This window comes from Lactobacillus iners DSM 13335, from assembly GCF_000160875.1.
GTDB classification, from domain to species: domain Bacteria; phylum Bacillota; class Bacilli; order Lactobacillales; family Lactobacillaceae; genus Lactobacillus; species Lactobacillus iners.
In genome coordinates this window covers 44,357-102,027 of sequence record NZ_GG700802.1, presented here as the reverse complement: position 1 = coordinate 102,027, position 57,671 = coordinate 44,357, and the positions used below count along the sequence as shown (strand labels likewise).

61 protein-coding genes and 1 other RNA gene (1 of these 62 cut by a window edge) are annotated in these 57,671 nt (G+C 31.8%); 4 read left to right on the top strand and 58 right to left on the bottom strand.

Features of this window, described 5'->3' with window-relative positions:
* The 27 genes from folP to HMPREF0520_RS01195 form a co-directional block, all read right to left on the bottom strand.
* Window positions 1-183: the 5' portion of a dihydropteroate synthase gene (gene folP, locus HMPREF0520_RS01325; protein WP_006729102.1), read on the bottom strand. The gene continues 954 nt to the left of window position 1, outside the view; the window shows 183 of its 1,137 coding nt (coding positions 1-183); the start codon lies at window positions 181-183; the stop codon falls past the left edge of the window.
* The gene (locus HMPREF0520_RS01320) at window positions 183-782 is read right to left on the bottom strand and encodes a non-canonical purine NTP pyrophosphatase (RefSeq protein ID WP_006729101.1); all 600 of its coding nucleotides are present in this window, start codon (window positions 780-782) and stop codon (window positions 183-185) included. Before HMPREF0520_RS01320 ends, folP begins: the two co-directional genes overlap by 1 nt.
* Window positions 775-2,037, bottom strand: coding sequence for a bifunctional folylpolyglutamate synthase/dihydrofolate synthase (locus tag HMPREF0520_RS01315; protein WP_006729100.1), 1,263 nt, complete (start codon window positions 2,035-2,037; stop codon window positions 775-777). Before HMPREF0520_RS01315 ends, HMPREF0520_RS01320 begins: the two co-directional genes overlap by 8 nt.
* A 5-nt stretch (window positions 2,038-2,042) precedes the next feature.
* Window positions 2,043-2,603 (bottom strand): GTP cyclohydrolase I FolE, encoded by a 561-nt coding sequence (gene folE / locus HMPREF0520_RS01310; protein ID WP_006729099.1) that lies wholly within the window; start codon window positions 2,601-2,603, stop codon window positions 2,043-2,045.
* Window positions 2,584-3,099: a 2-amino-4-hydroxy-6-hydroxymethyldihydropteridine diphosphokinase gene (folK, locus tag HMPREF0520_RS01305; protein ID WP_006729098.1), complete on the bottom strand. Its 516-nt coding sequence runs from the start codon at window positions 3,097-3,099 to the stop codon at window positions 2,584-2,586. Before folK ends, folE begins: the two co-directional genes overlap by 20 nt.
* Complete coding sequence (gene folB / locus HMPREF0520_RS01300) at window positions 3,096-3,443, bottom strand: dihydroneopterin aldolase (protein WP_080542447.1); 348 nt, start codon at window positions 3,441-3,443, stop codon at window positions 3,096-3,098. The genes folK and folB overlap by 4 nt, the downstream gene beginning before the upstream one ends.
* Before the next feature lie 129 nt (window positions 3,444-3,572).
* Window positions 3,573-4,718 (bottom strand): cysteine desulfurase family protein, encoded by a 1,146-nt coding sequence (locus tag HMPREF0520_RS01295; protein ID WP_006729096.1) that lies wholly within the window; start codon window positions 4,716-4,718, stop codon window positions 3,573-3,575.
* Window positions 4,719-4,739: 21 nt separating this feature from the next.
* Window positions 4,740-5,429 (bottom strand): 5'-methylthioadenosine/adenosylhomocysteine nucleosidase, encoded by a 690-nt coding sequence (locus tag HMPREF0520_RS01290; protein WP_006729095.1) that lies wholly within the window; start codon window positions 5,427-5,429, stop codon window positions 4,740-4,742.
* Between the two features lie 11 nt (window positions 5,430-5,440).
* The gene (locus tag HMPREF0520_RS01285) at window positions 5,441-5,692 is read right to left on the bottom strand and encodes a hypothetical protein (RefSeq protein WP_006729094.1); all 252 of its coding nucleotides are present in this window, start codon (window positions 5,690-5,692) and stop codon (window positions 5,441-5,443) included.
* Entirely contained in the window at window positions 5,685-6,248 is a 564-nt protein-coding gene (locus HMPREF0520_RS01280; protein WP_006729093.1) for an NUDIX hydrolase, read from the bottom strand. The genes HMPREF0520_RS01285 and HMPREF0520_RS01280 overlap by 8 nt, the downstream gene beginning before the upstream one ends.
* 5 nt (window positions 6,249-6,253) lie before the next feature.
* Window positions 6,254-6,472, bottom strand: a complete 219-nt coding sequence (locus HMPREF0520_RS01275) for a cold-shock protein (RefSeq protein ID WP_006729092.1) — start codon at window positions 6,470-6,472, stop codon at window positions 6,254-6,256.
* A complete protein-coding gene (ileS, locus tag HMPREF0520_RS01270; RefSeq protein WP_006732461.1) occupies window positions 6,472-9,258 on the bottom strand; it encodes an isoleucine--tRNA ligase in 2,787 nt (928 codons plus the stop codon). Before ileS ends, HMPREF0520_RS01275 begins: the two co-directional genes overlap by 1 nt.
* A 213-nt stretch (window positions 9,259-9,471) precedes the next feature.
* Window positions 9,472-10,299: a DivIVA domain-containing protein gene (locus HMPREF0520_RS01265; protein ID WP_006729091.1), complete on the bottom strand. Its 828-nt coding sequence runs from the start codon at window positions 10,297-10,299 to the stop codon at window positions 9,472-9,474.
* Between the two features lie 105 nt (window positions 10,300-10,404).
* On the bottom strand, window positions 10,405-11,829 hold the full coding sequence (locus HMPREF0520_RS01260; RefSeq protein WP_006729090.1) for a C69 family dipeptidase: 1,425 nt from the start codon (window positions 11,827-11,829) through the stop codon (window positions 10,405-10,407).
* Window positions 11,830-11,855: 26 nt separating this feature from the next.
* A complete protein-coding gene (gene ftsY / locus HMPREF0520_RS01255) occupies window positions 11,856-12,869 on the bottom strand; it encodes a signal recognition particle-docking protein FtsY (protein ID WP_006736674.1) in 1,014 nt (337 codons plus the stop codon).
* A gap of 7 nt (window positions 12,870-12,876) precedes the next feature.
* Complete coding sequence (gene smc / locus HMPREF0520_RS01250) at window positions 12,877-16,434, bottom strand: chromosome segregation protein SMC (protein WP_006729088.1); 3,558 nt, start codon at window positions 16,432-16,434, stop codon at window positions 12,877-12,879.
* A 22-nt stretch (window positions 16,435-16,456) separates the two neighbouring features.
* Window positions 16,457-17,134, bottom strand: coding sequence for a ribonuclease III (gene rnc / locus HMPREF0520_RS01245; protein WP_006729087.1), 678 nt, complete (start codon window positions 17,132-17,134; stop codon window positions 16,457-16,459).
* A gap of 134 nt (window positions 17,135-17,268) precedes the next feature.
* The gene (locus HMPREF0520_RS01240) at window positions 17,269-19,020 is read right to left on the bottom strand and encodes an oligopeptide ABC transporter substrate-binding protein (RefSeq protein ID WP_006729086.1); all 1,752 of its coding nucleotides are present in this window, start codon (window positions 19,018-19,020) and stop codon (window positions 17,269-17,271) included.
* 454 nt (window positions 19,021-19,474) lie between these two features.
* Window positions 19,475-20,404: an ABC transporter permease gene (locus tag HMPREF0520_RS01235; protein ID WP_006729085.1), complete on the bottom strand. Its 930-nt coding sequence runs from the start codon at window positions 20,402-20,404 to the stop codon at window positions 19,475-19,477.
* 14 nt (window positions 20,405-20,418) lie between these two features.
* On the bottom strand, window positions 20,419-21,381 hold the full coding sequence (gene opp4B, locus HMPREF0520_RS01230; RefSeq protein ID WP_006729084.1) for an oligopeptide ABC transporter permease: 963 nt from the start codon (window positions 21,379-21,381) through the stop codon (window positions 20,419-20,421).
* A gap of 1 nt (window position 21,382) precedes the next feature.
* Entirely contained in the window at window positions 21,383-22,351 is a 969-nt protein-coding gene (locus HMPREF0520_RS01225) for an ATP-binding cassette domain-containing protein (protein ID WP_006729083.1), read from the bottom strand.
* 9 nt (window positions 22,352-22,360) lie between these two features.
* Window positions 22,361-23,365 carry an ABC transporter ATP-binding protein gene (locus HMPREF0520_RS01220; RefSeq protein ID WP_006730938.1) on the bottom strand — a complete coding sequence of 335 codons (1,005 nt, stop codon included), beginning with the start codon at window positions 23,363-23,365 and terminating at the stop codon, window positions 22,361-22,363.
* Window positions 23,366-23,512: 147 nt separating this feature from the next.
* Window positions 23,513-23,755, bottom strand: a complete 243-nt coding sequence (gene acpP / locus HMPREF0520_RS01215; RefSeq protein ID WP_006729081.1) for an acyl carrier protein — start codon at window positions 23,753-23,755, stop codon at window positions 23,513-23,515.
* Between the two features lie 50 nt (window positions 23,756-23,805).
* Complete coding sequence (gene plsX, locus HMPREF0520_RS01210) at window positions 23,806-24,807, bottom strand: phosphate acyltransferase PlsX (RefSeq protein WP_006729080.1); 1,002 nt, start codon at window positions 24,805-24,807, stop codon at window positions 23,806-23,808.
* Between the two features lie 20 nt (window positions 24,808-24,827).
* A complete protein-coding gene (gene recG, locus HMPREF0520_RS01205) occupies window positions 24,828-26,849 on the bottom strand; it encodes an ATP-dependent DNA helicase RecG (RefSeq protein WP_006729079.1) in 2,022 nt (673 codons plus the stop codon).
* A 1-nt stretch (window position 26,850) separates the two neighbouring features.
* Entirely contained in the window at window positions 26,851-28,515 is a 1,665-nt protein-coding gene (locus HMPREF0520_RS01200) for a DAK2 domain-containing protein (protein ID WP_006729078.1), read from the bottom strand.
* 23 nt (window positions 28,516-28,538) lie between these two features.
* Window positions 28,539-28,898: an Asp23/Gls24 family envelope stress response protein gene (locus tag HMPREF0520_RS01195; RefSeq protein WP_006730927.1), complete on the bottom strand. Its 360-nt coding sequence runs from the start codon at window positions 28,896-28,898 to the stop codon at window positions 28,539-28,541.
* A gap of 175 nt (window positions 28,899-29,073) precedes the next feature.
* On the opposite strand from HMPREF0520_RS01195, the gene rpmB reads away from it, so the two are divergent.
* Window positions 29,074-29,259 (top strand): 50S ribosomal protein L28, encoded by a 186-nt coding sequence (gene rpmB / locus HMPREF0520_RS01190; RefSeq protein ID WP_006730994.1) that lies wholly within the window; start codon window positions 29,074-29,076, stop codon window positions 29,257-29,259.
* Between the two features lie 181 nt (window positions 29,260-29,440).
* Here rpmB and HMPREF0520_RS01185 read toward each other — a convergent pair whose 3' ends face one another.
* The 5 genes from HMPREF0520_RS01185 to HMPREF0520_RS01165 form a co-directional block, all read right to left on the bottom strand.
* Entirely contained in the window at window positions 29,441-30,100 is a 660-nt protein-coding gene (locus HMPREF0520_RS01185; RefSeq protein ID WP_006729075.1) for an amino acid ABC transporter permease, read from the bottom strand.
* Between the two features lie 9 nt (window positions 30,101-30,109).
* Window positions 30,110-30,748: an amino acid ABC transporter permease gene (locus tag HMPREF0520_RS01180; RefSeq protein WP_006729074.1), complete on the bottom strand. Its 639-nt coding sequence runs from the start codon at window positions 30,746-30,748 to the stop codon at window positions 30,110-30,112.
* Complete coding sequence (locus HMPREF0520_RS01175) at window positions 30,745-31,566, bottom strand: transporter substrate-binding domain-containing protein (protein WP_006730965.1); 822 nt, start codon at window positions 31,564-31,566, stop codon at window positions 30,745-30,747. Before HMPREF0520_RS01175 ends, HMPREF0520_RS01180 begins: the two co-directional genes overlap by 4 nt.
* A gap of 8 nt (window positions 31,567-31,574) precedes the next feature.
* Window positions 31,575-32,315, bottom strand: coding sequence for an amino acid ABC transporter ATP-binding protein (locus HMPREF0520_RS01170; RefSeq protein ID WP_006733761.1), 741 nt, complete (start codon window positions 32,313-32,315; stop codon window positions 31,575-31,577).
* A 173-nt stretch (window positions 32,316-32,488) separates the two neighbouring features.
* Window positions 32,489-33,577: a M42 family metallopeptidase gene (locus HMPREF0520_RS01165; protein WP_006729071.1), complete on the bottom strand. Its 1,089-nt coding sequence runs from the start codon at window positions 33,575-33,577 to the stop codon at window positions 32,489-32,491.
* A gap of 166 nt (window positions 33,578-33,743) precedes the next feature.
* On the opposite strand from HMPREF0520_RS01165, the gene HMPREF0520_RS01160 reads away from it, so the two are divergent.
* Window positions 33,744-34,943, top strand: coding sequence for an MFS transporter (locus HMPREF0520_RS01160; protein ID WP_006729070.1), 1,200 nt, complete (start codon window positions 33,744-33,746; stop codon window positions 34,941-34,943).
* 198 nt (window positions 34,944-35,141) lie between these two features.
* The gene (locus HMPREF0520_RS01155) at window positions 35,142-36,452 is read left to right on the top strand and encodes a solute carrier family 23 protein (RefSeq protein WP_006729069.1); all 1,311 of its coding nucleotides are present in this window, start codon (window positions 35,142-35,144) and stop codon (window positions 36,450-36,452) included.
* A gap of 52 nt (window positions 36,453-36,504) precedes the next feature.
* Here HMPREF0520_RS01155 and HMPREF0520_RS01150 read toward each other — a convergent pair whose 3' ends face one another.
* The 6 genes from HMPREF0520_RS01150 to trpX form a co-directional block, all read right to left on the bottom strand.
* Window positions 36,505-37,305, bottom strand: a complete 801-nt coding sequence (locus HMPREF0520_RS01150; protein ID WP_006729068.1) for an ABC transporter permease — start codon at window positions 37,303-37,305, stop codon at window positions 36,505-36,507.
* Complete coding sequence (locus HMPREF0520_RS01145; RefSeq protein ID WP_006729067.1) at window positions 37,292-38,221, bottom strand: ATP-binding cassette domain-containing protein; 930 nt, start codon at window positions 38,219-38,221, stop codon at window positions 37,292-37,294. The genes HMPREF0520_RS01150 and HMPREF0520_RS01145 overlap by 14 nt, the downstream gene beginning before the upstream one ends.
* 239 nt (window positions 38,222-38,460) lie before the next feature.
* Window positions 38,461-39,909 carry an MFS transporter gene (locus tag HMPREF0520_RS01140; protein WP_006729066.1) on the bottom strand — a complete coding sequence of 483 codons (1,449 nt, stop codon included), beginning with the start codon at window positions 39,907-39,909 and terminating at the stop codon, window positions 38,461-38,463.
* Between the two features lie 109 nt (window positions 39,910-40,018).
* Window positions 40,019-40,780 (bottom strand): ABC transporter ATP-binding protein, encoded by a 762-nt coding sequence (locus tag HMPREF0520_RS01135; RefSeq protein ID WP_006729065.1) that lies wholly within the window; start codon window positions 40,778-40,780, stop codon window positions 40,019-40,021.
* Window positions 40,773-41,672, bottom strand: coding sequence for an ABC transporter permease (locus HMPREF0520_RS01130; RefSeq protein WP_006729064.1), 900 nt, complete (start codon window positions 41,670-41,672; stop codon window positions 40,773-40,775). The genes HMPREF0520_RS01135 and HMPREF0520_RS01130 overlap by 8 nt, the downstream gene beginning before the upstream one ends.
* A complete protein-coding gene (gene trpX, locus HMPREF0520_RS01125) occupies window positions 41,672-42,667 on the bottom strand; it encodes a tryptophan ABC transporter substrate-binding protein (RefSeq protein ID WP_006729063.1) in 996 nt (331 codons plus the stop codon). The genes HMPREF0520_RS01130 and trpX overlap by 1 nt, the downstream gene beginning before the upstream one ends.
* Window positions 42,668-43,060: 393 nt before the next feature.
* Between trpX and HMPREF0520_RS01120 the strand changes: the two genes are divergently transcribed.
* Window positions 43,061-44,278, top strand: a complete 1,218-nt coding sequence (locus tag HMPREF0520_RS01120) for a peptidoglycan amidohydrolase family protein (RefSeq protein ID WP_006729062.1) — start codon at window positions 43,061-43,063, stop codon at window positions 44,276-44,278.
* 38 nt (window positions 44,279-44,316) lie between these two features.
* Here the strand turns inward: HMPREF0520_RS01120 and HMPREF0520_RS01115 are convergent, their stop codons facing one another.
* The 20 genes from HMPREF0520_RS01115 to HMPREF0520_RS01035 all read right to left on the bottom strand — a co-directional run.
* On the bottom strand, window positions 44,317-45,936 hold the full coding sequence (locus HMPREF0520_RS01115) for a glycoside hydrolase family 13 protein (protein ID WP_006729061.1): 1,620 nt from the start codon (window positions 45,934-45,936) through the stop codon (window positions 44,317-44,319).
* Window positions 45,937-45,993: 57 nt separating this feature from the next.
* Window positions 45,994-47,370, bottom strand: a complete 1,377-nt coding sequence (locus tag HMPREF0520_RS01110; protein WP_006729060.1) for an ABC transporter ATP-binding protein — start codon at window positions 47,368-47,370, stop codon at window positions 45,994-45,996.
* Complete coding sequence (locus tag HMPREF0520_RS01105; RefSeq protein WP_006729059.1) at window positions 47,364-48,053, bottom strand: energy-coupling factor transporter transmembrane component T family protein; 690 nt, start codon at window positions 48,051-48,053, stop codon at window positions 47,364-47,366. The genes HMPREF0520_RS01110 and HMPREF0520_RS01105 overlap by 7 nt, the downstream gene beginning before the upstream one ends.
* Window positions 48,053-48,661, bottom strand: a complete 609-nt coding sequence (locus tag HMPREF0520_RS01100; RefSeq protein ID WP_006729058.1) for an MptD family putative ECF transporter S component — start codon at window positions 48,659-48,661, stop codon at window positions 48,053-48,055. Before HMPREF0520_RS01100 ends, HMPREF0520_RS01105 begins: the two co-directional genes overlap by 1 nt.
* A 122-nt stretch (window positions 48,662-48,783) precedes the next feature.
* On the bottom strand, window positions 48,784-48,942 hold the full coding sequence (locus HMPREF0520_RS06420; protein WP_006729057.1) for a hypothetical protein: 159 nt from the start codon (window positions 48,940-48,942) through the stop codon (window positions 48,784-48,786).
* A 173-nt stretch (window positions 48,943-49,115) separates the two neighbouring features.
* Window positions 49,116-49,283 (bottom strand): hypothetical protein, encoded by a 168-nt coding sequence (locus tag HMPREF0520_RS01095; protein ID WP_006729056.1) that lies wholly within the window; start codon window positions 49,281-49,283, stop codon window positions 49,116-49,118.
* A complete protein-coding gene (locus tag HMPREF0520_RS01090; RefSeq protein ID WP_006729055.1) occupies window positions 49,270-49,578 on the bottom strand; it encodes a hypothetical protein in 309 nt (102 codons plus the stop codon). The genes HMPREF0520_RS01095 and HMPREF0520_RS01090 overlap by 14 nt, the downstream gene beginning before the upstream one ends.
* 323 nt (window positions 49,579-49,901) lie before the next feature.
* Window positions 49,902-50,099, bottom strand: a complete 198-nt coding sequence (locus HMPREF0520_RS01085; protein WP_006729054.1) for a hypothetical protein — start codon at window positions 50,097-50,099, stop codon at window positions 49,902-49,904.
* Between the two features lie 4 nt (window positions 50,100-50,103).
* Complete coding sequence (locus tag HMPREF0520_RS01080) at window positions 50,104-50,394, bottom strand: hypothetical protein (RefSeq protein WP_006729053.1); 291 nt, start codon at window positions 50,392-50,394, stop codon at window positions 50,104-50,106.
* A gap of 191 nt (window positions 50,395-50,585) precedes the next feature.
* The gene (locus HMPREF0520_RS06565) at window positions 50,586-50,651 is read right to left on the bottom strand and encodes a hypothetical protein (RefSeq protein ID WP_474551187.1); all 66 of its coding nucleotides are present in this window, start codon (window positions 50,649-50,651) and stop codon (window positions 50,586-50,588) included.
* Window positions 50,652-51,010: 359 nt separating this feature from the next.
* Window positions 51,011-51,376: a transfer-messenger RNA gene (gene ssrA / locus HMPREF0520_RS06190) on the bottom strand.
* A gap of 37 nt (window positions 51,377-51,413) precedes the next feature.
* Window positions 51,414-52,625 (bottom strand): acetate/propionate family kinase, encoded by a 1,212-nt coding sequence (locus HMPREF0520_RS01075; RefSeq protein WP_006729051.1) that lies wholly within the window; start codon window positions 52,623-52,625, stop codon window positions 51,414-51,416.
* 10 nt (window positions 52,626-52,635) lie between these two features.
* Complete coding sequence (locus HMPREF0520_RS01070; protein ID WP_006729050.1) at window positions 52,636-53,637, bottom strand: class I SAM-dependent methyltransferase; 1,002 nt, start codon at window positions 53,635-53,637, stop codon at window positions 52,636-52,638.
* A gap of 247 nt (window positions 53,638-53,884) precedes the next feature.
* On the bottom strand, window positions 53,885-54,376 hold the full coding sequence (locus tag HMPREF0520_RS01065) for a competence type IV pilus minor pilin ComGF (RefSeq protein ID WP_006729048.1): 492 nt from the start codon (window positions 54,374-54,376) through the stop codon (window positions 53,885-53,887).
* Window positions 54,363-54,581 (bottom strand): hypothetical protein, encoded by a 219-nt coding sequence (locus HMPREF0520_RS01060; protein ID WP_006729047.1) that lies wholly within the window; start codon window positions 54,579-54,581, stop codon window positions 54,363-54,365. The genes HMPREF0520_RS01065 and HMPREF0520_RS01060 overlap by 14 nt, the downstream gene beginning before the upstream one ends.
* Window positions 54,571-55,002: a type II secretion system protein gene (locus HMPREF0520_RS01055; protein WP_006729046.1), complete on the bottom strand. Its 432-nt coding sequence runs from the start codon at window positions 55,000-55,002 to the stop codon at window positions 54,571-54,573. Before HMPREF0520_RS01055 ends, HMPREF0520_RS01060 begins: the two co-directional genes overlap by 11 nt.
* Window positions 54,986-55,312, bottom strand: a complete 327-nt coding sequence (gene comGC, locus HMPREF0520_RS01050) for a competence type IV pilus major pilin ComGC (protein ID WP_006729045.1) — start codon at window positions 55,310-55,312, stop codon at window positions 54,986-54,988. Before comGC ends, HMPREF0520_RS01055 begins: the two co-directional genes overlap by 17 nt.
* Window positions 55,313-55,326: 14 nt before the next feature.
* Window positions 55,327-56,322, bottom strand: coding sequence for a type II secretion system F family protein (locus HMPREF0520_RS01045; protein WP_006729044.1), 996 nt, complete (start codon window positions 56,320-56,322; stop codon window positions 55,327-55,329).
* Window positions 56,294-57,268, bottom strand: coding sequence for a competence type IV pilus ATPase ComGA (gene comGA / locus HMPREF0520_RS01040; RefSeq protein WP_006729043.1), 975 nt, complete (start codon window positions 57,266-57,268; stop codon window positions 56,294-56,296). Before comGA ends, HMPREF0520_RS01045 begins: the two co-directional genes overlap by 29 nt.
* Before the next feature lie 123 nt (window positions 57,269-57,391).
* On the bottom strand, window positions 57,392-57,671 hold a 280-nt coding region (locus HMPREF0520_RS01035; protein ID WP_006729042.1), incomplete at its 5' end, for an LPXTG cell wall anchor domain-containing protein.

The following is a 57,671-nucleotide window of genomic DNA, read 5'->3' as shown; positions in this document are numbered from 1 at the left end:
ATTTTCGCATCTAAAAAGCGGAATATCAAAATGATTCAAAAAATCTATTATTTTATTTTCCACACATTCAATACCCTGCCAAGACAAGACAATCTCTTGTCTTTGCAAAATATCTCTCTTGATAATTTGTAAGGGTAGTCCCTCAATATTTATTTTGTCATATTTAATTTCTTTTATTTCCATTAACTAAAATTCCTTTTCTTTAAAAGATTCTGCAGTGCTATTGCTCGATGCAAATATAAAAAGCGAGTGTTCCAATCAATTTGAGCTAGTGTTTTAGTAGATCCATCAGGAATTACTATTTTGTCAAAACCTGTCGACATATTTCCTAATTCCTCTAAAGCAATTTTACCCCGCATTTTACCTGCTCCTTTAGCAATTATGACACCATTTTGAGCTAATGCGACTACAGACCTCAAAGTCATCTTTCTATCTTTTTCTTTAACCTTATTGAGCAAATATTGATTAAAATTACCATTCTTACATTCTTTCATCAATTGTCTTTTGGTACTAACACCATATTCTTGTGGAAAAGCATCTAAATATAATCCTGTATCATCAGCTATAACCAGTTCATTATTCAAATAATGACTAATAAATTCTGCTTTCATACAGGCATTTTGCTCCAAACTATTATTTTGCTCATTAGGAAACTGAATATAAGGCATCAATTCGCTATAAATTATACTTTGATATCCTAAATGATATAAAATATTCTCTAATTCTTTAGCTTTTTTGATATTATTACTTGCTATAACAAAATTCATTTTATTACTAATCATCGTTTATTAAATCTTTCACTAAATAAAATGAACCTGTAACCACAATAAGATCATCAGGTTTAGCATTTTGACGAGCTATTTTTAGAGCAGATCTTACATTCACAGCTTGCACTACATGGTTGTTGAAATTTTGAGCCAAAATTGCAACAGGCAATTTGCGTTGTAGATTATCAGGTTCTGTCAAAATAAAATCATGCGATATTTCTTGATAAATTTGAATCATTTTTTGATAATTCTTATCCTTCAAAAATCCTAAAATCATAATCACTCTACGACCATGTCGCAAACTGATGATAGTTTGAGCAAGATTATATGCAGCATCTGGATTATGTGCTCCATCTATAAGAACATCAGGTAAAGAGGCTATTTTTTCACACCTTGCTGGTATTTTAATCGTTTCCAACATTTGCTTTAAAGGCATTAAACTAATTAAAACTTTTTCACGCATTAATTGCTTAACCAAAGCGATAACTGTTTTTAAATTTTCTCTTTGATATTCACCCAATAAGGAAAAAGAACTTTCCAATGTGAAATCTGTTGCAATTATATTTATTTTTCTATTATGAACCTTAATTTTGGCTATATCATCCGATAAAATTAATGGCACTTGGACTTGACTACATTTTTCTTTGATAATATTAGCAGCAGCTTTTTGCTGTAAAGGAGCCATAATAGTAGCCTTCGTTCCATATTTAATAATTCCTGACTTAGCTTTAGCAATCTTTTCTACAGTATCACCTAAAATATGAATATGATCTAATGCAATATGCGTAAAAATAGCATATTCTGGTGCATTTATAATATTAGTTGCATCATCTGTTCCACCTAAGCCACATTCAATCACTGCCCAATCAACTTTTTTATTAGCAAAATAAACAAGCATAATCAACGTCCACCACTCAAATACACTAATCTTGGCACTTTCATCTGGGCTTAACTTATTTAAAATTTCATAGTATGTAGCTACAAAATCATTTCTACTAATCAATATATTATTAATAGAAATCTGTTCCCGATCATCTATTAAAGCAGGGCTATTAAAATATCCTACTTTATATCCTGCATGCTCTAAAACGCCTTTAATCATCATACCCGTTGAACCTTTACCATTAGTTCCAGCAATATGAATAGTTTTAAAAGCTTGCTCTGGTGAACCTAGTCTTTTCTTTATGTTACGTAAAAAAACTACATGATTATGATCCCCTGCCAACATTTTTTGACTAAATCCCGAAATAATTTCTTCATAACTTAGCAAATATTTTATCCTCGCTGATTTAAAAATTCTTGCTTTAACCTATCATCTTCATTAAATAAGCCAGCATAGTCTGAAGTGTAAGTATATTGGCCATATTTATTAATACCTCGCATTTCCATACATAAATGCCGTGCTTTAATAGCAACTGCTATTCCTTTAGGATCAATGAATTTGGCTAATTGTTTAACAATATCAGTAGTAATCTTTTCTTGCATCGTTGGCTTTTTGCTAACAAATTCAACTAGCCGCGGAATTTTACTTAATCCTAAGACCATATTATTGTTAGGAATATATGCGATATCAGCATATCCAAAAAATGGTAATAAATGATGCTCGCACATAGAATAGATAGGTATATGATTAATAGATACCATTTCTGGATTACTATCTACATGAAATTTTTTATAATTTGCAAAGTCTTCTGGTCGATGATTGAGTGACGAAAAGATTTCTTGATACATCTTAGCTACTCGTTTAGGTGTTTCTACTAATCCACTGCGATCAGGATCTTCACCTACTGCCACTAATAATTCTCTAACTGCATGTTCAATTTTTTGTTGATTCATTAAATACCTCACTTTGCTGTACTACTTTGATCCAATTCGTATCTTTAGTACACTTAATCTTTTCTTGTAATAGGTTATGATATGCTGGATCATCTTTGCTAATCTCTAACAATGGTTCTAATACAAACTTCCTATTATCTCTTTCTTTGTGGGGCAACGTCAAAATATCAGTTTTAATTTGATAATTTTCATAATCAATAATATCTAAATCAATAGTCCTAGGTCCCCAACGAACCAATCTCTTTCGATGTAATTTTTGCTCTATATCATGTAATGCTTCTAATAGTAAAAAAGGATCTAAATCTGTCTCTATCTTAATACCTATATTATAAAAATTCTGCTGTTCAACATTGCCTACCGGTTCGGTTTCATATACTGAAGATACTGTTACATTATAGATATGTTTATTACTTCGCAATAAATTGACGGCTTGGACTATATTATTAAGTCTATCACCAATATTACTTCCCACACTCAAATATGCTTTTGACTTCATTTTTGCTTTTTAAAAACCTCTATTTCTATATCATCAAAAGCTCCAGCCATAGGAACACCGTATTTTCTTACTTTCAATTGAACAGAAATTATCATGCTATATTCAGATAAAATCTTATCTGCCAATTTATTTGCTAAAGTTTCAATTAAATTAAAACTTTGCTCTTGTGCATATTTTACTATTAATTCATAAATATCAACGTAACTTATTGTTTCAGATAAGCTATCATGAATTACTTTTTGTTCAATCGGATAAGATATTTCACAATCAATTTCTAACCTTTGACCCAAAATTTTTTCTTCTGCAAAAACTCCATTATGTGTATAAACCACAATATTATGTATTCTTATTTTTCCGATAGGTCATCACTCCATAACTAATAAATTTGACTATTAATTCTAAATATATATCCCATAGTATCAAAAAGCAACCAAGCTATATTAGTGCTTGATTGCTCATCAAAATTAAGCTAACTATACTAACCTTTTGCACATATCAGCTAATTCTGCTGCAAAAGAAGTTACATCGTCCTCACTAGTAAATCTACTAAAAGATACTCTAATCGACTCTCTTAAACGTGGAGATGATTCACCATACATTGCAGCTAAAACATGCGATGGATGTAAAGATCCTGCTGTACAAGCAGATCCTCCAGAAACAGCAAAACCGGCTAAATCTAAATTGGTAATAGCCAAGGCTGTATCTATTCCTTTCAGCCATAAATTTAAAACATGATGTGAAACAGATCCAGAGATACTACCATTAACTTCAAAATCAACATGATCATGTTTCAATTTATTAATAATAATATTCTGTAAATTTTGATATTTCTTTTGTTGTTCTTTTTTATCAATATTTGATTCTTTAACTGCAACACCAAAACCAGAAATAGCAGGAACATTTTCTGTACCAGGTCGACGCTTTAATTCTTGCTCACCACCTAATAATAATGGTGGCAAATTTATTCCTTCTTTTTCATATAAAAATCCCAAAAATTTAGGACCATTTATTTTATGAGCTGACGTCGACATTAAATCAATATTTGACTTTTGAACATCAATATCTATATTACCAAATCCTTGAACATCATCAACATGAAATAAAGCATTAGTACCTTTGACCAACTGACCAATTTCTTCAATTGGCATAATAGAACCTACTTCATTATTAACTGACATGATGGATACCAGAATAGTATCATCCGTTAACTCATCTTTTAACTGCTCTAAAGAAATATGACCCGTTTGATCAACATCCAAATAAACTATATTGTAACCTTGCGATTCCAAATCTTTCATTGGATTTAACACTGATGGATGTTCCACTTTAGTAGTAATAATTTTTTTACCTAAATGACTACGTAATTTAGCTGTACCATAAATCGCAGTATTATTACTTTCTGTACCACCTGAAGTAAATACAATCTCATTTGCTTTTGCGTTGATGGAATCAGCAATAATGTTTCTAGCGACTTCTACAGCTGCACGAGCTTTACGTCCAAAATAATGCTGACTTGATGCATTTCCAAAATCATCAAGCATTTCGTCGTTAATTCTGGCAGCTACAGATGGCGAAACCGGTGTAGTAGCTGCATTATCTAAATATATATTCTTTTTCAAACCAATCTAACCCTTTATAAATTAATTTTTCAAATAATCGCAAATAATACTTGCAGCTTTTTTAGCAACATTTTTGACAAAGATATCAAAATCAACAGCAGCTTCATTGGCAGCATTATCTGAAATAGCTCGCAGTGCAACTAGCGGTACGCCAAATTTAGATGCAACTTGAGCAAAAGCAGCCCCTTCCATCTCCACGCAAAGTGCATCCGGGAAGTTTTTCAAAATAGCATTCTTAGTTTCAAATGTTGCAATAAAACTATCACCAGTAACAGCTAATCCTGAAAAATATCTTATTTTTTTTGCCTGTAAATACTTAATAAAATCATCACGTAACATACTATTTAAGTCATATTCAGCAGGTTCTTGGGGTATCTGCCCTTCTACATAATCTCCCGCCATAGTATTATGTGCATCAAAATAACGAAATGCATCAGGACAAACAAGATCATACTGATGAATATTAGTTTGCAACGCACCTGCTGAACCAGTGATAAATATTAGGTCAATTTTTTCATTAACTAATAATGAGGTAATATTCATGGCGGCATTTACCTTACCTATTCCAGAAAGACCTATAAAAACCTCATTATTACCTATAAAACCATGACTGTATTCGGTTATACCATACTTTTTAATTTCATTAAATTGAAAATTAGTATGATAATACTCTGCCTCTTCAGCCATTGGAACTATGATTGCAATCTTCACTATTAAATCCCCTAAAACTTCAATAAGTATAATAATACCAAAGCTAATAAAATCAATTCAATAATTATTGCTCGATTTAAAAAGCGTTTTAATCGTTTGCTTTTTTCCTCTTTGGTTAATTTTGGACGGTCTATTACTTCATCATTTGATATATTATCTTTTAAATCAGAATTATCAGCTGCATGGCGACCTTTTTTCTTAAAGAAACCAAAAAGAGCTTTTTTTCTTTTTTCTTTAATATACTCAGACCTTTTTTCAGTCATTCTTACGATTACCCGTTAATACCATATTTTCCCATAAATTAATAGCCATTACAGTCTTTGAATCAACGATCATACCTTGTGCAAGCAATTGTTTCAACTCATCTAAACTATACCAGACTTGAGTGAGGAATTCATCATCATCCAATGGACGCTTATTTTCTACTTTAGTCAAAGTATCACAATAAAATAAGTACAATTTTTCATTACAAAAACCGCATGATGAATAAAATTCAGAAATCTTTTCCCAATATTCTGCCCGATATCCACCTTCTTCATTTAATTCACGTTTCATTGCATCCAATGGTGAAGCATCCGTATCATCAATTAATCCCGCAGGTATCTCTAAAGTTTCTTGCTTAATAGCTTCACGCCATTGCCTTACCAACAGCATTTTATTTTGATTATTTATAGCAATTGTTGCACTAGCATCAGGATGATTAACTATCTCACGCAGAGCGGTCTTGCCATTAGGCAAACTAATGGTTTCGACATCCAGATCGATCAATTTTCCAGAAAAAATACGTTTTCTAGAAATTTCTTCTTCTCTTATATCCATCTTAATTATCCTCTCTCATTGTTTTCAACATAAACGTTAATACATTGCAAACCTTTTTTACCCTGTGCAAGTTGATAACGTACACGCTGTCCAACTTCTAATCTTTTATAGCCACTTTCTTTAATTGATTTATAAAAAACAAAATATGAAGCTCCTGTCAAATCATCTTCAATAAATCCATAAGGAGACCGACTATCAAATTGCTTAACTATGCCTGTCCTCATTACTCTTCAAGTCCTTCCTCTGACACTTGAGGATAATTTTTCAAAACAATATCTGCACATCTAGAACATAAATTAGATAAGCTACCATTCTTACAAAAATCATTAGTTGTACGACGACATCTTGGGCAAACATCACCTTGTGCATGTTCAACAACTATACCAGCAGTAGCAAACTCTTCTACATTCTGTGGCATTTTCGTCTCATTTTCGATAGTTAAATCAGATACTATCAATATTTGACGAACATCTGCATTTAAAGATTCTAATAATTCAGCAGTATCTGCTTTCGGATATAAGATAACATGTGCTTCAAAAGATTTACCAATTACCTTTTTATTTCTAGCATCTTCTAGAGCCTTTAAAACATCAGATCTTAATGTCATAAATCTCTTCCAGTTGCTTAAAATCACATTTTCATTAGCGAAATGTTGTACTTCAGGCATATTTGTCAATTGTACAAATTTTTCTGGTTCTTTTAAATAACTCCAAATTTCTTCCATTGTATGTGGCAAAATAGGCGTCAACAATTTTGCCAATTTAACTAAGAAATCATATATGACAGTTTGCATCGAACGGCGAGCTTGACCATCTTCAGATTCAATATATAAAACATCTTTAGCAAAATCTAAATAGAAGGATGACAGATCATTAGACAAGAAGCTAAATACATTCTTATATACAGAAGTAAAATCATAATGATCATATGCCTCTAAACATTCAGCTAACAACTTATTAAGTTTAACTTCCATATATTGATCAACACCAGACATTTCATCATAAGGCACTGTATTCTTTTTTGGATCAAAATCAGAAGTATTAGCCAACATAAATCGCATAGTATTTCTAACTTTACGATAACTCTCAGCTGCCTGTTTCAAAATATCTTGAGAAACAGCAACATCGGAAGTTGTATCCGCACCAGCTACCCATAAGCGAATGATTTCAGCTCCCATTTGTTTAATTACATCATTTGGTGCAATAACATTTCCCAATGATTTAGACATTTTATGACCTTTATCATCTAAAACAAAACCTTGAGACAAAATTTGACGATATGGTGCTTGGCCTGAAATAGCAACAGAGGTAATTAAACTAGAATTAAACCAACCACGATATTGATCACTACCTTCAAGATATAAATCAGCAGGATAACTCAATTCTGGTCTTTGTGCCATAACTGCTGTATGAGACGAACCAGAATCAAACCATACATCTAATATATCTTTTTCTTTCGTAAATTCACCATTAGGTGAATGAGATGAAGTAAATCCATCAGGCAACAATTCTTTAGCTGTTTTAGTGAACCATGCCATAGAGCCCTCTTTTTCAAAAATCTTGGCAATATGTTCAATTGTTTCCGGAGTGACAATCGGTGTTCCATCTTCTGCATAAAAGATTGGTAATGGGACTCCCCATGCACGTTGACGTGAAATGACCCAATCTCCTCTATCTTTAATCATGTTGTAAAGACGGATTTTTCCCCAATCTGGCAAAAAATTGACTTTATCAATTTCATCAAGAATTTGTTGACGGAATGGTTCAATAGATGCAAACCATTGTGTCGTAGCTCTAAAAATAACAGGTTTTTTAGTACGCCAATCATGTGGATAAGAGTGAGTAAAGACTTTTAACTTAAGTAATGCACCGCACGCTTTAAGCTTTTCAAGCATTAATTTATCAACATCTTGATAAAACATTCCAGCCAATTCAGGCACTTCATCAGTATAATTTCCTTGACCATCTACTGGACTAAAAATTGGTAGGTTATATTTTAATCCTACATTAAAGTCATCTGCACCAAATCCCGGTGCGGTATGAACCAAGCCAGTACCATCATCTAAAGTAACATGGAATCCTTCAATAACTAAACTCTCTTTATCATATATAGGGTGTTTAGCTTTCATATACTCCATCTCTGAGCCCTTAAAGCTTTTAACCACATGATATTCATCCCAGCCAATTTCTTGAGCAACTTTTTCTAACAAGCCAGTAGCTACAACGAACTTCTTGTCATTAACTTGAACTAATGAATAATCAAACTTAGGATTGACACAAATAGCCTCATTGGCAGGAATTGTCCATGGTGTAGTAGTCCAGATAATCAAATAAGTATTATCAGTGTCCAAAAGATCCTTACCATCAATCAACTTAAAAGCAACGAAAATCGAATTTGCTTCAACATCTTTATATTCAACTTCTGCTTCTGCTAAAGTTGACTCAGAAGACCATGACCAATATACAGGTTTTTTACCCTTATAGATATAACCTTTATTGTACATTTCGCCAAATACTCTAATTTCTTGAGCTTCAAATTGGGGTTGAAAAGTAATATATGGATGATTCCAATCAGCCATTACACCTAGTCGCTTAAAATCTTGACGTTGCTTTTCAATTTGACTCAAAGCATAATCATGGCACATCTGACGATATTCAGCCATATTTAATTCTTTACGCTTAACACCTTTTTTAGCTAATTGCTGTTCAATAGGTAATCCATGAGTATCCCATCCAGGAACAAATGGAGCATAAAAGCCACGCATATTTTTATATCTAACAATAATATCTTTAGATATTTTATTTAATGCATGCCCCATATGAATATTACCATTAGCAAAAGGAGGTCCATCATGCATATCAAAACGAGGATGTCCTTCATTTAATTTAAGTCTTTGTTCATATAAATTGTTATCCTCCCATTGCTTTTGCCATTCAGCTTCACGAACTGGAAGATTTCCACGCATTTTAAATTTAGTATTACCTAAATTAAGTGTATCTTTTATTTTCATATTTTTCCTTTCTAAACAAAAAACTTCGCCCAAAATAGGACGAAGTTTTTCGTGGTACCACCTAACTTGAACATAAAAATGTTCCACTCATATTTCATGTAACGTATAGATTACGGTAAATCAATTGGCAGCTGATCAACATTTTCGATATTGCTAATCTCTCACCATCTAATAGCTCGCTGTTTCATCTACTTGTTTTACTGTCGATTTACTTTAATTATGATCTTTATAATCATCAGGGAAGATAATCTTAGGTCTGGAAAGTGAATCAGAATTACTATTTTCATCTTCTACTGTTTCCACGACAGTAGGATTATCGCCTTCTAAAATCTTATGAGTATCTTCTTTCTCATTATCAGAGTTTACTTCAGTATCCGTATTGTTGTCAATATCTTCATCAAAGTTTTCTGCAGGTATATATTCTTGATATTTATCTATATCTTCTGGTTTAATTAAACCTTCCTCGTCAATAAGATTATCTGAATCATCAGTTTTAATTGGCTGTGAACCATCAGCAGGATACAAACGAGTCCTACCATAATGCTTATCTAAATATATCTGCCAATCCTTATCATCTAATTCTTTGACTTGTTCATTTAATTTAGCTTTGGTATCATGAATAAAATTTGCAACCTCAGTTTTAAGCAATTCATAATCATTCATCAATGTATTATATTGTTCTAACATATTTTGTTGTTGAACAAGTTGCTTTTGTGTATCAGCTAACATGCTATCAGATTTGTCCTTAGCATCATCAATTATTTGGTGAGCCGTAACACGTGCTTGATTTACAATTTGTCTTGCTTGTTCTTGAACTTCTACCATGTGCTGACGTATTTGCGTATTGTCAGAAGATGCATCCCTTATTTGTTTCTTAAGTTTATAATTTTCGTTCTTTAAATCAACATTGCGATCAAGTACATCTGCATAATCATCAATAATCTGATCAAGAAATTCATCAACAGCTTCCGCACTATACCCACTTTTAACTATTGGAAATACTTTATCATGAATTTCCATTGGTGTTATTGTCATTGCCATCACCCTTATTCCAATTTAAATATCATTTTAACAAATATCAATATATTTATTAGTATATTATATTAAATAACCAATTGTATGCCAAATAACTATAAATATTTTATATTATAAATTTTTATCCATACTAAATGTTAATTTAGACATCTTAATAGACTCTATAAACATTTTGCCAAAAAGCTCATCAGATAACTTCTTAGTATGCTTGACAGTTTTTTGATTTTCCGATGTTAAATATTCAGTTAACTTAGTACCTGCAAGACCTTCACTATTAGCAATAATTTCTTCTATTCTGCCACGGTAATAACGATTAAGTTCTTCTAAATATTTAATATTAAGTTGCACAAATTGTGGATAATGGCTCTCCACTAAACTGGCTAATGATTTATAGTACCACCAAGCATCATTTTGATTATAAGTTAAACTAGTATTATTAAATGATGCATCAGTGTCACTCATATTAGCAAAAAATGGAATAAATGGTGTAAAAGTAGGTCCACCTATACATAACCACATAATGCCTGCTTTATCAGCATCAACATCATTTCTAATTTGCAAAATATGTGCATTTTGCGTTCTATTTAATCCAATTGGACGATACATATGTTTTTCTTCATCAGTTCCATGACCAAATGGATCATATGGAGTATTTTGATAGTGAGATCCCAAGACAAATTCAATATCTTCTTGTGTAATTAATTTGTTAGCTTTTCTGATGAAAGGCAGATCACCATCTTGAGGATCCTGCTCAATATCTGGATTAAAATATTTTTGCCCATACCATACACGACTAGTATTATAATGTCTGTCTTGCTCAGTGTACGTACCAAATATATGGCGGAAATTCCATCCATGATGATCTGGATTCAAATGATGTGCATCAACAAATTCCCTAATTCCATCACTCCACATAAAATAATCTGCATTTGTAAAATCAACATTTTCAATAGATACTCTATTAGCAGCAATAGCATAACAATCATCAGGAATTCTTTGAGCCACCCAATGATGACCCGTTACAATTTCCATATACCATACTTCATCTTTATCACCAAATAAAACAGAATTACCTGCAGCACTTCCATACTTAGTAATCAATTCACCTAAATATTCAACTCCATTACGAGCTGACTTAATATAAGGTAAAACAACTGTTTGCATACAATCTTCATCTAACCCATCTACTACTAATGGATCAAAAGCTAAAGTTCTTTCATTACCATAAGTTGACTCAGTACAAGACATTGCCACATTGCATTCATTAATTCCGCTTTCATCATAGTAACCTAATTTTTTATAATCAACATTAGGTACAGCTGGCACACGTTGAGCATTTTCTGGTAATTCCATCTGAAAATTATTTAAATAAGATTTAATAATGCGTCCTTTATTATTTTTTTCTGCTTTCTGAATAATAAATTTTTGTGGTGTAATTGGACTATATGTATCGTCATTACGAGCAATCATTGTGGACCCATCTATCGTAGCTTTTTTACCCACTAATATTGTTGTACAAGCACTTAATTTTTTCATCTAAATATTTCCTCCTCAAAGCAACTCTAAATCAACTCATGGAATAACCCAATCGCAAATTTTTCTGCATCAAACTCTGCTAGATCTTCTGCTTTTTCTCCTAAGCCAACTAATTTTACAGGTAATGACATTTCATTTCTAATTGCTAAAACGATTCCACCTTTTGAAGAACCATCTAATTTAGTCAACACTAATCCGGTTAATTTTGTTGTCTTATCAAATTCCTTTGCTTGATTTAAAGCATTTTGTCCAGTAGAACCATCAATAACCAATAATATTTCTTGCGGTTGATCAGGTATTTTGCGATGTATTGTACGATTTATCTTGTCTAATTCATTCATCAAATTAACCTTGTTTTGCAACCTACCAGCAGTATCAACCAATAAATAATCTATATGATTGTTAACAGCACATTCTAACCCCTCATAAACCACTGATGAAGGATCAGCATTAGTATTGCCACTAATCACCTGCACATCTACACGCTGACCCCATGCTTTTAATTGCTCTACAGCACCCGCTCTAAAAGTATCTGCTGCTACTAACATCACAGAATTACCTGCATCTTTTAATTTTTTAGCTAATTTACCAATGGTTGTTGTCTTACCTGCTCCATTTACGCCAACAAATAAGAACACAGCAGGCATATCTCCAGTTTTAAGGATTAGCTTACTATCTTTAGTATTATTTTGTTCATATAATTCGACTAATTTTTCAACAATAACATTTTTTAACAATTTGCTATCTTTAACATTTTTAAGCTTAGCCTCATTTCGTAATTCATCAGTCAGCAGTTCTGCTGTCTCATAGCCCACATCTGCTTCAATTAATAAATCTTCCAAATCATCAAAAAAATCTTCATCAATTGTTCTAAACTGTGCTAAAAATGAATTCAGTTTTTCACCTAAAGAATTACTAGTCTTTTTCAAGCCACGATCATATGTAGCTTGAATATCATTGTCTTTTTTTGTAATTTCTGAATCTTTATTTTCTTCTGTTTTACCCAATAATTTTTCTTTTAACTTATTAAATAATCCCATTACTACCTCACCTATTTTGATCATCAGTTAATGACACTGATAAAACTTGAGAAACACCTGATTCTTGCATGACTACACCATATAAATTATTAACTTTTTTCATCGTACCTCTTCGATGAGTAATGACAATGAATTGTGTTTGTAATTCATATTTATTTAAAAAATCTGCAAAACGAACTACATTGGCTTCATCCAAAGCCGCTTCAACTTCATCTAGAATACAAAAAGGAACAGGACTCACTTCTAACATCGCAAATAATAAAGTTATCGCTGTTAAAGCTCTTTCTCCACCAGATAATAAACTCAAACTTTGTAATTTCTTGCCAGGTGGTTGTGCCACAATCTCGATTCCAGTTTCTAATATATTTTTAGGATCAACCATCATCAACTGAGCATGTCCGCCACCAAACATAATAGGAAATATAGTTTTAAATTTTTGAGCTATTTTTAAGAAAGTATCTTCAAATCGTTTTTTCACTTCATTATCAAGTTTAGACATAGAAACTTCGATATTTTTACGTGCAGATAACAAATCATTTTGTTGCTCAGATAAAAAATCATACCTTGTTTTTACTTCCTGATACTCATCAATAGCATTTAAATTAACAGGACCTATTTCAGCAATAGACATTTTGTGCAATTTTACATCTTTTGCTAAATCTTGCTGCTTTTGCAAGTTATGTTCACCTTCAACCATATCTAAAGCAGCTTCATAACTAATATCATAATCCTGAGATAAAATATCTAATTTATGTCTGATACTATCAGAAAGTTTGGTAATATCAATAGATAATTTTTTGTGATTATCAGCAAGATTTTTTCTTAATTCATAATCTCTAGAAGCCCGCGACTCTAACTGATTTAATTCAGCATCTATCTTACCTAATTGTGTATTTAATTCAGTTAAATCAGCAGTTAATTTTTCTTGACTGGACTTTTTCATCGCAATCTTTTGGTTCAAAGTTTCTTCATTTTGCGTATTATTTTTTTTAGCATCTAAATCATGCATTTTAATTGCTAAAGATTGCAATTGCTTTTCAACTAGCAATGCTTGTTCCTGATTCTGTTTAATCTGTTCTTGTAAGTTAGCACATTTGTTGTTAGCAACAGCTAATTTAGAACTATTGTCAGCTAATTCAGCCTGTAAATGTTGGCGATCATTATCAAATTGCGTTATCTCACGCTTTAATGATTCCATTTTTGACTTCTGACTAACAAGCTTGTCTGCTATAACTTTTTGCAATGTTTCTTGTTCAACCAGCTGGCCTTTGATTTTTTCGATATCACTTTGTTTCTGCTTTTGAGCATTTGTTTGTAACAAAAGTAACTGATTTAATCTATCATTTTCCTTTTTTTGCCCTTGATAGTCTAAATTACTCTTATTAAATTCACTCTCAAGTGTCAATAATTGGCGTTGATATTTTTGAATAGTTATATCAAACTGATGAATCTTATCATTCAATTGGCTTAATTCTTGTCGTAAAGACTTCATCTTTTGCAAATCGACACCAACTTTATCTTCCAATTCTGCAATTTGTAAATTAATTTGCAACGGAGAATTCGTACGTTGATTGCGTATACCACCCGTAATACTACCACCCGGGCTAATGATATCGCCATCTAAAGTAACAATTCGATAATATCCCCCAGTTTTTGATTGCACTTGCAATGCTGTCTGCATATCTTCGACAATAATAACATTACCTAGTAAATAATTTATAACTTCACTAATATCCTTATCAATTGTTGGTGTAACCAGTTCTTCTGCAACACCCAAAACTTTATCCATCGATTTAATAACTCTGAGTGTTGAATCAGGAATCTTATTTTTTCGCAACCCACCTAAAGGTAAAAAAGTTACTCTACCAGCACGATATTTTTTTAATAATTCAACAGCATCTTTAGCACTATTTTTATCAATAGTAACTACACTTTGTACTCCTGAACCCAAAGACGTAATCAATGCAGCTTCCAATTTAGGAGAAAAGTTAAGCAAATCACCTACTACACCTACTGCACCAGCAAATTTATTCATATTATTTAAAATAAATTTAACTCCTGTATAGTAACCATCATGACGTTGTTGTAATTTCTTTAACCCGTCAATTTGTGCTTGCTTTTGCGATAAGATGTTCTGAAGATGATTGATTTGCTCCTGAAGTTTTTGTCCATGTTGGGAAATAAGGTTATATTCTTTAGTTTTCTGATTATTTTTAGCGGCTAATTCTTCATGTTGCTGCATTAAATTTTTCTTATCTTGTAATAATTGGTGTAATTTTACTGAACTTTGCTGAACTTGCTCAGACAATGAAACTACTTGACTATCTTCAGCTCTAGTTAATCTTTGTATCTCATTTTTTAAAAACACCTGCTGATTATTGTTAGTAGTCTGATCTTGCAAAGTCTGAATATAGTCAGATCGAACCAGCTCCAAATTGCGATTCAATTCGTTAGGAGTTATATTTAATTTTGAGCCTAATTTTTTCTTAAAATCTGCTAACTGTTGAGCATTATTAGTAACTTGAGCTAAATCATTTTGCTGACTAATTACAATTTGCTGTAATTTATTTTTTCTAACAATTAATTCTTGGTGTTGTTGCTCAAATTCTTTAGCAGTCGCAGCATCATATTCAAAACTTTGCTTTTGTATTTGCAATTCAGTACTTAATTGAGCTATCTCCTGTGTAATATGTAGTAAAGCACTCTGATGATCATCTTTTTGTTCATGTAATAATTTAGATTTTTTCTTTTTAGCTTCTAAATCCTTTTGAGATCTACTTACTTCTTCATCTATACGATCTAAATTTGTTTTACTATCAGATAATTTGCTACCTATTTCTTTTTTTTCTAACACCAGTGATTCAATTTCTAATGCAAGTAATTGTTTCAACTTTCGATCAAGTTGTTTCTTTTCAAATTTATATTGCTTAGCTAATGAACTTTCTTCAGATAATGGCTCGACTCTCGCTTTTAGCTCCTTAACCAAATCATTAATTCTAATCAAATTGTTATTAGTTTCATCTAATTTTTTTAAAGCAACTAATTTTTGTTGCTTAAAATGCAAAACACCAGCTGCTTCTTCAAAAATATATCTTCTATCTTCTGCCTGAGAATTTAAAATTTGATCAACTTTACCTTGCGAAATAATGGCCAAACTATTTTGTGATAATCCAGAGTCAACAAATAAAGTTCTGATATCTTTCAAACGAACTGACTGATTATTAATAAAATATTCACTATCACCTGATCTCAAAATACGACGCATTATTGCTACTTTATCAGAATCAAGATGTAATTGTCGATCGTGATTGTCAAAAATAAGACAAACTTCAGCTTTATTCAATGGTCCTCTAAATTCACTACCAGCAAAAATAATATCACGCATATTTTCACCACGTAATGCTTTGGCAGAGTTTTCTCCCATTACCCATCTAATTGCTTCGGTAACATTGCTTTTACCACTACCATTGGGGCCAACTATCCCTGTGATTCCCTTATTAAAATTAATCGTTGTTTTATCTGCAAATGATTTAAAACCATTTAAGACTAATTGTTTTAATGGCACAATTTCACCTTTTCTTACAAATCTAAATATTTTTCAAAGCAACAGAAGCTGCAACTTGTTCAGCGGCTTTTTTACTACGTCCAATACCTTGCGAAATATTCTCACCAGCTACTATAAGCTGAACCGTAAATCGGGGCTGTGCTTCATCTGAATCAATCACTTTATACTGAATATCAATTGCTCCATTAACTTGTAATTTTTCTTGTAATTCAGTTTTATAATCTCGAGATGAATCAAAATCACCCTCGGCAATTAAAGGATAAACAGTTAAATGTAAAAAGTGTTGTACTGCAGGCATGCCTTGATCTAAAAATAAAGCACCATTAAATGCTTCAAAAACATCTTCTAATAAAGTATGTCTAGTACGTGAACCAGATTTCTCTTCGCCCTTGCCTAATTTTACTTCTCTAGAAAAACCACACTCAGTAGCAAATTGTGAAAAACCCTCCGTACGTACAATATTGGAACGCATTCTTGTTAATTCTCCCTCATTCATATTAGGAAAATGTCTATATAAATAATCCGATATCGCTAATTCAAGTACTGCATCACCCAAAAATTCTAATTTTTCATAATTTTTACATCCTTGATGTTCGTTAGAATAAGATGAATGTGTCAGTGCCTGCTCCAAAAGTTGTTCATTATTAAATTTTATTTGATATTTTTCTTGCAATTCATTTTTAAAAGATTCTGAAACCATGAATTATTCCTTCCTATAACTAACTAATTATACCTATTTTTTAAAGCAAATAAAAGGTTCACTAAAGCAAATAAAAAAGTTTGATCACTATATAGAAATCAAACTTTTTATTAACAAATTTATTTTTAGGTAAACTATTTAATAAATCCACAATTCATCCAGAATTTACAACTAGCTGAAGGACTTGCATCGTATCCACTAATCTTAGAGTTGACTGCAGTAATAGACCAATTGTTAGCTACTGGTAATACATATAATTCATCAGCCATGTATTTTTGCCATTCATGGAATTTAGCTATACGATATTTCTTATTGAATGCCTTAGTAGAATCAATAGCTTTAAGTAACTCTGAGTTCTTCTTAGTTACAAATCTTGTGAAGTTGTAAGGTGCTTTTTCATTATACAAGTCATTTGGTGAAGGTTCACTAGATAAGCCCCATGCAGCCATAAACATATCAACACTAGGATCATCGTGCATAACTTTGTCATAGAATGAGTTCATTTCCATTAAACGACCGCCAGCCAATTTAACGTTCAATCCAAGCTTATGCCATTGTTTCAAGTAGTTTTGAATAATAGGTTCCTGAATTGCAGAACCAGACATTGCGGCAAAGTGAATTACTAATGGCTTGCCATTAGGTTGTACACGCCATTTACCTTTCTTCTTGTATCCTGCATCATCCAAAAGCTTGTTAGCCTTCTTGAAATCTTGAGTATATGGCTTAACTGATCCATTATAGAATGCACCAAATTGCTTAGGTATCAATGTTGGAATTTGGAAAGTTAATCCATTAGTATATCTCTTATAAACTGGTGCAATATTCATACCATAAGCAATGGCTTGACGAAGTGCTTTATTATTCATCTTAGCCTTAGGGTTCATTATGTTCTTACCCTTCTTGGCACTCCATTTACCTACTTTAAATCCAACATAAGAATAACCTAATCCAACGTTTCCTACAAAGTTTACTCCCTTAGTATTCTTTACTTCTTTCCATTGAGAATTACGAACACCAATGATGTCAAACTTGTGTGACTTAAGAGCTTGTGAAGAGTTATTAGGGTTAAGCACTTGGATTACAACTTTGTCAAAGTTAGGCTTACCACGCCAGTAATATGGATTTCTAACAAATGTAGCAGATTGTCCACGTACTATCTTACTAAACTTATAAGGTCCAAAGAAAATAGGATTCTTTCTGATTTTATCACTTTCCTTAAGTTTCTTAAATGGAACATCCTTTAAATAATGATATGGTACAGCACTTTCCCATATAAATCCATTACCTGATTGACGCATACCAGGTTTCATTTCTTTATAATGTAAAACTACTGTCAAGCCTTTTTCACCATCAGGCATTTCAATACCTGAAATAGTCTTAGCTTTACCATCATGATATTCTGATAATCCCTTAAGAGCTTGTAAAGATTCAGTATATCTAGATGTTTGTGTATCTTTGTTTGCAATAATTTCATAAGCATATTCATAGTCTTTAGCACATACTTGCTTACCGTCAGACCACTTAACACCCTTTTTAATTTTAACTGTAACAGTCTTTTTCTTTACATCCATTTTAATGGTTGCAGGACCTTCGTCATTATATCCATATGAGTCATCAAAATCAAACAAGGATTCATTTGCAGGACTCATAACATCAGAATCATCTTGAGTATCTGCAAGTTCATTTGAGAAGACTCCAGTAAATGGTGTATTGGTAGTTAATGCCCGACGCAATGTTCCACCTTTTTTAACTTCTTTCTTAGGAACAGCACTCTTAAATGCCTTAGTAGAAACATTGGCATTATCAGACTTGCCGCCACACGCAGTCATTGTTAAAGCCACACCAGATAACAGTGCTAAGCTACTTAATAATCTAAATTTTTTCATAAATTATTTACCCCCAATAGATATTTTCGTAGTTATTAATTAGATGATAACATCTACTACTTAACCTTGCAATATTTTTTTGTAAATTTTTTATATTTTATTTAATTTTTGTTAAATTGTCTTATAGCAATTTAACTTAAATATTGCTATACATGTATCTAATTTTAAGCAACTAACGAGATTCGCATCTGATTTGCACATTAAACTTTTTCATAATTTATCATACTTAATTGGCACAAATAGTACTTACTATTTGTTATATAATCTTTTATGAACAAATTAATTTATCATATTTTTTATTTTTTTACTTTGTTGCAGTACGATTTAAAAATCTTATCTTATAATCATCTTTTTTAAGTAGTTATCCATAAAATGAAATTACTTATTATTAACACCATATTCAATTTAATTGAGCATAAAAAAAGAAGGAAAATACACATTTTCCTTCTTTTGCTTAATTTTCACGTTGACGTGCATCTCCTGCTCTTTGCAATGCTCGACCAACATAATTAAATGATAATGATAATGCTAATAAAACCACAGTGGCAGGCATCCATAACCATAATCGGGTCGTAACATTAACTGGATCCTGAGCAAATCCAATTAAAGTACCCAAAGATGGTGTAGAATTAGGCAATCCATATCCAATAAATGATAATGCAGTTTCAATACCAATATTACCAGCTACTCCCAAAACAACATCAATAATAATCATTGAGCTAATATTAGGCAAAACTTCACGAAACATAATCTGCCAATCACTTGAACCTGAAGTTTTAGAAGCAAGGACATATTCACGACCACTTTGAGATAAGACAAAACTTCTATAGTACCTAGTAGTTCCAGTCCAACCAAAAAGGGAAATCAATGCTACTAAAATTACTGAGTTATAATTAGGAATTACACTAACTAAAACAATGATAATTGGTAATTGTGGCAAAATTTGAATAAAATCAATAATACGCATAATTATAGCATCAATAAAACCGCCATAATATCCTGAAATAACACCAACTACTAATCCAATTACTTCTGTAATAAAAGTAACTGATAAACCAATCATGATGGAATTTCTACCACCTACTATAAGTAGGTTTAAAATATCTCTACCACCATCATCAGTACCTAATATATGTCCCATCTGACCCCAAGAATAAAATGCATCCGCAATATTAGTATCAGTAACATCAACATGTAATACACTAAAAGCAAATGAGCCAATAAAAGTCGTGGCAAAAATTAACGCAATTACCAAAAATGCTAACAATGAAATTTTATCTTTAATTATTTCTCTAGCAACAACCTTTATAGCGGAAGGTGGTAAGTCTGGCGTTGAATTATTAGCAGTTGCTTGAACATCAGCTTTTTTCTTCTTACTAAACATTTATATCAACCTCCCTACTTAATTCTAATACGTGGATCAACAATACTCATAATGATGTCTGATAATAAATTACCAACTAAAGTTAAAACACCAAAAAGTAAAATTAAAGCAGTCAAAGTCGTATAATCACGTTGCGAAATAGAATCCAAGAACAACTTACCCATACCAGGATATGAGAAGATTGTTTCTAAAATTACTGATCCAGCAAGTAACCCTGTAATAGTATTACCCATAAAAGCTGCAATTGGCAACAAGGAGTTACGCAAAATATGTTTGTTAAAAACAACTTTTTCTGGAACACCCTTACTACGTGCAGTTCTAACATAATCTTCAACCTTATTATCAACAATACCAGTTCTCAAATATTGAACAGTACCAGTAGTAGATAAAATAGCACATAACATAGCTGGTAATATCAAATGATAAAATCTACTCCAAATGTATGCAAATACACTAGAATCACAATCTGTACCAACAGAACCTGCTATTGGGAACCAACCCAGCGTAAAACCAAATAACCATAATCCCAAAATTAACGACACAAATCCTGGAATTGCAAAAGTAATATAGTTAAAAATCTGAATAGATTGATCTTGCCATTCATCTTGATGGTGACCAGCAATAATTCCTAGCGGTATCGAAATAGAGTAAGATAAAATAACAGTAACAATTGATAACCAGAAAGTATTAACAGCACGATCCCAAATAAGTGAAGTAACAGCAACATGTTGAATATATGATGTACCAAAGTCGCCATGCATAACATTACCTAACCATCTACAATACTGTATCCATGGGGCATCATTTAATCCCAATTCTTGTTTCAAATGTGCTATTGTCTTAGGGTCTTGGTTAGGATTTATCTGCCCAGAAAATGGATCACCGGGCATCATCTTAGCTAAAACGAAAACCAATAAACTCAATACGATCAATTGTGGGATCATAATCAAAATACGTCGTAAAACCGTCTTCCACATATTACTTTTCCCCCTCTAATTCGCTATTAATAGCATCTTTAGGTAATGCAACGAAGTGACGATCGGATATTTGTTGTAATGGATATACACGACCATCCTTGTCATACCATTTATCACGATTATCCTGAAATTCTTTTTCAACCTTTTGACGCATTCTCTTATGTTCTTCACGACGATTAACATCAACAATTGGAATAGCAGACAACAATCTCTTGGTATATATATGCTGCGGATTATTATAAATATCAGCACTCTTTCCAATTTCAACAAATCGACCACGATGCATAATAGCAATATCTTCGGACATATGTTTAACAACACCCAAATCGTGTGAAATAAACAAATAAGCAATATTATACTGTTGTTGAATTTGTTTCATAAAGTTTAATACTTGTGCTTGAACTGATAAATCCAAGGCAGATGTTGGCTCGTCAGCAACAATCAAACGTGGCTTAGTGGCAACTGCTCGTGCAACACCAATTCTTTGTCTTTGACCACCTGAAAATTCATGTGGAAATTTATAAATAGCATCGCTTGGCATACCAACTATATCTAACAATTCCTGAACTCGTTTACGTTCTTCGTCAGTTGTTAAATTTTCAAAATTTCTGATAGGTTCAGCAATTATATCTTCAATTCTTTTTCTAGGATTAAGAGAAGACATAGAATCCTGAAAAATCATCTGAACATCTTTATTATAATTAAGCTTTTTTCTATTTCTAGACTTAGTTATATCTTTGCCTTTATATAAGATTTGACCTTCTGTAGCTGCTTCTACACCAACAATTACTTTACCTATAGTAGACTTTCCTGAACCTGATTCACCAATTAATCCGTATGTTTCACCTTCCTTAATAGATAATGAAACACCGTCTACTGCACGCACATAGTCAGTTATCCTATTCCAAAAACCTGAACGAATAGGATAATGGACCTTTAAATCTTTTATTTGAATAATTTCCTCAGCCATAATTATCTCCTACTTACTTTGATCTTGAAAATGGAAATTCTTCCAACATGTACACCTTACAAAATGTCCTGGTTCAACCTCATGAATTACAGGATTTTCTTCATGTTCGCTTGCAGGAATCCATGGAATTCTAGAAGCAAAGCGATCCCCTTCTCTTGGCATATTTTTAAGAGATGGCACTGTACCTTGGATTACGTGTAACTGTTCTTTTTCATCGTCAGCCTGTGGCATTGAATTAAGAAGTGATCGTGTATATGGATGCAAAGGATGCTCAAAAATAGTTTTAACATCTGCCTTTTCAACTACCTGACCTGCGTACATTACTGCAACCTGATCAGCGGTTTCAGCAACAACACCCAAATCGTGTGTAATTAAAATAATGCCAGCTTGCATTTCCTTTTGAATATCTTTCAACAAATCCAAAATCTGTGCTTGGATAGTAACATCTAAAGCAGTCGTAGGTTCATCAGCAATAATAATTTCTGGCTTACATGCTATAGCAATAGCAATTACTACACGTTGTCTTAAACCACCTGATAGTTCGTGCGGATACATACGATACATCTTCTCAGGTTCAGGCATTCCTACTTGAGTAAATAACTCAATAACCCTTGCATATCGTGCTTTTTCATTTAATTTAGTATGATAATACAGAGTTTCAGCAACCTGATCACCAACTCTCATTAATGGATTCAATGAAGCAAGTGGATCCTGAAAAATCATACCAATATTATTTCCACGAATTTTATTAAATAAACTTTCGTTTAAATCAGATAAATTGAGTTCATTGTACATAATATCGCCAGTTACTCTAGTATTTTTATGATCATACAAACCAATAATACTTGAAGCAATGGTACTTTTACCGCAACCAGACTCTCCAACTATAGCTAATATTTCGTTTCGCTTTAACGTTAGATTTATATCATCGGCTGCATCATAAAACTTACCCTGTAATCTATATGCAGTATGTAAGTGCTCGATGTCTAACAATACATCACGCTGCTTTTCCAAAAGACATTCTCCTCTCAATAAATAGGTATCATATAATTAAAAGTCAATTAGATTTTAAATATTGCTATTATTATATACAAAAGTAAGACTTAAATCAATAACTTAATTAATTATTCTTTAAGTTTGCTAAAATCTTTTAAATTTATTTCAATTTTGCCTTTGATAAATATACTTGACAGCTTCACCAACTGTTTTTAATTTTTCTGCATCTTCATCGGAAATATCAGCACCAAATGCTTCTTCCAAATCCATCACAAATTCAACAAAATCAATCGAGTCAGCATCTAAATCATTCTTAAAATTTAAATTCAGCGTTATATTGCTACGATTAATTTCAAAACGGTCTTCAATAATATTGGCGATTTTATTAAAAATTTCTTCTTCTGACATACTATCCCCTCCATAATAAAATAAAGTTTAATCTATTTATTCTTACAATGCTAGTTATTATTTAAAAAATATTTTTTGAATTCATCAATTAAATGTTCATCTAACATCTTATCGATTTGTAATAAAGTATAATAAACTGGACGTTTATCAGATCTACCATGTGTTTTAACAACCGGTGCGTTTAATCCTATTAAAACAGCACCACCATATCTAGCAACGTCAAAATGTGATTTTAGACTTTGCAAACCATGTTTAGCTAATAAAGCACCTAACTTAACTATAATTCCATTGTTAAGTAAACTTTGTTTCATCTCGTGAACTATAACTTGTGATGTACCTTCAAGTGTTTTAAGAGCAATATTGCCACAAAAACCATCTGTCACAACAATATCTGCCTTATCACTAAACAACTCATTTCCTTCAATATTGCCTACAAAATTTAAATCTTCTTTCAACAATTTTTTATATACTTCTTGATGCAAAGCATCCCCTTTATCAAATTCTGCACCATTATTTAACAAAGCGATTCTAGGGTGAGCAATTTTCCGAATTTTTTCAGCATACAGCTCTGCCATTTTTGCCCATTGTATTAAATATTCAGGCTTACTCTGAGCATTAGCACCAACGTCAATCATATTAAAACCCAATTTATTTGATGAACTAGGTAATGTAGGCATTAATGCTGGACGCTTAACTCCTTTAATCCGACCAATAATAAAAATACCGCATGCCAATAATGCACCTGTATTTCCCATAGAAAATAACGCATCAGCCTGACCATCTTTAACATATTTAGCTGCTACGACCATAGATGAATCGCCTTTTTGCTTAATGGCTTTCACAGGTTCATCACTATCATCTATAACTTCTGTAGTATTAACGATTTCTATTCTTTCACATTTAACACCAATTAAACAATTTTCTATTTTATTTTTATCACCAAATAAAATAAATTTAGTTTGCGGTAATTGTTTAACTAAACTTAGCACTGCCTCCACAATAGCTTGTGGTGCATGTTCACCACCCATTGCATCAATCGCTATTTTTTTCATGTCAACCTCACTTTTATTTATTAATCATCATACTCCATTAATAGTTTCAAGAAATCATATTCTTCACCAACTAACTCAGGATTTTGATGCACTAAAATCTTGCTTTCCTTTTGAGCTGTAGTAAAAATATTATAATTATTAATTATATCTCCTAATTTAAATTGTGGAATACCAGATTGGGCTTGTCCAAAAAGGTCACCTTCACCACGTAATTTTAAGTCTTCACGTGCTAATGCAAAACCATCATCACATGTACTTATAATTTTCAGACGCTTTTTGGCACTATCAGTTTTAGGATCACTAACAAAAATACAATAACTTTGTGTGCTACCACGACCAATTCGACCTCTGAGCTGATGCAATTGACTTAAGCCAAAATGGTCAGCATTAAAAATAATCATCATATTAGCATTAGCAACATCCACACCTACTTCTATTACACTGGTTGTAATCAAAATTTTGATACTTCCATGGATAAAAGCATCCATAATGTCACTTTTTTGACTACTAGCCATTTTTCCATGTAATAAAGCTACTTTATCTGAGCCAAAATATAGAGCCATTTTCTTATACAAAGTTTCTGCATTCTTTAAATGTAACTTATCTGATTCTGCTATTAGTGGAGCTACCACATAAATCTGAAATCCTTGTTCCAATTGCTCATTCATGAGCGTCAATAATTTTCTTAAACTATCAGATGTGATCCAGTAAGATATAACTTTTTTTCGCCCAAGAGGCATCTGATGAATTTCAGAAACACTATTTTCACCATAAACACTAAGAGCCAAAGTTCGCGGAATTGGCGTGGCAGACATTGCCAATATATCCACCATTTTTCCCTTATTTAACAACTGCTTTCTTTGATCGACACCAAATCTATGTTGCTCATCAATAATTACTAATCCTAGTTTTTTAAAAATAACTGGATCTTGAATAATAGCATGTGTACCTATTACTAAGTTGATAATTCCATCTTTCAATTCACGATAGATCTCTTTTTTTTCATTCAACTTAGTGCTACTAGTTAATAATGCACAACGTACACCTAAAGGCTCCAAAATAGCTACAATTTTATTCATATGCTGCTGGGCTAAAATTTCAGTAGGCACCATTAATGCAACTTGATAGCCAGCTGTAATACAGGCAAAAATTGCAAAAACAGCTACGATGGTTTTTCCTGAACCAACATCCCCTTGTAATAAACGATTCATTCGTTTAGCAGAAGCGAGATCAGCCAAAATTTCGTTAATAGCTTGAATTTGATCATCTGATAATTGAAAATTAATAGATTCTTTTAACTCATTAATTGCACTACTATCATATTTTTTAGCAATACCACTATTCTTTTGATCATTTGCATACAATAATTGTGATAATTGCAATTGAAAAACAAAAAACTCCAAAAAAATGGCTGTTCTTTGTGCAACTTTTACTTGCTGAAGATCCTTAGGTTGATGCATTTGAATAATCATTGATTTAACATCTAACAATTTATATTTATCTCGTAAGTATTGCGGTATTACTTCTGGTAATTGAGGAAGATATTTTTCTATAGCCTGGCTAATAAAGCTAACTAATTTTTTTTGCTTAATATGACTATTTAATGAATAAACAGGTTCAAAGCCCTCCTCTCTCAAAACAATCTTATAAGCACTCAAAGTTTGACTAGCTAACACGTATTTACCATAAATAGCGATATCATTGCCTTTTTGTAACTGCTTTTTTAACCATGGTTGATTAAAAAAATTGACCATGATAATATCATGGTCAATTTGCATCTTAAAATTTAGCCTTGTATTATGATAACCATATCTGCTAACTACAACATCAGTCACAATTTTTCCCTTCAGCAAAACCTTTTGACCATCTTTTAACTCATTTAAAGGAAAAGTTTCTAGACTATCATATCTACGCGGAAAATAAAATAGTAAGTCATATATAGTTTTTATTTTTAATTGTGATAAAGCTTCAGCAGTTTTAACACCGACTCCATCTAAATCACTAACAGGGTTTAAAAGTACCTTCAAATTAACTATTCCCATTTTATTCTACAGATACCAAGAAATAATAAACTGGCTGTCCACCATCATGAATTTCAATTTCCAAATCTTCATGGCTTGCTCTCAATTTATCAGCAATTTTCTCAGCCTGTGTTGCATTAGCATCACTACCATACATTAAAGTTACAATTTCACTATCATCATCCAACATATTTTCAATCATTCTAAGGCTAGCAGAAATAATATCAGGATCATCTATTTTGATTTTTCCGTCAATGATACCTAAATAATCGCCTTCCTTAACTTCAATATCATCTATAGTTGTATCACGAATGGCTTTAGTAACTTCACCAGATACTACAGTATCAAGCTCAGAACTCATTGCTGTTACATTTTCTTCTACACTAACTTCAGGATCAAAAGCTAACATCGCAGTTAATCCCTGTGAAATAGTCTTGGTTGGTACTATACCTACAGGAATATTAGCAACTTCTGCAGCTTGTTTTGCAGCCATAATAATATTGCCGTTATTGGGTAAAATTATGGCCTTAGAAGCACCAGATTTATTAATGGCATCTATAATGTCTTGTGTTGAAGGATTCATAGTCTGTCCACCAGAAATAATCCGATTAACACCTTCACTCTTAAAAATATCCCTAATTCCATGACCAGATGCAACTGCAATAACTGCGAAATCTACACTTTCTTCTTGTTCTTTACTATTTTCAACAATTGTTTCGTGCTGAATTCGCATATTATCAATTTTAATTTTACCTAGTTTTCCAAATTGCTTACCATATGCAAAAATTTTAGCAGGATATTCAGTATGAATATGAACCTTAGCAATATCACCATCAGAAACTGCTAATAAAGAATCACCTAGTTCAGACAAGTATGCTCTAAACTCTGCTAAATCAAATTTCTTCTTATCTGCTATAGATGCTGTCAAATCGACCATAATCTCAGTACAATAGCCATTTTTAATATCACCCGTAGATAATTGAACTTGTGCAGATTCAGCTTGATGATGAGTTACATTGATTAACTCATCCATTTCATTTTCACCAAGTTGAAAGGCATCGTTTACTTTTTTACCCATTAAACCTTCAAGAAATCCTTGATAGATAAAAACTAACCCTTGACCTCCAGAGTCAACTACACCAACTTGTTTTAAAACCGGTAACAAATCAGGAGTCGTTTTTAATGCCTCCTTAGCACCGCTTACAATTGCTTTCATAACTGCAATCACATCATTAGTTTCACTTGCTTTGCTTGCACCTTTTTCAGCTGCAACACGTGCTACAGTCAAAATAGTACCTTCTACTGGTTTCATCACTGCTTTATATGCAGTTGCAACACCATTAGAAAAAGCTTGAGATAAGTCTTGAGCAGTTAGTACTTTTTTATTTTCAGTAGCTTTATAGAATCCTCTAAATAATTGAGATGTAATTACTCCTGAATTACCACGAGCTCCCATTAACATTCCTTTAGCAAGACTCTTGGTTAAATCGCCTACACAACTGCTATTATTTTCATTAACGGCTCTTGCACCGCTTTCCATTGTTAAATTCATATTAGTTCCTGTATCACCATCTGGAACAGGAAAAACATTTAATTTGTTAACAAATTCAGCATTTTTTCCCATACGATGCGTGGCCACACGAACCATATCTTTAAAACGCTGACTATCAATATTATTCAATACCACTACTAATCCTCCAGTTAAGCATATTAATCTAAAACTTTTACACCTTGTACCACAACATTGACGGTTTTAGCTTTAATGCCTAAAAGATTTTCAAGATTATATTTAACACTATCCTGAACATTTCTGCTAACTTCAGAAATCTTCAAGCCATAACCTACAATTATGTAAACGTCGACAACAATTTGATTGTCATCTATCTTAACAACAACACCTTTGCGATAATTTTCCTTATTTAAAATCGCAAACGCACCATCTCTTAATGCATTTTTTGATGCCATGCCAACAACTCCATAATTAGTGGTTGCAGCACCACCTACTACAGTAGAAATGACATTACTTGATATATCAACCAAACCATATTTTGTTTTAATTTTAACAGCCATTTTTTTCCTCCATTTCTGAAGAATATATTTACTTAACCATTTTAACATAGCTATAATAGCAGAAAACAATTCTTAAGCAAAAAAAGCAAAAAATAATATCTTAAGTTGCATTTGTTTCACATATATGATAAATTATTAAAGTACTATGACTACATTTAAAGGAGGGTTTAGCACAATGGCAAAAGATATTATTACTGGTTGCAAGACAACATTTGGTAACAAACGCTCAAAGGCTTTGAACGCAGTTAGACGTTCATGGAAGCCAAACCTTCAAAAAGTTCGCATTCTTGTTGATGGTAAGCCTAAGCGTGTATGGGTTTCAGCACGTACTTTGAAGTCCGGTAAGGTTACTCGTGTATAAAACTCAGTTAAACATGATTAACTAAATAAGCAAGTCTAATTTTTAGGCTTGCTTTTTTTATTGTATTCTATATTTTAACTAAAGCAGATAAGAATCTAAAAAATACATTTACCTCAATCCTGTTAGTATCAAAATAGTAAAAAAATACTTCGATAAAATATCGAAGTATTTTTTTGCAAAATTATTTTGCTGAATACTGTTTTTGCAAATGATCAGCTATCAATGATAATGTAAAACATATAATAAAGTACATTAACGCAACTATCACATACATTGGAAGTAAATAAGTCGTATTTTGACTATATATAATTTGAGCATGATACAACAATTCTGGTAGAACTATAATTGTAGCTAATGATGTGTCCTTAATTAAGGATACAAATTGTGATAAGATTGCTGGTATCATAAAATGCAATGCCTGCGGTACCACAACATGATACATTGCTTGAGCATATGTCATACCATTAGATAACGCACCCTCTAATTGCCCTTTATTAACTGCACCAATACCACTACGTACAATTTCTGCTAACATTGCTCCTTCAAAAACAACTAAAGCAATAATTGCGGCACAGGTAACATTAGTTACAATCCCTAATTGTGGTAATCCAAAATATGCGAAGAAAATTATCAAAAGCAAAGGTAAATTTCTTAAAATATCAACAATGAATCCCACAATATGCGAAATCACTTTAATTTTCAAATATCTAACTATGCCTAAAAATAATCCTAAGATAAAACTCAAAATAATAGAAACTATTGATATATATACTGTAACCATCAAACCTTGCAAAAGAAAACGCAGGTTAATCCAAGAATACGCATGAATAAATGTCTCCATATAACCCTCCTAAGCAAGCTTTTCTTCTAAATATCTCATGTAATAACTTAAAGGTAAAGTTAGCACCAAATAAAGTAGACCAACTACAATATAAGTATTAACTGTCTCAAAAGATGCAAGAGAAATAACATCGGCCTGATACATTAAATCAAAACCAGCAACAAATGCCAGCACCGAAGAATTCTTAATCAAACTGATAAATTGATTGCCCAAAGGTGGTATCACAACTTTTAAAGCTTGTGGCAAAACAACATATCGCATAGCTTGAACATAAGACATACCATTAGATCTCGCACCTTCCATTTGACCAATACCAATAGAATTAATACCAGATTTTACTGTTTCAGAAATAAAAGCGGAAGTATATAAGGTTAATGCAATCGTTCCAGCACCAAATCCTGTTAACTTTAAGCCCATTTGCGGAACTACCAGATAAAAAATCATAACGATAATTAGCAATGGTATATTACGAAAAATCTCAACATAAATTCGAGCTATTAAATGCGGTATTCTGCACGGAGAAACCTCTACCAAAGCACAAATAACTCCAATAATCAAACTAAAAAATATAGCAATCAAACTACACATTATAGTTGAACTCAAGCCCTGCATAAATTGAGGCCAATGATTAACTAAAATATTGATCATAGAACTTCAGCCTCCTTAATGTTAAAACCAGGAATTCCATCAAACCATTTAACTAGCAAACGATGATAAGTACCATTCTTTTTAAGTGCTAATAAGGCCTTATTAATATGATCTCTTAACTCAGCTTGACCTTTGTCAACTGCAATACCATATGGTTGATTGGTATAATTTTTACCAATTAAGTGAAAACCAGGATTTTCACTAGCTATACCAGCTAGCAAACAGTTATCAGTAGTCAATGCAACTCCTTGACCAGCTTTTAAAGCGCTAAAAGCTTGACCATAGTCATCATATTCCAAAACTTTTGCCTTAGGAGCAACTTTTTTAATATCAGCTACGGCTGTAGTTCCTTTAACAGCTAGCACTTTTTTATTATTAAGTTGATGAACATCCTTTATTTTTGAATTATTAGGTACCAGTAGGGATGCACCTGCACCAATATAAGGTCTAGCAAAATCAACTTGCTTTTTTCGTTCAGGCGTAATCGTCATCGTAGCCCATATCGCATTGATATTACGATTTTTCAACAATGGTATTCTCGTTTTAGGAGTTGTTTGCACAAATTTAGCCACCGCGTCTTTGCCTAACATTTGCTTGGTAACAGCTTTGGCCATATCTATCTCAAAACCTATTATTTTAGAGCTCTTGATATCCATATAACCAAATAACCTAGTATCTGCCCTAGTACCCCATATCATTGTTCTACTTTGTTTAACTTTTTGATATACATTTACTTTTTTAGCTTGCCCACAACCACCTAAGAAAAGTAACAAAAATAGAATGAAGGGAGCAAGCAAAATTTTATGAATCTTTTTCATTTTTTTACTCACTTCGTTGAAATAACTTTGCTTAAAAATTGACGTGCACGTTCTGTTTCTGGATGATCAAAGAACTTTTCTGGATCTGTATCTTCAAGAACTTGACCATTTTCAAAGAAAATAAGCCTATTAGCTACCTCACGTGCAAATCCCATTTCGTGAGTAATAACTACCATTGTTATTCCTTGTTCAGCAACATATTTCATAACATCTAACACGTCTTGTATCATTTCAGGATCAAGAGCTGAAGTTGGTTCATCAAATAAAATTGCTTTAGGACGCATTGCTAATGATCTTGCAATAGCAACACGTTGTTTTTGTCCACCTGATAAATTTCTTGGATACTGTTGGGCTTTATCTTCTAATCCGACTTTTCTTAATAAATCCATTGCAATTTTTTCATTTTCTGCATCAGATCTTTTTAATACTATTTTAGGTGCTAAAGTGATATTTTCTAAAACAGTATGATTCTCATACAAATTAAAGTGTTGAAAAACCATACCTACATCACGTCTTATTTTATTAATATCAGTATGCTTATCCGCTACATCATACCCATCAACTATCAACTGCCCCGAATCAATTGTTTCAAGACCATTCATAGTTCTTATTAACGTACTTTTACCTGAACCGGATGGACCAATAATTGAAACCACCTGTCCTTCATCAATTGTTAAATTAATATCTTTTAAGGCATGCAACTTTCCGAAATATTTATTAACATGCTTAAACTCAATAATTGACGACATACCCTTGTACCCCTCTCTTTTTTTCTCACGAGTTTTATTATACACGTCTTTAGATAGTTTTCATATATTTTTTAAAATAAATCCGTTTTTTTCAAATATGGGCTATTATAAATGTTCGCTTTTTAAAAATATGAAATTCTTTAATTAATTAACTTCTTTTACATAACAATACTTTATAAACTTTGTAACTTAAATGAATTTAACTTTTCAACTGTCAAATCACGAACTAAAGCAGTAGCTAAATCAACACTAGCTTTAAAATCAGTATAGGCGGAGAAACAATAAGGTGAATGTTCGTATCGAACAGGAATTCCAATCACAATTGTTGGAGCACCATTTTCATAATAAATTGCAGCACCATCCTGTCCGCCACCTGTTCTAACTGAACGAGTATAAGGGATGTTTAATTGATCAGCTAATTGGCAAGCATATTGTTGGAACCTAGGATTTGGCAAAAAACTAGTATCCATATCTCGCAACATCGGTCCTCTTTTTAAACCTGTTTGTGATAACCATTCAGGTTCAAAAGTATCATCAGCAGGACAAGATTCTAAAACTAAACATACATCAGGTTTTACTTTCCTAGCAGTAACATATGCTCCTCTTAATCCGACTTCTTCTTGAGCTGATAATGCACACACGAGATCAAAATCTAGCTTTTCATTTTTTAAATTATCTAAGATAGAAATCATGGCTCCAGCACCAAATCTATCATCAAAATCTTTGCCAAAGAACAAACCATTTTTAGGATTGTATGCACATTCAACATCGACAAAAATTGGACACCCTGTATCAATTTTGTAATCGTTAATGGTCTCTTCTCTGCTGCAAGAACCAACATCGATAGACATGCTTGCAATATCAGGTATAGTATTTCGCTCAGCAGCAGTCATAAAATGAGGTGGTTTAGTGGCAACTACACCTGATATGTATTCACCTTCTTTATTGCGGATCCTTACTTTTAAGGATGGTATATTATATTTAACCCAACCACCCAAAGGAACGAACTTTATTAAGCCATTTGGTCGAACAGCTTGTGTAATAAATCCTACCGCATCTGAATGAGCATCTATTTGAATAACTGGTCGATTACCTTGATTTTCTTTTTTGGAAGCATACAAATTATACATACCATCAATCTCAACATTGGCAATATCTTGAGCATATGTTGCAAATAATTTTACAAATTCCTCTTCAAATCCTGAAGTAGAATTGGCATTTGAAAATTCTTTAAGCATCTTTATTTCTTGTTCTTTTTTCATAAAAGTTCTCCTGTATCAAAACATCTCTTAATATTTTACAGTATTTTTAAATAAATACACTATCTTGTCTATCATTTTTTATCAGCAATAGTTATTATTGGCAATTTAAATGTAATAAGCATATAATTAAACATACTTCTTTTCTTATTAGTATTGGAGGTCTTATATGGACAAACAAGAAATTATTTTTAGGCAAAATTTATTTGTTTTAGCCATTGCTGTTTTTATTGCAGGTATTGGTTTTTCTGAAGCTTTACCCTTTTTGCCTTTGTATATAAAAACTTTGGGCACTTTTACACATAAAGAATTAAACTTTTGGGTAGGTTTTACCTTCTCCACAACTTACTTTGTTTCTGCACTTGTATCTCCTTGGTGGGGCAAATTAGCTGATCAAAAGGGACGAAAATTAATGATTTTACGTTCATCCATTGGAATGGCAATTGCTATTGGCTCCATGGGATTTGTAACTAATGTATATCAGCTTTTTTGTTTACGGATGTTACAAGGATTTTTTGCTGGATTTGTTTCAAATGCTAATGCACTAATCGCTACGGAATCGCCAAAAAATCAAGCTGGAAAAGCTATGGGAACTATGGCAGCTTCATTTACTGCTGGTAATTTATTAGGACCACTTTTGGGTGGTTTATTAGCATCCATGTTTACATATCACTTCACTTTTTTACTAACTGGAATCTTACTATTTATTTCATTCATCCTATCATTTTTATTTGTAAAAGAAGAATTTAAGCCTATCAGCAAACAAAGTGTTATAACTAATAAACAAGTTATCAATTCTTTAAAATCACCAAATTTAATTTTTGGTTTATTATTAACTACCATCATCATTCAAACAGCTAATAGCTCAATAAATCCTATAGTTGCTTTATACGTAGCCAATTTAATGCATAATCAAGGAAATACTATTTTTGTTGCAGGAATTATCGCTGCACTGCCTGGTGTTGCAACATTTTTAGCTGCACCCCGTTTTGGCGAATTAGGTGATAAAATTGGAACACACAAAATCATAATCGGTGGTCTAATTTCTGCTATTATTTTCTTCTTTACTACAGCTTTTGTTACAAATGCTGTTCAACTTGGGGTTTTACGTTTCTTAATTGGCTTTTCAGATGCATGTCTATTTTCACAAGTGCAAACAATGCTAGCTAAAAATTCTTCCATCCAAACTACTGGTAGAATTTTTTCTTGGAATCAAAGTGCTATGTATATTGGAAATATTTTTGGACCTTTAGTTGGATCAACCGTAGCTGGTTTCTTTAATTACAATGTTTTATTTATCGTTACCGCTGCATTGGTCGGCATCAATTTATTATTATTTCACATTAACGTAGTTAAAAATATCAATTAATTTTATATTTATACTTGACTTTATAAACTATTATAGTTTAAATTACATGTAGATATTTAATACCTTTAAATTGGTCCTGTGAGGCCAAGAAGGAGCTTTGCTTTTATATTATGATAATCACCGTTGAATGCAAAACCATCTTGGACTCAGTCTAAGATGGTTTTTTAGGTATAATAATCTATAGAATAGGAGTTACGCATGAATAAAGAGAATTTTCATAATGATGATGCCATTCTAGACGTATATGAAAAGCCTAATTTATCACAAGGTGTTTTATTATCATTACAACACCTATTTGCGATGTTTGGCTCGACAGTACTCGTACCTATTTTGGTAGGACTGGATCCAAGCATTGCATTACTTGCTTCTGGTGTAGGAACCTTGGTTCACATGATTTTAACTCATTTTAAAATCCCAGCATACCTAGGTTCCAGTTTCGCTTTCATAGCGACAATGCAAGCACTAATGAAAGCAGATGGGTATCCTGCAATTGCACAAGGGGCAATCGCAGCTGGGTTAGTCTATTTGGTAGTTGCATATGTTGTCAGCAAAATTGGTTCAGCTTGGGTAGACAAAGTTTTACCACCAATTGTAGTCGGACCAGTAATTATAGTTATCGGATTATCATTAGCTACAACGGCAGCAAATGATGCTATGTTACATAATCAGAAATATAATTTGATTTATTTCTTAGTTGCCATTTTCACACTAGTAGTAACACTTTGTTTCCAGATGTTTTTCAAAGGATTTACTAGTTTAGTATCTATTTTATTAGGAATAATATGTGGGTATATTTTATCCTGTTGTTTAGGTATTGTGAATTTTAGTGGGGTTGCTAAAGCAGCTTGGTTTACATTCCCTGCTCTTGATGTTCCCATTATATCCTATAAACTTAAACTATATCCTGCAGCTATTCTAACAATGGCACCTATTTCATTTGTTACCATGTCAGAACATATGGGACATATTATGGTTCTTAATTCTCTGACTAAACGAGACTTTTTTAAAAATCCCGGTTTACATAGAACGCTGTTAGGTGATGGATTATCAACGATTACCGCAGGATTTATCGGTGGACCTCCGACCACTTCATATGGTGAAAATATTGGAGTCTTAGCAATGACAAAAGTTCACTCTGTTTGGGTTTTAGCTGGTGCTGCCGTGTTTGCAATTATCTTCTCATTCATTGGAAAAATTGCCGCTCTAATAGAATCAATACCGATGCCAGTTATTGGTGGTATTTCCTTCCTATTATTTGGTACTATTGCATCCAACGGTTTAAAGATCCTCGTTGATGACAAAGTAGACTTTAGTGAAAAGAGAAATCTATTGATTGCTTCTGTCATCATGGTAGTTGGTATTGGTGGAGCTTACTTACAATTAGGTAATTTCCAATTAACTAGTGTTGCTCTATCAACTATTTTAGGGATGATCTTAAATGGTATATTACCTAAACATGCAGCTATTGAACAACAATTAGCTGAAAAAGAAGGCACCAAGATAATTTAATGACAAAATTAAAACAGTAGTAGTTAATTAACTACTACTGTTTTTGTATAAACTAATATTCAGTTAAATTCAACTTCGATTTAGCAACCAAGTTACTGGACAAAGCAGTTGCAGCAAGTGCAAATACTAATAATATAATGATTGACTGAAAGTATTGATTCAACATCACACCTTGTCTAAGTGCACCTAATTGATAAGTAACTGGATTAATTTTGGCTAACCATTTCATCCACAATGGTGCATAATCTAGCACATAAAATACAGGGGCTGTAAAACTCAAAGGAGTGATTACAAATGAAAGAATATTATCTCTCACTTGATAATTAGAGATACGTAATGTGATAGCAACCGCTAAGGCCGACCAAAATAACAAAGTCAAAATGATAATAACAATCATCACTCCTATTTTCATCAAAGAGTAATGGATGCCAAAAAAGTTAGCTAAAATAATTAATGCAAACATTTGAACTGATAAACCAAGCATAGCATAGGTACTCATACCTATTACATAGTAAAAAGGTTTAATACCACTAAGTAATTTTAGTGCTAACAGACCATATTTTTTATCAATTGTAGTCCGATAGATAGTCTGACTCATTTGTCCAAGAACCAGATAAATCATAATTCCTAAATAAGAATATTCTAAATATGAAACTTTCATGCCAGCATAAATAACATTACCCGTCATTCTACTAATTCCTGTACTAATAAATACAAAAAATAAAATTGGTGTCAAAAGTAAACTTAATACTGAACCCTTATTTTCAAAAAATGCTTTGGTTTCATACTTAATGAGTAACCCTAATCCATAAAGTCCTAGGTTAGATTTTTTTCTAAAATCAGTTGGTTTCATAATTACCACTCCTTTTTGACATTGATAGATATACTTCCTTTAAGGTCTTCTCATGTTCAACGCAACTAGTAACTTTGATTTCTTTTTTAAACATCAACATCAGATCACTAATTGTTACCTCAGGCTTTACTTCAAGCTGCCAAGTATTATCTGATTCATGCTCCACCCTAATTACGTCATCATTTTTAATCATGAAGTCATCAGCAACTGAATATTCATTGTCCAAAGTAATGAGAAATTTTCGACTATTGCCTTTAGCTTTAAGCAAATCATTAATTGAACCATGGTAGATCAACTTTCCCTCATCTAGTAAGAGCAAATCTTCAGCATATTCTTGCAAAAGAAAAAGGTCGTGCGATGATACGATTACTAATTTTCCACTTTGTGCTTCTTTAACGAGATACTTCATTAAATTATCAGTATTTTGTGCATCTAATCCTACAGTAGGTTCGTCTAAAATATAAATTAATGGATTATGAACAATTGCACGTGCAATTTGCACACGTTGCAACTGTCCACCAGATAAATCAGTTAAACTTCTATCCCTTAAATCTGATAAATCTAATAGTCGTAAAATCAAGTCAAGTTGATTCTTAGCTTCATTAGGCTTTAAATGAGCTAATTGTGCTCCTAGCATGATATTTGCTTCAACATTAGAATACCAATCAACAACCTGAGATTGTGGTGCAAAACCAATGGTAGAAAAATTTTGTTTATCAGTTGATAAGTCCTGAATATTAATATCACCTTCACTAGGTTCTAATAACCCTACGAGTGCGTTACATAAAGTGGTCTTTCCTGAACCATTATGACCAACTAAAGCGACAAATTTACCTGCAGTTAATTCACAGCTAATATTTTTTATTCCGTAATGATCTTGGTATTTTATTGCCAAGTTATTGACGCTAATTTTCATTTGTCAACTCTCCTTTATTTTTCCTTTATTTTTATTTATAAATTGGCTAAGAAATAATAACGTCTGTTCATAAAAATCACTCTTTCTTTATTTTTTACATGTATTATTTAAATATCATGTTAATAATAATAATATATTATAATTTTGTCTACTAATATTTTATCTTTTTTTATATAAACATTAATATTTATACAAAAAAATATCGACCTCAATTTAGAGATCGATATCTAAATACTTTTTTAATGTCGTGGATTAAATTTATAATTGATTACCAAAGATATAACCAATAATAAACAAGAAACCAACATGATAACTCTAATACCTGAATGAGAAATTGCTCTCATTAATGGTAACAACTTAGCTGGTAATTCACTAGCTGTTCGACAATCACTCATTTTATTCAGCATAGAAAGGGTTATCTGTGGATGGGCTTTGATACCTTGATTAAGTGATAAATTCATAATCACACCATAAATAGCAGCCATTACTGTTTGAGCTAAAATTCGAATTAAATACGATGTAGAGGTGGCATCAGCCATATGTTCACGTCCAGCATCCACCTGTACCTTTACTTGTAATTCTACAAAAATAAAACCTACACCCATACCTGAAAAGGCAGATGTAAAAATCAATATCCATAAAGGAATACTTAAATCAGCCATTAATAAGGAAAATGATGAAATAAGCATTCCAATTATTCCAACTAAAATTATATAATAAGTTTTTGTCCGCCCTTGTAAAACATAAACAAATTGTGAAGCAACAATAGAAAAACAAGAATTAGGTATTAATGTCATACCTCCAATCAGTGCTGTCATACCCAAAAATGCCTGTGCCCACATCGGCAAATAAACATTAACTGCAATAAAAGCTCCCCAAGTTAAAGCAAATAGCAAAAAATCACCTATCAAATTTTTATTAGTAAATAAACTGAGGGGTAATACAGGATTTTCTTCTTTGTTCTCATGTATAAAGAAATATGTCATAATTAACAAACTAATTATTAAACAACAAATAACTAGCCAAACACTAACTAACCCTAATAATTGAATTCCTAATAAAAAAGTAATTAAACCTGTTACTAATAAAGCCGAACCAACAGTATCGAATTTAGAAAATTTACTAATAGATTCTTTTTTATAAAATATTGCAGTTAATAACATAGCAAGCAAGCCGATCGGAATATTAATATAAAATATCCAATGCCAAGATGAGATATCAATAATCCATCCACCGATTAGGGGACCAACAATTGCTGCAGCATTAAAACCACTAGTTAAAATCCCTAATGCTTTTGTTCTTTGCTTAATATTTGGATAAATATAACCTACGATGATATATGGTAAAGAGCCCATACCACCTGCACCTATGCCCATTATTATTCTAACTGAAAGGAAAAATGTCATATCTTGTGATATAGCTTCTAAAATAGAACCTACTATAAAAAAGGAAAGCGTAACTAAAAAAGCATTTTTATTACCTATTCGCTCAGCAACCTTTGTCCACAAGGGAATCGAAATTGACATTCCAAGCAGGAAAATCGCAATAATCCAACCCATAAATTGAATTCCATGTAAATTAGCAACAATAGATGGAATTGCAGTATTAATAATAGTACTGTCCAATCCAGACATGATATTTCCTAAAATTAATGCAATGGTTAAAAATTTCAATTGATTTTTTGTCATTTTCCTAACCTTTCAAATCCATTTTCTTGTTAAGTTATCTTATTATTTTAACATTAAAAAGCCCAAGTTTAGTAATTTTACTAAAACTTTGGCTTTTATTGATAATTATTTATTCAAAATATCTATATAAATCGTCTGTCGTTAATTTTATTTTAGCATTATGATCTAAATCGGCTATAATTTTTCCTTGTTTTAATACTAACAACCTATTACCATAATTCAATGCATCCTCTAAATGATGAGTAATCATCAGTGCAGTAATCTTATCTTGCGAAATTATTTCTCTCGTAGCATTAAGTAAAGACTGACTAGTATGTGGATCTAATGCAGCTGTATGTTCATCTAGCAAAAGAATATCTGGTTTCTTTAATATAGCCATTAAAAAGCTCAAAGCTTGTCTTTGACCACCTGATAAATTACCTGTAAAAGTATCCATGCGATCTTCTAGTCCATTGTGCATCATTTTTGCTAATTTTAAAAAGCGTTCTCGATTTTGCTTTAATTTTCTTGGAACTAAAAATCTTCTTTCACCACGTTTTAGGGCCAATAACATATTCTCAGCTACAGTCATTCTAGGAGCTGTACCTAATTGAGGATCTTGAAAAACTCTACTCAAAAATTTGGTATGCTCTTCCTCGCTTAAATTTGTAATATCACGTCCATTATGTAAAATGATACCATCATCAATTGCTAATGCTCCTGAAATAACATTCAATAAAGTAGATTTTCCAGCACCATTAGTACCAATAACTGTAATAAAATCACCATCATTAATAGTTAAACTCAAATTATTCAATATTTTGGTTACATTACTACTATTTTTGTTACCTAAAACGGTAACATTTTTTAATTCAAAAATTGGCTTATTCACTGCTCTTCACGCTCCTCAATATAGTCTTTTTAATTTTAAATAGTTTATCAAATCGTGGAATCATCATACAAATTGCTAATACAATAGATGAAAGCAAATTCAAATCATTAGTGCTAAAGCCTAACTGCAACACACACAATATAATTAAGCGATAAAGAATACTGCCTAAGGTCACCGCTACTAGACGTTGATTCAAGGTTAATTCTCCAAAAGCTACCTCACCAATAATAATAGATGCTAAAGCAATTACGATTGTACCCAAACCCATATTTATATCTGCATAGCCATTACTTTGTGCTATTAATGCACCACATACTGCTACTAACCCATTTGAGCCCATCAAACCTGCAATAATTGTATTATCGGTCTTTATACCTAATGACTTAGCCATCTTTGGATTATCACCTGTCGCAATAAAAGCTTGCCCATAATCAGTTTGTAAAAAAAGAATAACTATAGTAGTAATTACAACCATAACCGTTAAGCCTAAAAAGACATTATCAAAGTATTTAGGTAGCCTAAGTAAAAATTTATTAGAAAATAATGTTTTGCATCCCAATAAGGAAATATTTGATCGACCCATAATCCGCAAATTAATTGAATAAATCGCTGTCATCACTAATATACCAGCCAATATCGGAGGAATTTTTCCTTTGGTATATAATAGTCCCGTAATCAATCCAGCAAACATCCCGCCTAAAAAGGCAATTAAAGTTGCTAATAAAGGATTAAAGCCATGACTAATTAATGTAACACTAATTACAGCACCTAAAGGAAAAGTTCCTTCTACAGTCATATCTGTAATATTCAAAATTCTAAATGAAATATATAATCCCAATCCTAATAGGCCCCATAATAAGCCTTGCCCAATAGCAGATACCATCAAATTCATTATTCGAATACCTCTCCTTCTTTTATACTTTCCTTTAAAAAGTCGACTGGAATTTTAATACCCAGTTGATTGGCTTTTTTCAGATTTAAAATTGGAATTCCATGACGCACATATTGAATAGGGGTTGTAGCAATTTTTTTCTTACCTTTTAAAATATCTACAACTAAGCGTGCAATTAAAACTCCTAAGTAATTTTGATTAATCCCATATGTAGCTAAACCACCTTGTTTCACCATTGTATCAACTGCTGGGAAAATCGGCTTTCTAACTGCATCCGCATTCTTAACTAAGGTTTGCATAGCTCCAGCTATAGTATTATCCGTTGGCACAATCACAGCATCTACTTCATTTAACATTTTTTGAGAAACTTGATTCAGATCATTACTATTAGCAATAGAATATGACTTCAAATTAACATGATATTTTTTAGCAATTTTCACAAATAGGTCATGTTCAGTAACAGCAGAACTATCATTTGACGTATAAATAATACCTACTTTCGCATTTTTAGGCATTAATTTCTTTACTAATTTTAATTGTTCCTCAACAGGTGCTTGATCGGACACACCACTAATATTGGTATTAGGATGATCGTTATTAGCAACTAAACCTGCTTTTTTAGGATTAGTTACTGCCCCCAGAACAATCGGAATACTACTAGTTGCATGAGCCAACGATTGACTAGCTGGTGTTGTAATACCCACTAATATATCAGATGACATATTAACTAATTTTTTAGACATGATTTCTAAATTACTTTGATCACCTTGAGCATTTTGATATTCTAATTTATAATTTTTGCCTTTATGATAACCTTGTTTAGCCATTTCTTTCACAAATCCATCATAAATTTGATCTAAAGCTGGATGATGCAATAAAGTTAATACACCAACTACAGGCATATTATGCTTTGGCTTACTTTCTGTTTTTTGATTAACAAAAGCTACACTTAATATAATTAATAAGATAGCTACTAATGTGTACAATCTTTTCATAACTCTTCCTCTTAAACAATAATCAAAAAAGGAAAGTACATCAATACAGTACTTTCCTCTACAACAATGAAATAAAAAAAGCCTGCATGTTATACAAATCCATGCAGACTAGACAATTCAAAAAGCTAACCGGCACAGATACAATCTGAAAACTCAGGTTGCATCCGAAAACCGAAGCAACCAGATTACCGGCTTTGCCAACGATTATTTAAATGATTAACACAATTACTTAAATAATACATTATTAACTCTTCCTCCATAATTAAGTATTTTTAAATAGTATATGACTATCTAAATCATAAGTCAAATATATTTTTAATAAAATATATTTTTATCCCCTGAAGTGGTATAATAACAGTAATTGTAGTAGTTTATTCAAAAAGGAAGATACCAATGAAAAAGAGAAAATTTGTTCGTAATTTATCAAAAGGATTGATACTTTCAGTTGCAACATTATGTGGTGAAAGCTTGTTAAATGTACAACAATCTAAAGCAGATACTAGAACCTCAATGAATGGATCAACACTACGTATAGTTTACAATGGCCGAGGCAAAGTAAACTTACTTAATAGTAAATTTAAGTATCAAAATCAATATGTTGCTAATGGCACTAATTGGAAAGTATGGGAAAAGTTAGTTTCTAATCAAGGAACTTTATACAGAATTGGAAATGAGAATCAATGGGTTCCTGAACAATATACTGATAAAAAATCTACTACACAAGCTCCTAAAAAACCAACTACTAATACTAACAATAATGTGCACGCAAAAACGACTTTGCCTACTGCTAATGTAGTTAAGATTAAGGCAGCAACTGGTGTAAATGTATATACAGCTCCCGTTAACGGCAGATATGTCAAGCATTTAAATCCTAATACATCTTGGAAATATTTTAAAATCGAACATGGCAATGATGGGTATACCTGGTTTAATTTAGGTGGTGCACAGTGGATTTCATCAAAATTAACTGATCAGCCACAACTTGTTAAGAATATTTCACGTGTTACGCAAGCTCCTAAAACTGTTGAAAAAGCGAAGACTATATCTAAAGCAAAATCAACATATAATCCTGTACAGAATTTAACTAATATTTATATTCCTAAACATGTTTACATCCCTAAACACAACAATATGTCAATTTATGATATGGGTCTAAACAATGGACCAGTAAATATTGATTCTGCTATTTCATTTATGCGTCAACTCAAAAACAATGGTGTGCAATACTCCATGTTTGGTAAGCGTGATGGTTCTGATGGTACTGCAGATTGTTCTGGTGCTGTTTATGCTGCATTGAGAGCTGGTGGTGCATCTTCATTAGGATATATACCAAATACCGATTCTATGCACAATTGGTTATTAAAAAACAATTTTACAGAAGTCGCACATTCTACCAGAATCCCTAATCAAAAGGGGGATGTTGTAATTTTCGGAACTAAAGGTCTTAGTGGAGGAGCTGCAGGACATGTAGTCTTGTACACTTCACCATATACTATTATTCACTGTACTGACCGCGATGACTCACACAGTGGTGTTTTAGAAGAACCTGCATCTAACATTGAAGGATGTTATACAAGCATGGGTGGCTTTTACATATATCGTCAAATTTAATAAAAATAAAAAAGCGAAATTTAATAATTTCGCTTTTCTTATGCAATCGTTACTACAAATGCTTGATATGGTTTTAAAATAATATTTTGTAAATTACTTGGGGTCGTATAATTTTCAACTAAAACTTTTTGATATTGTTCGTGACAATTGAATGGCTTTTCTTTATCAGTGAGATTAGCGACCACAAGCCACTTTTGATCTCCTAAAATACGATAATATGCTAAAATCTGTGCATCCGTTTCCTCTATTAATTGAAAATCACCATCTACAACTATTTGATTATGATGACGCAATTCAATCAACTTTTGATATGTATAAAAAATGGAATCAGGATCTGCCAAACATTGTTTAACATTAATATCAGTATAATTAGAATTTACACGCAACCATGGCTTACCACTCGTAAATCCAGCATTCAATGCATCAGACCACTGCATTGGCGTTCTTGCATTATCACGCCCCTTAACATTTATGGCATGCAACAATTCATCCTTATCATAACCAGCATCTAAGCGTTCATTATACATATTGATACTTTCAATATCTTCCACTTCATTAATATTTTTAACTGGGGAATTGGTCATACCAATTTCTTCTCCATTAAAAATATATGGTGTACCATGCATCAAATGTAAAACGATAGCAAACATCTTAGCACAAACTACCCGATATTTTTGATCATTACCCCAGCGAGAAATAACTCTCGGAATATCATGATTTTCCCAAAACAAGCTATTCCAAGCATGTTTGAAATCGAGTTCAGTCTGCCATTTAACCAATATCTTTTTTAATTCGACTAAATCAATAGGTTTTAAGTCCCACTTGCTACAACCATCTTTTTGATCTAATGTTTGATTTTCAAATTGAAAAACCATTGATAATTCATGCCTTGCTGGATCGGAATAATCCTCAGCAATTTTAGGAGTAGCATTCCAAGTTTCACCAACTGTCAACAAATCTGATTGACCAAAAGTTTTTTGATTCATTTCCTGTAAATAGGGATGTAGCATTTTTCCATTTTCACGAACCATTTTATCTGGATCTTTACCTATTAGCTCAATGACATCCATTCTAAAACCACCAATGCCCTTGTCAATCCAATAGTTCATCATTTGATAAATTTTATCACGGACAATACTATTAGACCAATTTAAATCAGGTTGTTGCTTGGCGAAAAAGTGTAAATAATATTGTTTGGTAGTTTCATCATATTGCCATGCAGAACCAGAAAATGCAGATTGCAAACCATTTGGTTCATGTCCATCTACAGGATCACGCCAAATATAATAATCTCGGTATTGATTTTCTTTATTTTTTCTAGCCTCTACAAACCACGCATGCTGATCTGAAGTGTGATTTACAACTAGATCCATAATAATTTTAATATTTCTTTTTTTAGCTTCCAAAATCAAATTATCCATGTCATCCATAGTTCCATATTGGGGATCGATTGCTTGATAATCTGATATATCATAACCATTATCTATGCCTGGGGATTGATATACTGGAGATAACCAAATAGCATCAATTCCTAACTTAGCTAAATAATCTAACCGAGTAATAATTCCAGGTAAATCTCCAATACCATCACCATTGCTATCTTGAAATGATTTAGGATAAATTTGATAAATTACTGCTTTTTTCCACCATGGTGTCATACTTTTTCTCCTTGTAAAATTTACTTTATAATTTATTTTAACATGCAAAGCGACTTATCAGTTGCTTGACAATTTAATCACATGATCGACAGTTTGATTCAAAAATTCTACATCATGTGAAACGATAATAATAATATTATTGTTGGTACTACTATCTCTAAGCAATTTGGAAATAGCAATCATATTCAGATAATCCATTCCACTAGTTGGCTCATCAAAATATAATAATGTCTTTTGACTTAAAATAGTTGAAGCAATTGCCACTCGCTGTTTTTGACCAACAGATAAGCTTAATGGATGACGATCTAGCAATGAAGACAACTTTAATTTTTTAATCACTTGATTTATTTTATCTACAGAAATATTTCCAATTCCTAATTTTATTTCAGCCATAACACTATCAGTAAATAATTGATTATTAACATCTTGCATAACCCATGAAGAAAGCTTAATTCGTTGTCTAGTTGATAATAACTTATCGTCTAAGTAAATAGCAACTTGGCATTTTTTATCTACACCAAGTAAAGCTTTAATTAAACTGGTTTTACCTGAGCCATTCAAACCTACTACTCCATAAATATTACCTTTTTTTAACGATAAATCTCTTATCTTTAAAATTTGATGATTAATTAACTTTTTATATAAAGATTTAATATAAAATTCGCCACTAGTCATCGGAGAAAAAGACTTTAATTGTACCTCTTGCCTAGTTCTAAGTCCCATAGCATATAACTTTTTTTCACTTAATTGCTTAAATTTAGAAATAGAATATTCTTGACTAATGGTACCATTAGCAACAACCAACACTCTATCAGCAACATCCATTAAATAATATAAACGATGTTCTGCTACTAACAAAGTAACTCCTCTTTTTTTCAAGATAGCTAACATTTTAGCAACTATTTTAATATACTTACTATCCAAATTAGCTGATGGTTCATCCAATAAAACGCATTGAACTCCCGAAATATAAGCTGTAGCAATGGATAAGATTTGCCTTTCGCCACCCGACAATTCAAAAATATTGCGATTTAATAAATTGGCAATAGGAAATAAATTTAATAAATCAGATAATCTTTTTTGCATTTCTTGTCTAGGAACACCATTATTTTCTAAAAAAAATAGCAACTCCATTGTCGTATTAACATTAAAAAATGAAGTTTTTGGATTTTGAAAAACACTAGCAATGAGCTGAGCTATTTGATACAATTCTAATTTAACTATATCGTGATGCTGAAATAAAAATTCACCACTAATTTTACAATTATCATATCTAGTTGCCAGTCCATTAATCAGATTCAAAATACTAGATTTACCTGAACCACTGATACCCGTCAAAACTACACATTCACCAGTTTTAATATTCAAATTCAAATTTTTTAATACTATTTTTCGATCTGGATATGATAAATAGGCATTTCTTATTGTTAACATAACTTACACCCCTTTGTCACCAGCAACAATAAACTCAACAAGTATAAGATATCCATTAAACCAAATTTGATCGAAAAATAATGCGTTCGTTTGATTGGATTATAGATGCATTTTGTTTCAGCTACTTTAGCAATATCATCAGCAATATTTGAAGATAGAATCAGCAATGGTATCCACATATATGTAATATATTTTATTGGTGTACGCCAAGTAATATTTTTAACCTTCATAGCTAAATGCATATTTTGATATTCTTGCTTAAAGGATGGAAAGAAACGAAAAATAACTGCAATTGGAATTCTGATAGTTCGTGGAACATTGATTTGTGATAAAGCTGATAATAATGAACCTACATCCGTTGTTTTAATCAATAATTTGGCAGATAAACATGGTAAATAAAAAGCCTTAATAATTAATATAAGGCTAAATAACACATGAATTAGGCCAATATGTCTAAAATTCATATCAGATGGCAACAAAGATAAAAATCCAAAATATATTACTGCCTTAATAGCATCCCTATAATTAAATTGCAAAGCAAATAAAATGGCAATTGTTGCAACAACAACCCAGCAATATAACGCACTTACACGATAAAATGGCGTAAAGCTCAAACAAATTACAGCAAAGAATTTAGTCAAGGGATGTAAATTATGACGATTATCATCATGGATAAACTGCATTATAAAATACCAGCTTTAGTAAAATACTTTTTTAGCATTTTCTTGCCTAACAAAGCACCTAACAACCCACCAACTAAAGCAAACATTAGAATTAATAAGACATTAGGTGTAGTAAATACATTATTTACTAACGCCAAACCCATTTTTTGGATCATTTTTACCCTTTTTGCTCTAACAAATAAGATATCAGCTAAGGGTAACATCGTCCAAATATTATAACAAGCATATGCTATCAGCATCGCCTTAAAAGACTTATATTTACCTAAATATAAAACAAATTCAGCAATAGCAGCTAGCAATATACCACCTATAGCAGGAATAAAACTATTATGCCCACTAAGCCATAAAAGAATTGGTGATAAAATTCCAAAGGTAAAAAATCCCCATGGTTTTTGTAATTTAGCCATCAATAAAATAACTGGCGTACCTAAAATTATACCGGTAACAAATGGTGCTAAAGCAAAACAAAGCAATGCCAAAGTCGATTTAACCATAGTCATACCTAAAAAGACAAAGGTCATACTTGATATACCTAGAATAAGAAAATAAATAACTACAAAGACACCAATATTAACGAGATCTTTTACTTTCAACTTGGAATTTTCCATAATTGTCCTCCACAAAAATTATTCACATTATATATTTTACCTTAAATAAAAAAGAAGATCAGATATCTTTTCATAAAAATTAATGGCCTCTTGTGACTTACTCTCAGTTAGTGGTTAGTTAATTATTCTTCTATAACTTGAAACTTTTCAAAATCATATAAATAATCTTCTCCAGTATCATCGATCACTCTAAGGAAACCCTCTTCATAATCTAAAGTTTCATATATTTTATTTTTTGTTAAGGAAATTCCTTCAGTATTTCCTAGATACCTAACTTTCATCTTTTAAAAACCTCTGAATTTTAATTTCTTTTCTATTTCCATTTGCTTCATACCAATATATTTCAGCTTTTAAAGACTTCCCTTTATATTTTACTCGTGTAATACCAGAATTTTTCTCCCATCTTTCTTTTTAATTTTGTGCAAAATAAAACCGCCTTACTTTAGGTTGGCGGTTAGTTAATTTCTATGCCTTTTTTTCTTAAGTTCTCTTTTACCATAGCATCTACTTTCGCCCTTCTTTCTTTCGCTAACTTTCGTTGTTCTTCAGTTTCTGGTTGACGTGTTTCAGATTCTAATCTTGCAAGATAAGCTTCTTCTATTTCTTTTTTACTTAGTTTCATTGCTTTCACCTCTAACTTTATAAATTAATAGTCCTCTATCGTCTGATATTTTGTCAAGATTAAATCCACTATTAATTAAAAATTCTCGTTGCTTTTTATAATCAATATGACTAAGTAGCTCAATATAAGCACCAAAAGTTTCTTTAGGAACTTTAATAGCTAGATTTGGTACACCACCTATTACTCCTTTAGTAGTAACCGATGTACTAAAAAATTTATTAATAGGCTTTTCCAAATCTTTAACATAATACTCTTTTCTATAAAAAATTATATCTTGTTGTAATTCGTTTTTCAATAAACTATTTTGAATACTGGAGCCTTTATATCTAACATATCACTTTCGCTTGTAGAAATTGGTTAATAATAACCACTTAAATATCCATGAATCTTCTAAAACAGCCTTAGCCCGTCTTTATCTTTACCGTTGTAGGTATATTGAGTAATCGCCCTGTTTTATATTGATAATTTTTTGAGCATTTTTATAAATTGCTAAACCACAATTTTCAACTGCTTTAACAACATTTTCTTGAATTTATTTACTATTCATACTGTTTTAACTCCTTGATTACTCTGAATTTTGTGTAAAATAAAACCGCCTTACTTTAGGTTGGCGATTAGTTAATCAAATTTATCCAAAATGTTCTCACATAAAATACCAATTGTTGTAGGATTATAATTTTTATCAAAACCATATACTTGTAACTGATGAGATACAATATCCTCAATTCGTTCATAATCCTCATTAAGAAGAGGCTTATGAAAATCTAAATTCAGACCCAAGCTTTTCATATATTTAATTTCTTCTTTTGTAAACATACATTTATCTCCCCTTTAGGTATCTTTGTCGCTTACTTTTTTTAGTAGGATAAGTTGTTATCACTTCCATCGTATCAGGATTAATATCAACTGTTGTAAAATCACCTATTATTTTTTGACTTTTTCTACCTAATTCGTCAGTTATTATACTTTCTTTATGGATTGGATTTCTCAAAGCTTTTTCTATATCTATATTTGAAATACTCCGTTTAATTTGTCTTATTTTAAGCATGTGTCGTTTTAACAAACAACTTATTATTTTCACTGATCTTTTTTCTTTCTTATACCTTATCATCTTCGCCAACTTTTTCCCATCGTTTCGACCATGAATTCTGTTTCTTGCCGTTATCTGGAAAATATTCTAGCGTACCGTGCAATACACTTTGCTTCTTGCTTTTATTATAGATTAGACCACGGAGGTAATAATTCTACGGGGGTTAAAATATCGTAAGAAAAAAAGAGCCAATCAACAGATTAACTCTTTCACTATAATTTGTTTTTTCTAGGATCTTGTTTACCAGTGATTGCTTCCATTCCTTGAGTAGTTACAATCCACTGTTTTCCAAATTTTAGATGTTTCTTTAGCGTCCATAATATCCGAACTATTTAAATTAATCATCATAAACAATTCCCAAATACTTTAATAAAAGTTCCAAGTAGAATTGCCACGATAGTTAATGCAAAATAACGATTCATTTTTTCTTTGTGTGTCATGGTATAATTAGATACGCCAAAGATGGAAGTCTTTAACTTCTCTCTTTCGAGCTTACTTGTGTTTAATGAGTAAGCTTTTTTTCTTTAGCATACTTTCCTCCTAAAATAAATAGACACTGAATCAGTGCCCTTTTTTTGTAGTCAAAACGTAGTTTTAAGCTACCAGAATGTTGATATATCAACATTCTTTCCTTATATAATGGAGATGAGGGGATTTGAACCCCTGTCCAAACGCATTTTGTCACTGATATCTACAATCATAGTTATATTATTTGATTTCACAACAGCAAAACGCCATATAACGGGGCAAATAGCTATTGCTAACCTAAAATCTTAGTCTAACTACCTAGGTAATCAGTTAAATGCAACTCGTTAAATATAAAACCTTTGGATAACCACGAGTACAACCATCACAAAGATCACGCAGGCTGGTTATTAAGCAGCTAATGCGTAAGAATTTTGATTATTTGCAGTTATATTTAAACTGTAACGTTTTTACGTAGACGTAACCTACGAACTGCAATCAATGCAAATCTACGCCTGTCGAATCCCAAAACATCCCCGACTACATACTAGCATAGCATAATTGATGCAAAAATATCAATCACTTATCTTGGCAATTCGAACTACGTCACGTGCAATCATTAATTCTTCATTAGTTGGTATTACCATAGCAACTATTTTAGAATTTGGAGCGGAAATAATTTTTTCAATACCATTGATTTGGTTTGCATCATAATCAGGTATTAATCCATAACAGCTCATTTGGTTCATAATTTCTTTACGAATGCCAATATCATTTTCTCCAACACCAGCTGTAAAAGCAATTACGTCAATTCCTTGCAATTCTAAATAATAAGCACCAATATATCGCACAATACGATTAATAAAAATATTTCTAGCTAAACTAGCACGCTCATCACCTTGGCTAATCGCTTTGCGAATGTCCCGCATATCAGGAGAAATTCCAGAGATACCTAACAATCCAGATTTATTATTTAAAATATCGATCATTTGATCAAAATTCAAATCAGTTTCTTTACCCAATATATATTGCAATGCAGATGGATCAATATCTCCACTACGTGAACTCATAGTAACACCAGCTAATGGACTAAAACCCATTGATGTATCATATGATTGCCCATTTTTCATTGCTGTTATTGATACGCCGCTGCCTAAATGGCAAATAACCATATTCAATTCATCCAAAGGTCGTTTTAAAATAGAAGCTATCCGTTGAGATACATATCTAACTGAAGTTCCGTGAGCTCCATATTTTCTAACTTTATATTTTTCATAATATTCATATGGTAAAGAATACATATAATGAACTTGATCAAGTGTTTGATGAATTGATGTATCAAACACACCAACTTGTGGCACATTTGGTAATAATTTCATAAAAGCCTTAATGCCATCTGCTTCATGACAATTATGTAAAGGTGCATATTCATTAAGCTCATAAATTTTCTGTAAATTATCTTGATCAATCAATGTACTATGAGCAAAATACTCACCACCAGCCACTACTCGATGTCCAACACCAGCTATTTCACTTAAATCATTAACAATCTTAGACTTTGTCAACCATGATAATAATTTTTCAACTGCATCCTCTTGTGTTCTTATCCCAGTTTTATCTTGATAAACTTCACCATTTGCTAATTTCAAAACAAATGTCGACTCGGGTAGCCCTATTCGGTCTGCTTGTCCATGAGCCAACACTTGTTCGTCTTTTAGCGAAAACAACTTGAATTTTAGAGAAGAACTACCAGCATTAACAGCCAAAATTTTTTTAATCATTTCCATTTATATCTCACTATTCATTTACCCAATTATTCAATTCAACATTTAATTTTACCAAAGATGACTTATCTTTGAGTGAACCTAATTTGGTTACTAGAACTTTTCTTAACTGCATCTTCTGACCATGGTTTTGCAAAACTAAAATAGATTTTGGATATTTCATATTGGCAAACAAATCATCAGGTAAATCAACTACTGCCAAAATATTAACTTTTTTAGTTAACCAAGTCATAAAATCTGCTGCCTCTTTTCCTGAAAGGATCATTTTAGGCACAATTAAAAAAGCATAACCACTAGGCTTTAATTTTTTTATAATCTGTTCAATAAAAAGAATATGAGCAAATGAGTGTCCAGATAACTGGCAATTATCAAAATTTTTAGCATTATTATCTAATGGATAATAACCAACTGGCACATCAGATACAGCAACGTCTTTTTTTCCTGTCAACCAAGGCTGTAAAGCATCTTGACGCAATAAATCTACAGGTAATTTATTTAAATATGAACTAACGTCCGCTAAATCTAACATTGCCGGATCATTATCAATGCCGGTCAAAACAAATGAATTTTTAGAATGATTGAGAAAACGTAATTGATCAATTAGTGAAAACAATAATGTACCACTACCTATAGCTGGATCGATAACTTCTTTAGCCGTTTGGGGTACTATTTTTGACCATAATAATGCCACAATAGTGGCCAAAATACGGGGCGTTGGTAATTGTGTACTATTAAAATTATCAACATCAGCTGCTTTAAGTGTAAGCAAATAAAATAAGTGACTTTTGACAGACGTTTCAAGTTTTTCATACTCTAAATTTGCATACTTTTTTGTTAATAATTCAACAATCTTAGCACTAGGAGCATTAGCTTCCACTTTTATTTTTTGGTGTTCAAGATTATCAAACGTTTCAACTAACGCTTCGGTAAATGTTACATTTAATTCTTTTCTTAAAATATCAACTACTTCTTCAAAACTTAAATAAAGCTCATTCAGATGTTCAAGATCTTCCATATAATCCACTCCTCTACGTTATTATTTTATAGATATCAACTATAAATAACCAGTATTTTATACCTTTTTAGTATATTCTTTACTAGAAAATTAACGTAGGCTCTTATAAATATCTAAATTTATTTGAAGATCAGCAAAAAAAGCCGATTGATAATATTTAATAAAAACGATGCAAGTTACAATTACTAACAAAGCACAAAATAATGCAGTAGCTGGAACTTTCATTTTTAAAATAGAAAATATACGATTATTTTTTAGGTTCATCAGCACGTTGATCCTTTTCCATTTCTTTCAATTTAAAAGCTAATATGCTACAACGACCATCTCGTTCAACAATTTTCATCTTCATTACATCTTTATTCACATATGAAAAATATACTGTTCTTAAATTCATCATCAAGGGCATATATCCCTGTGACATCCTCAATTGACCTTTTCTCTCATAAAATGAATATGTCTCATAGTATACTTTATTCTCTTCATCCTTCTTTTTTTGCTTAAGTATCGCTCGTTTTACATCTGAATGTTTTATATCAAGCATCAAATCTCTATCCTTAATGAAGCGATTAAGCTGAATATAGGCGAAGGCAACATTATTGACTCCATCCCTTTTATGGGAAACTGTCCTAACTGTATTAATAGTTGAATATAAAATCTCAAAACATAAAACTGTTATTAAAATAGCTATTATAGCCTCCGCCAACATAAATCCTTTATTTTTTGTCTTAAATATTTTCATAAGTCCTATTATGTAATTTAACAGTAGTTATTTTTGTTTCTGCCATCATTTTTTCAGCCAATTTACGATCAACTTTAATTTCTACAGTTGTTTTTATTTTTTGTAATTCTACAACACTATAATAAACCAAGCTCATAGCAACTATTGACAGAAATAAACCTAGACAGGCATCTGCTAACAAAAATGCACGTATTTTATTTTTCAATTAGTCGTCCCCACATTAACTGTATAGTCATTCTTTTTGTAATTTTGCCACATTTAAAATAGATTGTCCGAGGAGCAACGTATGATTTCTTTTTTATTGTTAAATTATCAATATTACTTATTTTGACTTGCGAATTTATCAAAAAAGTTTTTTCAGCAGTCGACCAATCAGACATCACTTTTAATTTATTACTAGTTTCAGAATAACGAATGAAATATACCCGTTTATTGATAATTGACTCTTTCAAACAAAAATTAATAGCTGATTTAACTTGTGCTCTAGTATTAATTAAAGCTAAATTATCTCTATATCCCTTCAATTCAATAATCGGAAAAGAAATAATTGAACACGTAATAACCAAAACTATTAAACTTTCAATTAAAGTAAAGCCTCGACTTAATCTTTTAATTCTTAGGAGCAATTACTTTACCATCTTTAATCGTAATGTGGTTTGCTTCTATCTTTTTAACCTGATTATCAGTTAAATAATTCTTATCGTGCATATCACTTACCGTTATATTTTTTCCATACTCATCTTTATATAAATCTACCTGCATCTGCACAGTTTTAATAAATGCATCGTTTGCAGTATTATTTGCTTTATCACGATATGAAAATAAATTTGGGGCAATTAATAAAATCAACATGGCTATAATTGCTATAACTACTACCATTTCTATCAAAGTAAAACCTTTAACTTTTCTTTTTAATAATTTATGTAAAACTTTCATTAACTTTTTTCTCCTTAAATATTTTGAATAGATGCATACATAGGCATTAAAATTTTTAAATACATGGCTAAAATGCAAAAGCCAATTAAAATGAAACAAAAAGGTTGGATACTGACTACAGCCTTGCCTAATTTGAAATTTAATTCATAAAATAATGTTTGACTAAGCAAAACACACTTTTTGCTAAGTTCTTTAGTATCCGCACCAACTCCAAAAAGTAAAACTAAACTATCTGGCAAAAATTCTTCTTGTTTAATAATCTCCTCAATATCATTTCCCTTAATTAAAGCATCATTCATCTTACAAGTAATTGTTTTTGCAATGCTTTGATTCGTCTCATGAGCAAAAAAATTACATATCTGTTGCAAGGTATAGCCATTGCACATTAAAATAGCAAATTCAGAAACAATTAAATAATGAATATATAATTTAACTAAACGCCCTAATATTGGAACATGAATCAACTTTTTAAATGACGTATAATCCTGCTTTTTAGCTAAAATGACAACATAAGAACAACCAATAAAAAATATACCTAGTAAACTAATAATAATAGCAAAAATAAAATCGCTACTCGAACTATCCGAGCTTAATTCTGAATGCAAAAAAGTCTGCATAGCAATCAAAAGACTAACCATCATCACAATTAAAACAGCAGGATATGCCATCTCGCTCTTAATTTTTTTGATTTGTTCATTTTTGAGTCGCATAATCTTGGTTAATTGAGACAATGATTCAATTAAATTACCATGCTTAATCGCAAATGATATCTGTTGTGCTATCATACGAGAAAATCCAATAGCGACTAAAGATTGACCAATATCATTTCCTTGTGCAATATTGCTAGAAAGTTTTTTAATAATATTAACTTTTTCATTCCAAACGTGAGGTAGTATTTTTAATGATTGATTGAATGAAAAGCCATTATTTAAACTTTGTTGCAAATAATCCAAAAAGACCAATTGTTCACTTTTATTAAGCTTATCCTTCGAGAAAACTTTGAAAAACATCACTATCGATAACTCCCTTATGATATAAATTTTCTATATTTTGCTGCCAATCTACAAAATTAGTATCATATTCACTAACTGATTTTCGCCATTTTGTAGCATCAGCTATATCCAATAAACACGAAAATGTGTTTTTCACAGTTGGCAACAATCGTTGGTAACTGATTGCTGTCAATGCATTTTCCAATTCTGGCATTTTAATACCTAATCCTAAAAAACGATCAATAATCTGATATGTGCTTTTAGCATGAATTGTTGTTAAAACTAAGTGCCCACTTAAAGCCGCATTGATTGCTACTTTAGCAGTTTGTGCATCTCTAATTTCACCAATGACTAAAATATCGGGTCTATGACGTAAAGCAGCCTTTAACAAAGATAGATAATCTATACCAGCTTGATTATTAATTTGCGTTTGCAAAAAATCAGGTTCTAATATTTCAATTGGATCTTCAATCGTCATAACAAATTTTTCTGAACTAATTTGCTTAATTAACTGATACATAGTAGTTGTTTTTCCAGACCCCGTTGGACCACTAGTCACAATCATTCCTCTTTTTTTCGAAAGTTGTTTTAATTTTTCAAATTGTTCTGGAAAAAAATAATGACAATCTCCCATATCATAAATAAGCCTAATTACCATAGATTCTCTATTTAAAAAATCACCAACACTAGAAAAACGCAAAAAAACATTTTTTCCATTAGTTTCCTTAATAAAAGAACCTACCTGAGGGCGACGATGTTCTGCAATGTCCATTTCAGCAATAAATTTAAAATGATTAATTACTTCGACACCTTTATTTGCAGAAATATTTTCAACAATCTGCAGACCAACTAATGTTTTAAATTTAATAGTATAACAATCAGTAGTTGGTAAGATAAAAATATCACTAACTCGCTGTTTAATTGCATGTTTAATTAATTCATCGGCATACATACTAGTATCCATACAACACCTCCTTTCTATCCATAAAATAATTACGCAAAAAAACATTTTTTATAAAAAAGAAGATAAAAAAATACACACAAAAAAAGGCAGTAAACGTTGTTACCGCCCTTTTGGACTTAAAAATTATTTTTTATTTTTACGTTTTTTATCTGCTAAAGTAAGCAAACAACTCAATCCTAAAATGGCCATTCCTAATGCGTAACCCTCATCCGAACCAGTCTGTGGTAATTTCTTTTGTTCAGACTTTGGCTCCAGCTGCGGCTTAGGCTGCGACTCTGGTTTAGGATCAGGCACCGGAGTTGGAGCTGGCGTTGGCTCTGGAGCTGGCGTCGGTTCAGGCTTTGGCTCCAGCTGTGGCTTAGGCTGCAACTCTGGTTTAGGCTCTGGAGCTGGCATCGGTTCA

Excerpts from the sequence above, each read along its gene's own strand:
- HMPREF0520_RS01320 (WP_006729101.1), bottom strand. The coding sequence starts at position 782 with ATGATTAGTAATAAAATGAATTTTGTTATAGCAAGTAATAATATCAAA.
- folE (WP_006729099.1), bottom strand. The coding sequence starts at position 2,603 with ATGAATCAACAAAAAATTGAACATGCAGTTAGAGAATTATTAGTGGCA.
- folK (WP_006729098.1), bottom strand. The coding sequence starts at position 3,099 with ATGAAGTCAAAAGCATATTTGAGTGTGGGAAGTAATATTGGTGATAGA.
- HMPREF0520_RS01285 (WP_006729094.1), bottom strand. The coding sequence starts at position 5,692 with ATGACTGAAAAAAGGTCTGAGTATATTAAAGAAAAAAGAAAAAAAGCT.
- HMPREF0520_RS01280 (WP_006729093.1), bottom strand. The coding sequence starts at position 6,248 with ATGGATATAAGAGAAGAAGAAATTTCTAGAAAACGTATTTTTTCTGGA.
- HMPREF0520_RS01275 (WP_006729092.1), bottom strand. The coding sequence starts at position 6,472 with ATGAGGACAGGCATAGTTAAGCAATTTGATAGTCGGTCTCCTTATGGA.
- ileS (WP_006732461.1), bottom strand. The coding sequence starts at position 9,258 with ATGAAAATAAAAGATACACTTAATTTAGGTAATACTAAATTTAAAATG.
- HMPREF0520_RS01265 (WP_006729091.1), bottom strand. The coding sequence starts at position 10,299 with ATGGCAATGACAATAACACCAATGGAAATTCATGATAAAGTATTTCCA.
- HMPREF0520_RS01260 (WP_006729090.1), bottom strand. The coding sequence starts at position 11,829 with ATGAAAAAATTAAGTGCTTGTACAACAATATTAGTGGGTAAAAAAGCT.
- ftsY (WP_006736674.1), bottom strand. The coding sequence starts at position 12,869 with ATGGGATTATTTAATAAGTTAAAAGAAAAATTATTGGGTAAAACAGAA.
- rnc (WP_006729087.1), bottom strand. The coding sequence starts at position 17,134 with ATGGTTTCAGAATCTTTTAAAAATGAATTGCAAGAAAAATATCAAATA.
- HMPREF0520_RS01240 (WP_006729086.1), bottom strand. The coding sequence starts at position 19,020 with ATGAAAAAATTTAGATTATTAAGTAGCTTAGCACTGTTATCTGGTGTG.
- HMPREF0520_RS01235 (WP_006729085.1), bottom strand. The coding sequence starts at position 20,404 with ATGTTTAGTAAGAAGAAAAAAGCTGATGTTCAAGCAACTGCTAATAAT.
- opp4B (WP_006729084.1), bottom strand. The coding sequence starts at position 21,381 with ATGTGGAAGACGGTTTTACGACGTATTTTGATTATGATCCCACAATTG.
- HMPREF0520_RS01225 (WP_006729083.1), bottom strand. The coding sequence starts at position 22,351 with ATGGCTGAGGAAATTATTCAAATAAAAGATTTAAAGGTCCATTATCCT.
- acpP (WP_006729081.1), bottom strand. The coding sequence starts at position 23,755 with ATGTCAGAAGAAGAAATTTTTAATAAAATCGCCAATATTATTGAAGAC.
- plsX (WP_006729080.1), bottom strand. The coding sequence starts at position 24,807 with ATGAAAAAAATAGCGATTGATGCAATGGGTGGTGAACATGCACCACAA.
- recG (WP_006729079.1), bottom strand. The coding sequence starts at position 26,849 with ATGGGAATAGTTAATTTGAAGGTACTTTTAAACCCTGTTAGTGATTTA.
- HMPREF0520_RS01195 (WP_006730927.1), bottom strand. The coding sequence starts at position 28,898 with ATGGCTGTTAAAATTAAAACAAAATATGGTTTGGTTGATATATCAAGT.
- rpmB (WP_006730994.1), top strand. The coding sequence starts at position 29,074 with ATGGCAAAAGATATTATTACTGGTTGCAAGACAACATTTGGTAACAAA.
- HMPREF0520_RS01185 (WP_006729075.1), bottom strand. The coding sequence starts at position 30,100 with ATGGAGACATTTATTCATGCGTATTCTTGGATTAACCTGCGTTTTCTT.
- HMPREF0520_RS01180 (WP_006729074.1), bottom strand. The coding sequence starts at position 30,748 with ATGATCAATATTTTAGTTAATCATTGGCCTCAATTTATGCAGGGCTTG.
- HMPREF0520_RS01175 (WP_006730965.1), bottom strand. The coding sequence starts at position 31,566 with ATGAAAAAGATTCATAAAATTTTGCTTGCTCCCTTCATTCTATTTTTG.
- HMPREF0520_RS01170 (WP_006733761.1), bottom strand. The coding sequence starts at position 32,315 with ATGTCGTCAATTATTGAGTTTAAGCATGTTAATAAATATTTCGGAAAG.
- HMPREF0520_RS01165 (WP_006729071.1), bottom strand. The coding sequence starts at position 33,577 with ATGAAAAAAGAACAAGAAATAAAGATGCTTAAAGAATTTTCAAATGCC.
- HMPREF0520_RS01160 (WP_006729070.1), top strand. The coding sequence starts at position 33,744 with ATGGACAAACAAGAAATTATTTTTAGGCAAAATTTATTTGTTTTAGCC.
- HMPREF0520_RS01155 (WP_006729069.1), top strand. The coding sequence starts at position 35,142 with ATGAATAAAGAGAATTTTCATAATGATGATGCCATTCTAGACGTATAT.
- HMPREF0520_RS01150 (WP_006729068.1), bottom strand. The coding sequence starts at position 37,305 with ATGAAACCAACTGATTTTAGAAAAAAATCTAACCTAGGACTTTATGGA.
- HMPREF0520_RS01145 (WP_006729067.1), bottom strand. The coding sequence starts at position 38,221 with ATGAAAATTAGCGTCAATAACTTGGCAATAAAATACCAAGATCATTAC.
- HMPREF0520_RS01140 (WP_006729066.1), bottom strand. The coding sequence starts at position 39,909 with ATGACAAAAAATCAATTGAAATTTTTAACCATTGCATTAATTTTAGGA.
- HMPREF0520_RS01130 (WP_006729064.1), bottom strand. The coding sequence starts at position 41,672 with ATGAATTTGATGGTATCTGCTATTGGGCAAGGCTTATTATGGGGCCTA.
- trpX (WP_006729063.1), bottom strand. The coding sequence starts at position 42,667 with ATGAAAAGATTGTACACATTAGTAGCTATCTTATTAATTATATTAAGT.
- HMPREF0520_RS01120 (WP_006729062.1), top strand. The coding sequence starts at position 43,061 with ATGAAAAAGAGAAAATTTGTTCGTAATTTATCAAAAGGATTGATACTT.
- HMPREF0520_RS01115 (WP_006729061.1), bottom strand. The coding sequence starts at position 45,936 with ATGACACCATGGTGGAAAAAAGCAGTAATTTATCAAATTTATCCTAAA.
- HMPREF0520_RS01110 (WP_006729060.1), bottom strand. The coding sequence starts at position 47,370 with ATGTTAACAATAAGAAATGCCTATTTATCATATCCAGATCGAAAAATA.
- HMPREF0520_RS01105 (WP_006729059.1), bottom strand. The coding sequence starts at position 48,053 with ATGCAGTTTATCCATGATGATAATCGTCATAATTTACATCCCTTGACT.
- HMPREF0520_RS01100 (WP_006729058.1), bottom strand. The coding sequence starts at position 48,661 with ATGGAAAATTCCAAGTTGAAAGTAAAAGATCTCGTTAATATTGGTGTC.
- HMPREF0520_RS06420 (WP_006729057.1), bottom strand. The coding sequence starts at position 48,942 with ATGAAAGTTAGGTATCTAGGAAATACTGAAGGAATTTCCTTAACAAAA.
- HMPREF0520_RS01095 (WP_006729056.1), bottom strand. The coding sequence starts at position 49,283 with ATGAAACTAAGTAAAAAAGAAATAGAAGAAGCTTATCTTGCAAGATTA.
- HMPREF0520_RS01085 (WP_006729054.1), bottom strand. The coding sequence starts at position 50,099 with ATGTTTACAAAAGAAGAAATTAAATATATGAAAAGCTTGGGTCTGAAT.
- HMPREF0520_RS01080 (WP_006729053.1), bottom strand. The coding sequence starts at position 50,394 with ATGATAAGGTATAAGAAAGAAAAAAGATCAGTGAAAATAATAAGTTGT.
- HMPREF0520_RS01075 (WP_006729051.1), bottom strand. The coding sequence starts at position 52,625 with ATGGAAATGATTAAAAAAATTTTGGCTGTTAATGCTGGTAGTTCTTCT.
- HMPREF0520_RS01070 (WP_006729050.1), bottom strand. The coding sequence starts at position 53,637 with ATGGAAGATCTTGAACATCTGAATGAGCTTTATTTAAGTTTTGAAGAA.
- HMPREF0520_RS01065 (WP_006729048.1), bottom strand. The coding sequence starts at position 54,376 with ATGAAAATATTTAAGACAAAAAATAAAGGATTTATGTTGGCGGAGGCT.
- comGC (WP_006729045.1), bottom strand. The coding sequence starts at position 55,312 with ATGAAAGTTTTACATAAATTATTAAAAAGAAAAGTTAAAGGTTTTACT.
- HMPREF0520_RS01045 (WP_006729044.1), bottom strand. The coding sequence starts at position 56,322 with ATGTTTTTCAAAGTTTTCTCGAAGGATAAGCTTAATAAAAGTGAACAA.
- comGA (WP_006729043.1), bottom strand. The coding sequence starts at position 57,268 with ATGGATACTAGTATGTATGCCGATGAATTAATTAAACATGCAATTAAA.